Genomic DNA, 57671 nt, shown 5'->3' with positions numbered 1-57671 from the left:
CGGCGGTCCCCCGGGTCAGCGGAATGCGATGGCCCGTAGCGGGGAAATGCAAGTCCAGCCCTCGGTCTTCGCTCAGGAAGAGATTGCAGAAGGCCGCGCCGCCGTATTGCGCACCGTCATGGTGGTACCTCGCGCCACGACAGGCCATCAGGGCGACGTCACTGGAGGCAAGCACGTTGGGCAGCCCCAGTGCGCCCGTCCAGTCGGACATGGCCTGCACGCAGCGCTTGTAGTCCGGCCAGCGCGCCTGCGTTCGCGCCAACGGCATGGCCTCGACGTCCCCGGGCTCCAGGACGAGCCGCGACGATGTCTCTCTTTCCCAGTCTGCAAGCACGCGTGCGGAGGGAACCGGCACGTCGACCGTGGCTGATAGGACGATGTCGCTTACGCGGCGACTGCGGATGGTGTCGCCGCTCCAGAAATAGGAGGTCAGCATGTGTCGAATTCGATGCTGTGGAAGGGGGATGGGGCGATTGTAGCGAGCTACGGAGCGAATGGGGCTTGAATCGAATCCGGAACATTCCAACCGCGTCGCCGAATTGCTGATCGACTGGAAAGCCGAGGTTCGAAAAATTTTTGCGCGGCCGAAGTGAGCTTCCGGACCAGTGCCGACTTGCTGCGCCAACGAGCACCAGTGTCATAAAATGTGGCGATCGACAGCCGTTGGACCATGCACGAACAGCACATCCAACCGACAAACCGCATTTATTTTTAATGTCTGTTTACTGTTGCCGAACGCACTCTTGAAAAGCGATCCCATATGCAGCGGTTTCGGAAGTACATACTTACCCTGCTGTCCCTTAGCTTTATCGGCAGCCTTGCAGTAGGGCTTGCCTTGCAGCCGCTTGTCTCTGCTACCTTCGCAACGAGAGAGCCCGATCCGCGTATCAATCTGTTCTTGGTTGCCGTAATCGGCGTCATCGGCCTGATCGTCCTGGCAACATTTCTATGGCTCGCGTTCTGGCGTTCGCCATCATCTTCGTCGGCGAAGCAGCCATCAGCGACGCAAGGCACCGTCGGACTGCCTGCCCTGCCATCACAAATTGTCGCTTTGATCTTGACGTTCGGCACGCTCAACTGCCTGGCCTTCTGGCTATTGGCCACGGGTGTTGAAACGCTGGTGGTCAGGTTATCGGCTAAAACAGACATGTATTACGAAGCGACCGTTGAATCGACATATCGGAAGGGATGTACCAATGCGGTCCAGTGGCTCGACCCGGTCGTTAGCCGCAATGTGACGGTTTGCTTGACCTCCCCCCTCTTTCCAAAGCACGGCGGCCCGATCAGTCGATTATCCATTGTGCATTCCCTGCGCGGCCCGCTCGGCATGCGCGTTCTGACGGTTCATGCCGTCGATTCCGAGCCTGGCCGGATCGATCTTTCTTTGATGCATACGAATCTGGTGGGCACGCACTGAACCGGTTCGATTGCGGATCGCCTGTTTCGAGGCCAAGACTGCCATAGAGCGGAAACCGTGTAATGAATCGAAATACCTGATCCGTCAACGACTTCGCTCATCAACCGTTGAGCAGTGACCTGAAGGTGATTGCCCTTTGATAAAAAGGAGTTGGTCATGCTGCACAGTGTCAAAAAAGTTAGAAAAGTCGCCGTCGGTGGTGTGCTGATTCTGGCCTGTTCCGCTGCGCAGCCGAACCCCGTGTTCTCCGACACGGGATATGCGGCCGATGCGTACGGCGCTGCGGATAATTATCCATTGCCCGTGCCCGGCCACGCGCGAACGCAGCAGCAGTTCGTCGGATACTACAGTCACTATGACAAGGTTCGTCCGGCCGATCCAATTGCCAGGGCCGGCATTCCGTCGGTGCTGGAGACATCCGGGCGCGAACTGACACTGAACTACCCGTACGGCGGGCAGCAGCGCAATCTCAACGATTATCTCGATCGCAATCCGGTGACCGGCCTGTTGATTGCGCGCGACGACACTATTCTTTACGAGCACTATCGCTACGCCAGAAAGGATTCGGACCGGTTCATGTCGCAATCGATGGCGAAGACGATCGTCGGCATGCTGATCGGCATTGCGATATCCGAAGGCGCGATCCGCTCGATCGACGATCTCGCGGATGTCTATGTGCCGGAGCTGGCAGACAATCCGTATGGACAGACTTCGATTCGTGATCTGCTGCACATGTCTTCCGGCGTCCATTTCTTCGAAGACAGCAACTCCGGCGACGATCGGGACAAGTTGGGCCGCGATCTTTTCGATCCGCACGGGTTGGGCGCCATCGATGCCGTCAAGCACTTCGACAAGCGTGAACGCGCGGCAGGTACGCATTTCAGCTACGCGAGCATCGAAACGGAGGTGCTCGGACTCGTGTTGAGCCACGCGACACATATGTCTGTCGCGCAATACGCAAGCGAGCGCGTCTGGAAAAAGATGGGCATGGAATCGGATGCCTCGTGGGGTCGCGACGCGACGGGGCAGAACATTACCTATTGCTGCGTGAGCGCCACGTTGCGCGACTGGGCGAGGTTCGGAATGATGCTCGCCCATGACGGCCAGTGGAACGGCCAGCAGATCGTCCCGCGAGACTGGCTGCTGCAGGCGACGAGCGTTGCTTCCAGCGATAGCTTTCTGGCTCCGGGCAAGGCCAACCCGATTTTCGGTTACGGCTATCAGGTCTGGATATTGCCGGGCGAGCGTCGCATGTTTGCGCTGCAGGGTATGGACGGTCAGAGGATCATCATCGACCCGCGCTCGAAGCTCGTACTCGTGCAGACGGCTGTATGGACCAGCGACCACGATCCGGGTATGCGAGAAATTTATGCCTTGTGGTATGCGCTCGTCGCACAGCAGGGGTGACGGTAGCCCCGCCAAAAAGTGACGGCCGTTCTCGGGAAATTCGACCGGCCGCTTCGGGTCGGCTACGGCCGGTCGCGCCGGGCTGCTTCCGGCTGCGGATTCAACCCGTCGATGCAACATACTTGGAGCTGCGAGGCGGCAAGGAGTGTTGTCATGAAACAGAGACGGCGGATCTACTATACAGATAGCCAGAAGGCGTTAATGTGGGAGCGCTGGCGAAAGGGCGAGTCGCTGCAGAAGATCGCTCAGTTGTTTGATCGGAACCATTCTTCGGTGCAAGGGATTTTGGCCGAAACGGGCGGCATACAACCGAAGCCGCGGCACCGTTCGAGGTTGGCACTGACCCTCGCCGAGAGAGAAGAGATTTCGCGCGCTGTAGTTGCCGGCGAGTCGATGCGCACAATTGCGAATCGACTTGGACGTGCGCCGTCCACCATTAGTCGTGAATTCGGGCGCAACGGAGGCATGCAAGGCTATCGGGCGAGCAATGCTGATGAACTTGCTTGGGAGCGAGCTCATCGCCCCCAAGTCTGCAAGCTAGTCAAAAATAAGGAGCTCGCGCGGGTCGTGGCAGGCAAGCTCCGGCTGCAATGGTCGCCCGAACAAATTGCCGGTTGGCTTAAGCATGTATACGCGGTCAACAGAGACTACCAGGTGTCGCACGAAACCATATACCGCAGTCTCTACATACAAGCTCGCGGTGCGCTCAAGAAGGAGTTGCTCGAACATTTACGACGCTCGCGAGCCATGCGCCGTTCACGTCATCACACAATGAAGACCGATGATCACGGCAAAATCTGCGACACCGTCCCGATTAGCGAGCGCCCCGCGACAGCAGAGGATCGTGCGATACCGGGGCATTGGGAAGGAGATCTGCTATTCGGAAACGCGAACAGCCAAATTGCCACGCTTGTCGAGCGTCAAAGCCGCTTCGTGATGCTGGTGAAGGTTGCCAGTAAGGACACGAAAGCGGTCATCGATGCACTGATTCGGCACGCCGACAAGCTTCCTCTGGAGCTATACAAATCGCTGACCTGGGATCGAGGCAAAGAGATGGCCGATCACAAGCGCTTCACCGTGGCCACTGACGTGAAGGTCTATTTTTGTGATCCGCAAAGCCCTTGGCAACGTGGTTCGAACGAAAACACAAATGGCCTCCTGAGGCAGTATCTTCCCAAAGGAATTGATCTCTCGGACTATTCCCAGGCCACGCTCAACGCGATAGCAAGGCGGCTCAACGAGCGTCCGAGAAAGACGCTAGACTTTGATACACCGGCTGAGCGTTTTTATCAATTCGTTGCGTCGACGGGTTGAATCCGCAGCCAGGAGCGGACAGTCGACCTGACCACAGAGATCGCCGACAATTGCAGTGCCGGTTCGTTGGTGCTCGGACACGGACACAACGACTGGCCCCTGAAGCGAATCAGTCTGATTGAAATCTTGGGCACAGAAGCCAGAGAACACGACAAATGATCGAAACTGTCAAATTACCGCCCGACCGTCAACGTCCTTTCCTCACATCTCTTGACACCCAAACGCTCAACATCGCAGCACAAGCGATGCAGGGAGCGTTCGATGAATTACTGTCAGAAGACCCAACGCTCTCCGGAATCTTAGAGAAAATCTGTTCAGCCAATGCGAAAATGGTAGTGTTCGGTGGATGGGCGCGCGACAGACTGCTCGAGGTTTTACAGAAACGGAAGATCCCATCTCGCGACATTGACTTCGTAGTGGACAGCATCTGTCCCATTGCTAATTTCTTCCCAGAAGGCGCTCGCGAAAATCCATTTGGGGGCGTCGGGTTCACTGGCAACACGATTCCCCTCGAAGCTTGGAATCTTCAGAACACTTTCCTATTTAAACGACGCAAGCTGCAAGCTTCCTTCGCAGCGTTACCGTCGACGGCAGACTACGACGTTAACGCGCTCGTCTTCTTTCCATCGCAATGCCACGGGAAACCTTCTTTGCTCGACGCGGGGGCCGGAAGCGCTTTAAATTCCGGCCAGCTCGACTTCATGGCAGATGAGGTTGCTCAGCCAAAGATCCAAGCGGCGCGCGCTGTTATTCTTGCGACGAAGCTTGAACTCAAGCCTTCTGAGGTGGTGTGCGACTTCGTGCAGGACGTGTGTGAGGAAGGCACGACGGCCAAAGACGTCCAAAAAGCGGTCGACACCTACTGCCCCACTGAACTCAGGCCACAGGCGCAGCAACTGCTCTCGCAGATCCGGCAAGGGAATCGAGGTGGGAGGCCAAAGACCGAGTTCTTTTTCCATTGCTGGGGGGTATTCGAAGGCGGCGGCGTCAGGGCAGCGGCCCATGCAGGTGCGTATGCGGCAGCGAAGAGAGCCGGAGTAACGTTTGGGCGGGTGGCTGGGACGTCCGGTGGTTCCATCGTCGCGGCGCTCGTTGCTGCCGGCGCGACCCCCGCATATCTCAGGCATCACCTTCAGGAATTGGACTTCTTACCGCTACTTGATAAGCCCTCGAAAAAAAACAGCTTCTTCGAAAAGAAGCTGCCGGCTTGGGCGCGTCTGCTGCGTCCGCTGAGTTGGGGACGGTTACGAATGGCGGCGGATATTGCCACCTACGGCGGACTGCACGATTCCGAGCGTTTGGGTGATTGGATTGAGCAGCGGCTGGCCGAACTAGTGCGATCGGAGGATTCTACGAACAAAAGGCCTGTCCTCTTCTCAGAACTGCCGATTCCGCTATACGTCGTCGCCACCGATTTTTCTAACGGCCAGCCCAAGGTCTGGTCCCACGCCACGACGAGCGAAGAGAGTGTGACACTTGCTGTCCGGCACTCCTGCACCATCCCGTTCTTCTTCCAGCCAGCCCGGGCGGGATCATCCATCTTCCTTGACGGAGGTGCGGTATCCAACCTTCCAGCATATGTCTTGAACAAGCAAAGCGGAACTGCTAGCGAGCGGGATGTCCTCTCACGCATTCTCGCATTTCGGTTGGTGGAAGACGACACGGGAGGCAAGCCGGTGCGCGATCTCCTTGATTTCGGCCAACGGCTAAGTGCAGCCGTCATCGACAGCGCATCGGAAATCCAACTGCAGTTGCAGCCAAACGTTTATCCTGTCCCAATCAAGACGGGAACCATTCGGTCGACAGATTTTGACCTCATTAACGCTGACAGCAAGCGCCTTCTCTATAGCCGAGGCGTGAAAGGCTTGAGAGAGTTTATCGAGAAGGAAAGATTGACCGCGCTGCGTGGCGATGCGACCGCACAAGAATTCCAAGGCTTCGACGAAAAGATGTTGCTGCTCGTGCGTCAGATGCGCTCATGCAAGGGAACCTTCTTGGCGATGGGCCGCGATACTTACTGGCTCGATCACGTGTTCCCCAGCTTGCTCCTCCTCGCGCGTCGCAAAGTGGCTGTAACGGCTGTTGTGCCGCTCATCAGTCAACTACAGGACAATATTCGCCAACAGGAAACCCGCCGGCGACAGTTGCTAAGGTTACTTGGCGCCACCGTCACAGAAACGCCTGAGTGCCTGCCTTTCACGGGATTCGCGTTCGATCTAGAAACAGATAGAGCGAGCACGATTTTGACATACCTGCCGGAAGATGCACGAACGAACTCGCGGTACGAGGATGAGAAGGTACGTCTATATACTGCTGACAGTGACCCAGTTGTCCTCGACATGTTGGCGGGTCAGGCCAGCGCTCACACTAAGGCAGCTGTTTCATCGTCGCTGAATCTCGAGTATGAAGTGTGCGCCGAACGCAAGCTAATTGATCGCCTCCGTCGGGTTCCCGCATACGAACAGGCATCGATTCGAATGCAGAGCGTCCAAGTAACGCGTGACATCGTCGTCATGCAGAAGCGAATTAAGGAGTTCAAAGCGCTGCAGATCCGTTCCTTCATGTCGGATTTAGCGGACCGCGGGCGCAACTTTTTCGGCTTGATGCAAGTGCAACTCGCTGACGCTAATAGTTCCATCGTCACGCCACCAGTTCTGGAAAGGCACTCGGGTACCCTCGTCTTGATTGAGGGTAACACGCGTCTGCACCATTGCTTCACGAACGGAATCGACGAGGTAGAGGCCGTTGTGATCGAGGGCGTGACCGATTCGCTACCCAGCGACGGTCGTTTCTCGCTCGGTAACCTCCGGCTGGTTTCGTCCACCATCTCAATTCCCAACAACTACCAGAACTACAAGGCATCCGAGTATCGGCACATCGAGCGCGCTGTGCATGAAAGCTATGATTGATTCGTTTTGGATACGAATTTCCAACTATTTGCATATCACGAATTCATGGACGTAACTGGCGTCTGTACGGGGCATCAGGTAAGGCGGAGGTTTGGCTTTTACCGGCCGAGACATACCCGTACACGCTTTAGATCGTATCGATCTCGTTGGAGTGGCCAAGGTTCAAGAGTAGTAGGTGTTTTAGGCATCATGTAACTACTGAACCCGCTGCTTAAGTTCGAAGCAGCCGACTGGCTGCTTTGGAGCACATCGAGAGACTGCTTCGGATCGGCAATGGTCGATCGCATCGGGCGGCAATCGGCCAAGAAGCGTCTTTCGTCGGAGCCGTAAGCAGACATTCGAATGCCTGCTTTACCGAGTGAAAGGCATAACTTATGTCAATTGCCGAACGCGTTTGCCTTCTAGTGCCGTTATAGACTGCAACGGAGCATTTCCTAAGACATGGGCCAAAAATTCGGGAAGTGCGACAGGACCAACGCAGGTTTGGATCTGTGGCGCAACGATAAACAACACACCTTCTCGATAGCTGTCGAACTGTGCCGCCGACCAAAGCCCCGGCTCGTCCGATATGACGACGGAAAGGCTGTTTCCGTCGGGAAGTGTAAGGATGAGCGCAAAGACGTCCGCGATCGCCCACAACAAAACGGAATATGTACCCGGAACACTTATATGTGATTTAACCGTCCGCAGACTATCCGAAAACAGTGGTACGCCACGGATGAGATTACCTCTTGCTGAGCGGTCTTTTTCCCAGAGCGCAAGTTGTATCCCGATGCCGTATTGCGTGTCCAGATAAGCCTCCCCGAACAGCTTATATCCTATGCCTCTCGCGAGTTTCGCGAGGAATCGTTCGTCAAATCCGATCGCATGCACGAACCGAATATTCAATTCTTTTCCGCTCTTTGCCCGTTGCGCTAGGGTGGAATGTTCATCTACCAAGTTGTCCGGAAGAGGCGAGACGAAATCCGTGGGCTCACCGTCGCCTTGGATTTCGAAATTACCTGCGTATCTATTTGCCTTCTTAAATTGTCGCGCAAAAGATCGGATCGTGAGGCCGCATTTCTCGGAATCCGCCACTGTGAGAAACAAGTATGCGCGCCCCGGATCTGATCTACGATTGATCGGGTTTCCACCCGCATAGCTGTCGTAACGAGGATCATCTACCTCATGCACGTGATACAGATGCTCACCGAATGGCCCGAGCCAAATTTCGCATATCTCGTTCACCCCGAACTTAAAACTATGGTCGATACCCATGTATGCGAACGGCATCGATGATTCAGCATCCTTCAAATCAACAAAGTCTCGATAAGCGACAGTTTCGGCATTTTTTCCGAACCAACTCTTCATCACTGGGCCGTCGACGAACAGCCCCATTATCGAGTTGCACCGCCGGCATACATCCCGGGTCTTGAACAGATCCGGCAGACATTCCCGCCCATAGCATCCGGAAAGATATGCTCCAGCGAGAATTCGTCGCTGCGCTTGCACTCGTTACAGTAGATGCAGCGCTTATTGTCGGTTGTTTGCGTTTCGGTCATTGTCGACTATTGTGAATTAGTTCCTAACACCGTCCGGCTCTCATAATTTGCCGTTCCATACGATAACAGACGAGCGACCGAAAAGGGTCGCGAACTGCCCGCCGCGCGAGTAGCTAACGTCGGACAACGAAGAGGCCAATAAGGCCAGATGCGCCGACCGTGAACGCATTGAATTCGCAATGTCCGCATTGAACATTGCGCCAGAAAAAGAAAGCGCCGCGCTTGGGTTCCCGCCTTCAAGCCTGTTTTCCGCCACGGCGGTGTCAAAGTCGATTCAAGCGCACGACGGGCATAGCCCTCTTGCCCGATCGTGGCCGATCGCTCGCGCGTCGGCCTCACCAAGAAGCATGACATCGACCCAAGCCCCCGCGTCCAGTGCACCCATGCCGCAGCCCCCTCACCAAGGCCAAGCCACCCGCGTCCCCACCCCCGCCGCCCTCGCCCGCTCCACCAGCATCCGCGCCACGGTCAAATCCTGCAGCGCCAGCCCGGTCATGTCGAACACGGTGATGTCCTCGCGCGCCCGCACGAACGACGCCGGCGCGGCCAGCAGTTCGCCGAGTTCAACGCAATCCTGCTCCGCCGCCCACTGCGCCTCGCCGATCCGGCGCGCCTGCTCGCGGTCGTCCACCACGAGCCGCGCCCGCGCCAGCAAACCGTCCGGCAACTCGCGTTTGCCTTGCGTATCGGCGCCCACCGCATTGATATGCGTGCCCGGCTGCACGGCGCTCGCGTCGAACAGCACGCGGCCGCCCGGCGTGGCGGTGATGACGATGTCGGCATCGGCCACGGCCGCATCGGCATCAGTGGCGGCCGAAATCGTGCAACGCTCGCGAAACAGCGCCTCGAACGCTTCGTTCGCTTCGCCGCGCGAACCGACATAGCGCACCGTCGTGATCGACGGCAGCATCCGCAACGCGAAGTTCAACTGAATCCGCGCCTGCACGCCGGTCCCGAATACACAGACGCTCCCGCTGTCGCCCCGCGCCAACGCGCGCAGGCCGAGGCCGCCGGCCGCGCCGGTGCGCAGCGTGGTGATCGCGTTGCCGTCGATCACGCAGCGCGGCCGGCCGGTGGCGGGGTCGATCAGCATCACGGTGGCCTGATGCGGCTCGCCGCCCAATTCGCGGTTGGCCGGCCAGAAGCCGGCCGCCTTGAAGCCGAGCAGCGCCTCGCCGGCCACGTCGCCGGCCTTGATGCCGAACACGCCGCCAGTGGCCAGCGGCTCGCGAATCACCGGAAACACGCGGCCCGCGCCGCGCCGGTGCAGATCGAACGCGTCCGCGACAGCATGGAGCACGTCGTCGGGTTGCAGCAGGCTTTCCACCACGTGCGTGTCCAGCAACAGCAGTTCGGCATCGGTTCTCATCGGCGTGGCACTCCTTCGGGTTCGGTATGGCGGTGGATCGACCGAATGGCCAACCCATCACCGCATCGCATTGTACATTTTTTCCAGTTATCTACATTTCATCCAATAACCGGACGCGAAGCGACTTCGCGCGAACTTCGCATTGCGCGACATCACTTCGCATTGCCAGTTTTGGCCAGTTCGATGCAGGAAATAACGGGTTTCAGGCCGTTTTCGTGCGAAAAACGGCTCAGGCGTCGAGCGGCGTGAGCAGCGGCTGCCCGGCGAAATGGCGCGCGGCGTTGTCGAGGAACAGGTCGATGGTGCGGTCGCGCGCCTCGGGCGAGGTGCCGGCCACGTGCGGCGTCAGCACCACGGTGTCCAGGTCGATCAACTCGGCCGGCGGCGCGGGTTCGCTCTCGTAGACGTCGAGCCCCGCGCCGGCCAGGCGCCCTTCGCGCAGCGCAGCGGCCAGCGCGGCGGTATCCACGGTGCTGCCGCGCGACACATTGACGAGGAAGCCGCGCGGGCCGAGCGCATCGAGAATGGCGGCGTCGATCAGATGGCGCGTCTGTGCGCCGCCCGGCGTGGCCACCATCAGGTAATCGGCCCAGCTCGCCAGATCGGCCAGCGCATCGAAATAGCGCAGCGCGGCGGCGCCCTCGCGCGGGCGGCGGTTGTGATAACCGACTTCCAGGTCGAAACCGGCGGCACGCCGCGCGACCTTCTCGCCGATCCGCCCCAACCCGACGATGCCGAGCCGCTTGCCCGAAAAGTTCGGCTCCATCGGCAACGCGTCGCGCCACACGCCGGCCCGGCACGCCGCATCGAGCCGCACCACGCCGCGCACGGCGGCCAGCAGCAGCGCGAACGCATGGTCGGCCACGCAATCGTCGTTGGCGCCCACGCCGTGCGCCAGCGCGATGCCGCGCGCGCGGGCCGCCGCCACCGGCAGGTTCTCGTAGCCGACGCCGAGCGCATGCAGGAAACCGAGCTTCGGCAGGCGCGCCAGGTCCGCTTCGGACAAGCCGGTGGTGCCGTTGGTCAGCACCAGTTGCACATCGGCCCCATGCGCGGCGATCGCCTGCTCGCGGGTAGCGGCATCGGGCGCGTAGATCAGTTCGTAGGCATCGGCGAGGCGCGCGAGGGCATCGTCTTGCGCGGCGATCAGGACCAGCAGGCTGAGTTTCATGTCGGGTATCGGGGTGGGATCGGAAGATACCGGCCAGTGTAGCAAGCGGCAATCGGCCGCGGCTGACGTCAAACTGGCAAGCGCCGGGCCACACCGTCAGGTCAGATCAGCAGATCCTCGTAGAACGCACCGAACGGCCGGCTCGGATGCGCGATCTGGATTTCCAGCACCCACAGTCCGCTGGCCGGCACGCCTTCGTAATCGCCGAGATTGCCGGCCTTGTAGATCGCGTGCGGAAAATCGCTGACGCGATGCCCCTTGATGTCGACGTTGAGCCGCCAGCCGTGCGCCTCGGCACGCTCGGCCGCGTGGCGGTACAGCGCCGCGCCACCCGCGCCGGTGGCGCGCCAGTGCGCTTCCACTTCGTCGAATACCGTCTTCGCGGCCCGCGCGCAGGCCTGCTGCTCGGCGTCGCCGCCGACCACGAACGTCGCACCGGCGTCGCCCTCGTGACCCTGCCAAACCACGCCGAGATCGACGAAGAAGATGTCGTGCTCGCCGAGCACCGGGTCGCCCTCGGACTGCTGCTTGAAGGTTTTCAGCGTGTTCGCGCCGAACCGGATCAGCACGGGATGCCAGAGCCGATCCATGCCCATTTCGCCGAGCAGCGCCTTGCAGCGCGCGTTCGCCTCCGATTCGCGCATTCCCACGTGGATCTCGTCGGCCATCGTCTCCACCGCGCGCCACGTCATCGCGCGCGCATGCCGCATCGCGTCCATCGAAAAGCGCTCGCCCACCGCCTGCTTCGTGTCTTCCATCGATTGTTCACCCGTTCGTCGATTGCTGGCCGAGCCGGACTCCGGAAAACGGCTCCGGACCGTCAGCGTTATATTCTGTTGTATATTACGTGACATCTCGCAACCCGATCGACAGGATCGTGCCGCTGCGCGGCGGCCCTCGTGGCCGGGCGCGGCTTGCGGCACGACAAGCGCATGAGCATCTCTACACACTGGACGGACGAGGACATCCGGCACGGCGAACTGTCGTCGCGCATCGTGGCGGTTCGGCGGCGCGACGACGCGCAACGGGCGGCCCTGATCGTCGACGTGGTGGACGCGTTCGCGCGGCTGCGCGGCAGCCTGCTGCGCTTCGTCGCGCTGTTCGCCGAGGGCACGGCCGCGCCGGCCCACGCGGGCCACGACGCGCGGCGCTTCGACATGCTGCTGGCGGCGCTCGCCGTCAGCGCCAAGCGCGCGCGGTTTCGCCGTCTGACCGACTTGCAGCACCTGATCGAGCGCGTCGCGCGCGCCGAGACGTTCCGCGACGTGATCTTCGCGCCGCCCCCCGCGGCCGGCCCCGCCGCGCTGCGCGAGGCGGCGCTGTCGCTCGAACGGCTCGACGCCGAGCTGGTCGGCTTATGCGTCGAACATGTGCTTGAAAGCCGGACGCGCGACTCGCTTGCCGCCGCCCGCTCACCGAAAGAGGCCGACGATGGACACGCCGCCGCTTCGCCCCGCCGGCCGTCGCGCCGCCTCGCCATCGAGCGCGATGCTTGCGCCGAACCCGATGTCAGCGATGTCGGCATTGCCGGATCGCTCGCCTGAGATGGCCGCATCGCCGATGCCGCATGCCGCGACGGCCATCGATGCGCTCGCCTCGCACAGCACGCTCGCCGTCGATGCCACAGCCGCGCAGGCCGAACTCGCGCGGCTGCGGCGCGCGCTCGCCGAACGCGATGCAAACGCGGTCGTGCTGGCCGGCCGCGCTGCAGCCGCCGAACACCAGCGCGAGATCGAACAGGCGCGCGTGCAAATGCTGCGCGAGCAGCTCGACGACGCGCTGCACGCGTTGAACACGGCCAAGCGCGAGGCCGCCGTGCTCGAACAGGCGTTCGAGGCGGATGCGGGACAGGTGGATTTCGCGCGGCCGTCGTTGCGGGCAATGCGCGGGCGAAGGATCGTCTATGTCGGCGGGCGGTCCGGATCGAACGCGGCGATCGCTCGGCTCGTGGGCGCGGCCGGGGGCTCGGTCGCCGTGTACGACGGCGCGCAAGCAACGTCCGCCGTGTGGCAGCGGTTGGTGGGCGATGCCGACCTGGTGGTGCTGGCGGCCGATCGCGTCGATGCCGATGCGCAGGCCATGTTGAACGCGGCCTGCGAGGCGCAGGCGGTGCCGCTGTGCCGAATCCGCACGGCGCAACTGGCGCTGGTGGTGGATGCGATCGCCGCGCATGCGCGCGCGGCCGAGCGTGAAGCCGAACGCGCGACCGGGCAAGCGTTCGGCACGCGGCACGGCTGATCTGCGTTCACTGCATCACGCCGCGCCCGCCGTGATCCCTCCTCAGGGCTGCATCATCTCCGTCAACACGGCGAGCTGCTTCGCGCAGTGGCGCTGCGCTTCCTCCTCGATCTCGCGATAGAGCCGCACGATCTGCTCGCCGACCGGCGTCAGCGTGCAGCCGCCGCCGCTCGCGCCGCCCTGCTCGGAATGCGTGGCGGGTGAGCGCAGCGAGCGGTTCAGTTCGTCGATCAGCAACCACGCGCGCCGGTAGGACATGCCGAGATGCCGCGCCGCGGCCGAGATCGAACCGTGCTCGTGCACGGCTTCGAGCAACGTGACCTTGCCGGGGCCGAGCGCGACCGTCTGGCCGCGACGGATGCGCATGCGGAAATTCACCTGCGGTGCGGAAGACGAATCGGAAGCCGGCGGAGCGCCGGCGGAATCGGTCGAGGGCGGAAGGTCGGGATGGGTCATGCGCGCAAGGATACACGAAGGGATCGGCGGGTCAGTGCGGCGAAGCGCGGCCCTGCAACGCGGGAAAACACTGCCCGTAATCCTCGCAGCCGGGACAACCCGGCGCGGGCGCCGGGGCCTCGCCGCGCGACAGCGCGAGATCCTGCGCGAGGAATTTCTTCCAGCGCAGCGCGCCGGTGTTGCGCGCCGCCACGGCCGGAAAAAAACGCGTCAGCATCGCGGATACGGCCTCTCGGCCATCGAGGCCGAGGTCGCGCCACAGATGATCGGGGCGCAGGCAGGCATGCGACACGATGCTGGCCAGGCAGCGGGCGTCGTCGGCATCGACCTCGGGGCTGGCGTCGGCCAGCAAGCGAATGCGCAACGCATCGACGAACGCCGCACGGGAAACCGGCAACACCGGTTCGACCCACGCAGCGCCGACATCCGGCAAACCATGCCGCGTCAGCAAGCGAGCGAACACCTCGTGCGACAGACCGAGCCACGCCAGCTCGTCAGTTGCATCGCCGCTACGCGCGCAAATCAGCGCCGCGAACAGCGCGGCATCGCCAGCACGCACGCTGCCGGAGGCGAACGACACCACGCTCACACCGTCAGCACCCGCGCCACCAGCGACGCGAGCCGCTTCACATGGCGCGGCGCGGGCGAGATGTCCGCGCCCGAGAACAGGTACGGCGCCCCGCCCTCGGCACGCATCGGTTCGCCGCCGCATTCGTAGGCGACGATCGCCTGCTCGCCGATCGCGGTATTGAACAACTCGTGCCACGAGAACGTGACGGCATAGCCGTCGTGGCCGATCGCGAGGAACACGGTGCGCTTGAAATCGCCGCTGGCCGGATCGTGCAACCCGGCCAGCGTGAACAGCTCGGTGAGTCGCACGCCGCGATAGCGCTCGACGTCGCGGATATAGCGCCCGCTCGTGAAGCAGCGCAGCGCGAACGGCTCGCAGACGGTGGCCGGCAGCGCCGCCAGATCGGCAAGCGAGAGCGACATCGGCCGCAGCACGTCGCCCGTCACCTGCACGATGCCCGCGCCGGGGTGGCCGGGCAGCAGCGGCGCGGCGGCGGTTTCGGTGGAGGACATCGCGCCGCTCAGCCTTCGACGCCGATGATCACGCTCGACGCCTTGAAGATCGCGCTGGCCGGCTTGCCGACGGCCAGGCCGAGGCGCTCGACGCTGTCGTTCGTCACGATCGCGACGACCTGCGCGCCGCCCGGCCCGGTGATCGCCACCTCGGCGTTGACCGCGCCCTTGGTGACGGCGGCCACGCTGCCAGCCACGCAGTTGCGCGCCGACACGCGATCGGCATCCACGTCCACCATCACCAGCACCGACGACGCTTTCACCAGCGCGAACGCCTCCACGCCGGCCGCGAGGCCCAGCGACTGCGCGCTGCCGTGCGTGACGATCGCGACGATCTCCAGGCCGTCATCGGCGCGCAGCGTCACTTCGTCGTTGACGGCACCGGGCTTGACCTCGACGATCTGTCCGACGAAATGGTTACGGGCACTGGTGCGCATGCTTGTCTCCTGAAATCGAATGCCGCGGGCCGGCGTGGCCCGCGATGCGGGGACGCCCAGTGTAAACGCATGCTGCATCGCCGATTCCGACAAAATGTCGTGTAAGCACCGTAATATACCGACCTTTATAACGCTACGGAGTAAGCCATGTTTCGCAAGCTGCTGGTCTGCGGCGCCGTCGTCGCAAGCGCATTCGTCGCCACCGCGCACGCCGCCGATACCGACACCGTCAACGTGCTGTACGCGGGTTCGCTGGTCAACCTGATGGAGCGCAGCGTCGGCCCGGCGTTCGAGAAGGAAACCGGCCTGCACTTCCGTGGCTACGCCGCCGGCTCGAACAAGATCGCCAATGAAATCAAGGGCAAGCTGCGCCGCGGCGACGTGTTCATCAGCGCCAGCCCGAAAGTCAATGCCAGCCTGATGGGCGAGGCCAATGGCGATCACACGTCGTGGTACGTCAACTTTGCGCAGTCGCCGCTGATGATCGGCTACAACCCGAAGAGCCGTTTCGCGAAGGAATTCAAGACCAGGCGCTGGGATCAGGTGCTGCAGGAGCCGGGCATCCGCATCGGCCGCACCGATCCGAAGCTCGACCCGAAGGGCGCGTTCACGGTGGAGATGATGACCAAGGCCGCCGAGTTCTATCACCAGCCCGACCTCGTCGAGAAGACGCTCGGCACGCCGGAGAACCCGGAGCAGGTGCTGCCGGAGGAAACGCTGGTCGGCCGCCTGCAATCGGGGCAGCTCGACGCGGGCTTCTTCTACTCGACCGAAACCTCGGACCTGAAGATCCCCGCCATCGCGCCCGCGCCTGAGCTGCACATCCAGGCCAGCTACACGCTGACCATCCTCTCGGATGCGCAGAACAAGGACGGCGCGTCGCGCTTCGCCAACTTCCTGCTGAGCGCCAAGGGCCGCGAGCTGCTGAAGGAGCACGGCGTGGACGTGGTCAAGCCGACCGTCAAGGGCAACGCGCAGGCGCTGCCGCCGTCGCTGCAGGCCGTGATCGACGCCGCGCAATGACGCGACGCGTGGCCGGCCCGCTGCGCCTGCTGGCGCTGCTGCTCGCGGTCTACCTGCTCGCGCCGTTCGTCGCCAGCATCCCGCAGATCGGCGAGGCCGACTGGGCGAGCGTCGATTGGGGCGCCACCTGGTCGGCGGTGGCCGTGTCGGCCGGCAGCGCCACGCTGGCCGCGCTGATCACGCTGGTGTGCGGCGTGCCGCTCGGCTACTGGCTGGCGCGCTCGGGCTCCAAGGCCGCCGCGCCGCTCGGCTTCGTCGTGCAGTTGCCGCTGGCGCTGCCGCCGCTGACCAGCGGCGTGCTGCTGCTGTTCCTGTTCGGGCCGTACAGCCCGCTCGGCCAGTGGACCCACGGCGCGCTGACCGATTCGTTCGCGGGCATCGTGCTCGCCGAAACGTTCGTGGCCGCGCCGTTCCTGATCGTCGCCGCGCGCTCGGCGTTCGGCGCGATCGACCCGGTATTCGAGGACGTGGCCGCCACGCTCGGCCATCGCGCCGGCAGCCGCTTCTTGCGCGTCGCGCTGCCGGCCGCCTGGCCCGCGATCCGCGCCGGCCTCGCGCTGGCCTGGCTGCGCGCGTTCGGCGAATTCGGCGCGACCGTGATGGTGGCGTATCACCCGTATTCGCTGCCGGTTTATACCTACGTGATGTTCGGCAGCCTCGGGCTGCCGGCCATGATGCCGCTGCTGCTGCCCACGCTGGCCATCGCGATCGCCTGCGCGATGCTGTCGATCGTGCGCTTCGGCCGGCGCGAGGCCGCCGACATCGACACCGACACCGCCGAAACCGGCGATGCGCCGCCGCTCGCACGCACCGGCACGCCGCCCGACGGCGACGCGCCCGAACTGCGGCTCGCGATCCGGCTGCGCAAGCGGCTCGGCACGTTCCGGCTGGCGGTGGACTGGACGCCCGCGTCGCGGCGGCTCGCGATCGTCGGGCCGTCCGGCTCGGGCAAATCGCTGGCGCTGCGCCTGATCGCCGGGCTGGAGCACAACGATGAAGGCAGCGTGCGGCTCGGCGCGACCGAACTGGGCGCGCTGCCGCCCGAGCAGCGCCAGATCGGCTACATGCCGCAGGATTACGGGCTGTTCCCGCACATGACGGTGGCGCGTCAATTGAGCTTTCCGGCCGATGCGGACCCGGTGGCCGCGCGTTACTGGGCCGGCCATCTCGGGCTGGACGCGCTGATGCGCCGGCTGCCGCGGCAGTTGTCGCTCGGCCAGCGCCAGCGCGTCGCGCTCGCGCGGGCGCTGACGCGGCACAGCCATCTGCTGCTGTTCGACGAGCCGTTCTCGGCACTCGACACGCCGCGCCGCCGCGCGCTGCGGCGCTCGCTGCGCGCGTTGCAGCGCGAGATCGGCGCGGTGACGGTGATCGTCACGCACGATCCCGACGAGGCCGCGCAACTGGCCGACGACGTGCTCGTCATCGATCACGGCGAAACGCTGCAGGCGGGGCCGGTGGCGGAAGTGTTCGCGCGGCCGGCCAACCCGCGCGTGGCCGAGCTGCTCGGCCTGCGCAACGTGGGCGCGGGCGAGATCGTGGCGCCGGGGCGCATCGGGATCGGTGCGGGGGTGGTGATCGACACGGCCGACCGCACGCTCGCGGTGGGCGCGCGCGCGATGTGGCGCGTGGCGCCGCGGGCGATTCGGCTGGTCGGCGACGATCACCCGGACGCGTACGCGGCGCGCATCGAATCGTCGGAATTGCGCGATGGCGAACGCTACGCGCGCGTGCAGTTGGGTGGATGGATCTTCGAGGTCGCGGCGCATGCGGACATCGCGGATGCCGTCGCCGCATGCCGCGTGAGCGTCGATGCGGACAGCGTCAGCGTGTGGGGGATGGCGGATTGACGGTTTGAGCAGGGGCCGGGTACGCGATCGGCTTTCAGCCACCACTCGGAAAAGCGGGTGTCGAATCACCCGCCCGTCATGTCATTCGGCACGCGATTGCCCGCTCCCCGGCAACGGCATCGCCGCATGCTTCGCCGCCTCGGCCATGAACGCCGGCAACGGCGGCGGATTGACGGCCGACAGCGTCGGCCCCGACTTCCCTGCCGCCGCCCCGGTCACGAAAATCCGGCTCGGCAGCGTGAAATGCCGCAGTTGCAATACGTCCAGCGGGCCGGCGCCCGCCTCGCTGCGTAGTTGCACGCGCAACGGCATGCCCAGGCTCGTGCTCGGCACCCAGGTTAGCAGATAACGCGCGTTGTCCTGCTGCGTCACCTTCGCACGCTCCAGCAGCCGGACCAGCCCGAACCGGCCTTGTTCGTCGAGCGCCGTGCGCAAGCCGCCCTGCTCGGTCTGCCATTCGATGTGCGACAGGTTTTCCAGCGATTGCCCCGGCCACGCGAACGGCGTCCATGCCAGCTTCTGGTTGAAGTAATGCAGCTCGCGGCCCGACAGCACGAAGCGCATGTCTGTCACGCCCGGGGTCGGCACCGCCTGCAACTCGTATCGCACCTGTGCATCGCCGGACGGAAACAGCACGGTCGCCACCCGCGTGAGGCGGTTCAGGCTCGCAAGAAAGCCGGGATCGATCGTCAGCGCACCCTGGCCGGCACCCAGTGACGCGACCCACCGGTCGCCCTGACGCTCGACGACACCGGCCAGTTGCGTCGTCACGAACTGCGTGATCACGCCGTTATCGACGCTCATGAAGCGCGACATTTCGGGTAACGAAGCATCGTTGTCCGAATCGGCGAACGGATAGCGTCCGCCGAACGTGCGGTTCCAGTCCGCGACGATCGCCGTGCGCCACATCTCGTTCAGGCTCGTGGCCGCCGGCTGCACCACCACGCGCCACGATTGATCGAACGGCGCGCGCAACAGCTCGCCCAGCCCGAACCACTGCTCGCCCAGGCTCGCGGCGAGGCGGCCCGCGTAATCGCGGCTTTCGGCCAGCTCGGACGTCTTGCCTTGCAGCACCGACTGCGCGGCATGACGTGCCATCGCGTCGGGGTCCGCGCCGGAAACGATCTGCGAGACCTTCAAGCGCATTGCCGTGACGCGTTCGAGGTAGCGTGCGAGGCTCAGGTCGCCCGTGGCGGCGCGCTGCGCGGCGGCCTTGCCGCTGGCGGGCGCGCCCGTCACCAGATCGCTGCCCGTCAGGCGCAGGATCGGACCGAACGCCGTGGCCAGCGGTGAAAGCGCCGGCTGCACCTGCTTCGACGGATCCTGTTCGCTTGCGCCGACAAGCTGCTGCGCCTTGCCGATCAGGCTGTCGGCAAGCGAGCGCGCGTTCGCACCCGCGCCCGCCTGATAGACAACCGCGTTCATCAGTGCGGCGAGCGGCGAGCGCTGCGTGTCGCCGAGCAGCGTCAACTGGTCGGCCGTGGCCGACAGCGTCGCGGCCGGCTGCCAGCGCAGGCTGTCGAGAAACAGGGCCCAGGCGCGCGCGTAGTCGTCGAAATAGCGCTGGCGCAGTTGGGCCTTCAGCGTTGAGGGCGCGGCCTGTGCGGCCTTCGCATCCGATCCCCCAACGGGACTTCCTTCCGGGCGCAGCACCCAGTCGCCGGCCACGTTGTGCTGCTCGCTCGTATCGTCGATCGCCTTTGCGATCCGCTCGTCCCAGGCCGCGCGCGTGAACACGCCCGGCACCGTCGCCGTCGTGCCGAACAGGCCTCGGCTCGTCGTGTCGCCGAGCAGCGTGGCGAGTGAAACGGGCGGGTATTTGGCTTGCGCATCGTCGAGGATATGCTGATAGATCGCGTCCGTCGAATTCTGGATGCCGCGCACGCCGATGATCGTCTGGCGTGTCGCGGCAACGAGGCCAGCGTCGGGCGTCATCGGCGGCAACGTGCCCCGGCCCAGATGCGCCGCGAAAAACGCGATCGTGTGCTGGCGCAGGTCGTCCCACGCGCCCGGCGACAGCGGCGAATTGACCGGGCGCATCGGCGCCGCCGTTGCGGCGAGCTGCGGCGCGAGGAACGCGGCGACGGCGTGCTTGGGATTCGTGAGCATCAGATACGCCTTGAGCGTGTCATAAGCGGCCTGCACTCCGACGTTGCCGCCGTTGGCGATGTCGGCATCCGACAGCGACGCCAACCGACGCAGATTTGCTTCGAATTGCCGACTGATCGGCGCCACGAGGATGCGGCTGGCCGCGTTCGCGTAGCCGGGCCACAGCGCGTCGAGCAGCGCGCCGTCGCGGTTCAGGCCGAAGCGCGTCAGCCACGGCGCGCCGTCGCGGCGATGGACTTCGAGCGTGTCGATCTGCTTGTCGAGGCGATCGAGCAACGTCATCGCGCGCGTGGGGTTCGGCTCGCTTGCCAGGGCCGCGAGCGTGTCGCTCGTGTCGCGCACAGTCGCGCGGTTTGCAAAGCCCGACGCCACCGTGCCGGCGATCCAGCAGCCGATCAGGCCCGTCGAAATCCATGCGACCGCGGTCGACGGCGAGAAGCCGACGCGCCGGCCTTGGAGCTTGCGGCTGTGCTCGGCGACGGTTTGCCAGAGCGTGCGGTGTTGCGGGCTCATGGCCGGTTCGTCGTTGCCCGGTTCCGCCGACGTGAGTGAAGCGGGCGGTACAAGCTCGCGCGCCTTGCACAACGGCGCGAACAGCAGGCCGTGCACCGCCTGCCGCCAGACTCGGGGTTGCGCCGTTTGCAGCACGAGGCCCGACAGCGCGTCACGAAGACGCTCGATGTGCTGCGACAGCTCGGCCGGATAGCGGTCGCTCGTGTCGTTCACGAGACGCACGACGCCGGCGTCTGCGAGGCAATGGCTCAGGTCTTGTAGCGATGCATCGAGCGCATTTGCGTTGACGCGTGCGTTCGCCCAAGTCAAACCGATCGCTTCGTCGGGGCTCGACGATTCGCCGCCGAAATCGGTGGCATTGAGCAGGTAGACAGGCGCGGCCCAGCGTAAAGCGCACGAGTGGCGCGCGAGCTGGCGGGTGAACGCGTCGGTGTCGAAAGGCGCGGTGGCGGAGCCTCGATCGCGTGTGACAGCGACGATCGCATCAACGGGTCGACGGGTGCGGAGGCGGCGGATTTGGTTGAGCCAGGCGGTGTCGAGCGTATTCGAGGTCTGTTTCGCGTACAACAAGACCGTGTTGCCCGTCACAACATACCCCGCGTCGGAAAGGCCGGGGGCCAGCCGATTGACGATCGGCTCATCGCCTGCGACCAGGATCCAGCGATCCGCCTTGCGCCAGCGGCGACCATGGAGATCGCGCAGTATCTCTCGAAGCGTTCCCGCCCGGTACGCATTCAGATCGACCGGCACTTCCGTTTTCGCGGCGCCCACTCGTGACAATGGATCGCGGTCGTAACGATTCGCTGCGGGGTTGCGGCCGTACCGGGCCACGATTCGCCACGCACCGGCCAGCAGCGCCCGCGCCATCAGGATCACCACGCCAGCGAACGCAACGATGCCGACCTGATGACCCCGCGACGCGTTCGTACCGGCTCCCTTGAAATACACCCAGAGCGCGACTGCGGCGGTGAGTGCGGGAACGAGGATATGGAATCCCCAAAACTTGCGAGTGCTCATACGTTCGAGACCAATTTTTCTATGCGCGAGAAGCACGGATCACGGCGAGCCGCAGCGTACCCTCGTGCCACGCAATGAATTGCTGTACGCCGAGCTGTGCCGCATGCTCTATACCGAGTGCAATAGCTAGCCAGCCGGCACAGACCCCGGGGTTGCCGATGGCCAGATCAACATCGTGCAGGCCAGCGAACGCGCTCGTTTGCGAGACAGCCAGCTTGGTATCCGACGCTGCCTGAAGCAGCGCACTTTTATCGGTTGAAAATAGACCGGCCTGCCAAAGGTCGCCCACTTCGGCAGCTGTAGCCCTCCCCCAAAGCAACGCCGAGGAAATCGCGGCATCCAATCCGGATGCCCCGGCCTCCACGGGGCGATGCAGAAATGCCTGTGCGTCTAGCGCGCAACGTTCGGCGAGCGGCGCCCAGGCAAGCAGCACGCCGACGGCGGCCTCTGCGCTCGACTGCTGCGGTGCATCGTGCAGTTGCACCGAAACGAACAGCGTGGCTTTTTCAAGCGAAGGTCCGCCACGGATGTCCAGCCATTCATCCAGCGCCATGACGCCCGAGGCTGCCGGCAGCAGCCTGGCCATCACCGGCCGAAGATGCTTCGCAGTCCAGCAGGATTGCCACATGCCGAGCAGGTCTTGCTGATCCACGTCGGCAGGCAACTGCAAACAGACACTCAACGGCACCTTGCCAGGTACCGCCGACACGGAACCGGCAATCCGCTCGATCAACGCAGTGAAGCAGGCCCGGTAGCGTTCCGGATTTTCCGCATCGTCCGTGAACGCCAAGGCTGTGTGCCGGATCGCATCGGTGCCGGTAGCCGAGGTTTGCGCGCTCAATGCGAGTTCGCGATTGGCGATGCTGCCGGCAAGGTTCTCGCTGCCCGGCTCGGTCAGATACGCATGGCCCAGCACGGCGAGCGGCTCGCTCGCGAACAGCAGTGCCCGCTCCCGATCCTCGACAAGGACTTCACGCTGTGCCTGAAGGCGCTGGATTTCATCGTCGTGGTAGTGAAGGCGCAGGCCAAACAGCGTGCACCACGCCAGCGCCGGGAATGCGAGCAGACGCACCCAGAACCAGGCGGTCTGGGTCGGTTCGCCTTTGGGCCAGGTCAGCAAGGCGATCACCACGCCAGCGAGCATGACGACGACGAACACACCGAGCCAAACGATGGCACGCGGCGGCTTGGGTTGCGCATCTGACGGCTCTACGTCTGGAAGATCTACCGGCATGACCGTGTTTTCACAACAGGCTCGAAATCAGCCGGCATCCACACATGGCGCGATAGCCATGCCGGGCGACGGGCACGCCCTCATCGAGCATCGTCTCGTCGCCATCGATGATCAGATTCGGGCGGATATCGTGTTGCGGGCAAGTCACCTCGTCGCCCTTGCGCGCGACGTATCGATCCTCGTAACACATGGTGTGCGATGCGCTGATGACTTTGCCCCCGTGGTCGGTGGCGTCGCCAAGACGGATGAGATCAATCACGAATGAAACTCCTGATCATGTTGAATAAAACGGGAAATTGGCTTGAGCGCATGCACCGAATGATTAAAGGTGGTGCGCCTCGGGGAATACGGGTAGCTGACCGATCGTCACGCGTTCTTTCGTGATCGGCTCGCTATCGGGTGAGGTCAATCGTGTCGCTGCGCTTGTCGGGTGCGCTGTTGATTCACCCGCCGACGAGGTCTTCGAATCAGCAGTCGAAAGCGGCAAACCGGTTGCCGGATCGAGGTGCTTTGTCTTCGCAAGCTGGTCGAGCAGTTCTTCCGACGGCTTGGGCGGGGGCACTGCAGCGTCCTGCTCTTTCTGCCACTGGAACGTGCCGTCCCATGCTGGAAGCTTGGCGGGCGGCAGCGGAACGATCTTGTCGATGTCCGGGACTTTGGGGTTGCGGCTGTCGTTATGCCTTAAAAACAACTTGATCAATTTGTACCGGCGGGATCGCTCTGGATCTCCGGGTAACGCGAGGTAATACGGCCTGTTTGTCGCAGGAGGCGCCCCGAACCCCTCCTCAAGAGCCAAGGCCGACAGCGTGTCTCCCTCTGCCACGGCCATTTGAAAAGCTTTGACAGCCTCCGGAAAGTTTTTATCGATTTTAAGATCAATAGCCAGGGTGTTAGCTGAATCTGAATGCCCTTGTTCGGCTGCACATTGACGCATCTGCCGAGCTATGTCGGGAGCCTTATCCATAGGATCGAGCAAATTGGCGACATATGCCTGTGCCTCCGGATTTCCCATGTCCGCCGCCTTGCGAAAGTATCGTCGTGCTGCATCAGCGTCCTGCTTCACGCCGTAGCCGAGCTCAAGGTAGTGGCCCATGTCGTAATACCCACCCGGCACGCCTGCCTTGATCAGTTGATCCACCAGATCAATCGTTTCGACATCCGGGTACGGTGAATCCGCATAGCCTTGCGAAACCAGTCGTTGCAGATTTTGATTGGCTTTGTAGTGACCATGGGCCGCTGCGATCCGGTAATAACGTGCAGCACTATTGAAGTCTTTCGGTCCATCCTGCTTCTCAAGATACAGGCCGTATTTAAAAATCTCGTCCGTCTGCGGGTCGAGCGGCAGCAGGTGATCCGCTTGGTGCACACAGACGAAGGCGAGGTTCGCACGAACGCCGTTCATATCGGATTGCAAAGGCAATTGACGATCCTTGTTCGAGCAGGCAATCACAAGAATCGTCAGGCAGATTGTCAGGACGGTGCGCTTCATGGCTTCAGCACTCACTCGACCAGCGGGTGGACTTGCACAGAAAGCCCAAGGCGCTCACGCAAGCGGATCGTTTCATCACGCATCTTTTCCATGAGCGATCAGCTTCCAGATCACGTCTGTCGTATAGCGGCGCTTTCCCAGTACGCTGTCGAGCAGCGCCAGCGGACGAGGTTCGTAGATATCGAGCAACGGAAAGACATCGCCTCGATTGAAGTTCCGCGTCGTATCGGCCTGAAGCCCCGGACGAATCTGGGCACACCATACGCCGCCCTCAGGGCAGCGTGCCCCCGCTCTCGCCGTCGTTCCGATCGGCAGGCGTGCCCGCGTCGCTGTCGGTGCATCCACCGACGATGTCTTCGAATCAGCAGTCGATAACGGCAAACCCGTTGCCGGATCGAGGTGCTTTGCCTTCGCAAGCTGGTCGAGCAGTTCTTCCGACGGCTTGGGCGGCGGCACCGCAGCGTCCTGCTCTTTCTGCCACTGGAATGTGCCGTCCCATGCTGGAAGCTTGGCCGGCGGCAATGGAACGATCTTGTCGATGTCCGGGACTTTGGGATTGCGGCCGTCGTTATATCTTAAAAACAACTTGATCAATTTGTACCGGCGGGATCGCTCTGGATCACTGGACAATGCTAGGTAATACAGTCTGTTTGTCTCAGGAGGTGCCCCGAATCCCTCCTGAAGAGCCAAGGCGGCCAACGTATCTCCCCCAGCCACTCCCATTTGAAAAGCTTTTACAGCTTCCGGGAAGAGCTTGTCATTTTTTAGATCGATGCCCAAGGTGTCTGCAGTATCTGAATGCCCTTGTTCGGCGGCACATTGGCGCATCTGTCGAGCGACGTCGGGTGCCCTATCTATCGGTGCCAGCAGATTTCCAATGTAGGCCTGAGCCTCCGGGCTACCCATGTCCGCTGCCTTGCGAAAGTATCGTCGTGCCGCGTCAGCGTCCTGCTTCACGCCATAGCCCAGCTCAAGGTAATGCCCCATATCGTAATACCCACCTGGCACGCCTGCCTTGATCAGTTGATCCACCAGACCAATCGTTTCGACATCCGGGTACGGCGACTCCGCATAGCCTTGCGAAACCAGACGTTGCAGATTTTGATTGGCTTTGTAGTGACCATAGGCGGACGCGATCCGGTAATAGCGTGCGGCGCTATTGAAGTCTTTCGGGCCGTCCTGCTTCTCAAGATAAAGACCGAATTTAAAAATCTCTTCCGCCTGCAGGTCGAGCGGCGGCAGGTGATCTGCCTCATGCACACAGACGAAGGCGAGATTCGCACGAACGCCTTTCATATCGGATTGTGAATTCAATTGACTCTCCTTATTCGAGCAGGCAGAAAGTAATGAAATGAGAGAAAAAGCGATGAAAATTATTTTCATGAATTAGTCCACTCGAAGTCGGCTCGTTGACGTCCGCATGAAACCAACCAGCGATGCTCCCGGCGTCGCACCTTTAGCTTGATTGTCCGCGTTATCTTTGATGACAGTCCCCCATGCTTCAAACGCCTCACCCGGCGAATCCTGCGCCCCCATCCCATTCGTATGCATCTCCCACAACCTCCTCCGCAACGCCTGCGTCACACCAGAATGCTCATGACAGATATTCAACTCGCTATCCACTTCCATACTGCGCAAATTCACATTTGCCGAGCCATGCGTGAGGAACACGTCGTCCACGATCATGATCTTGCTGTGCACGTACACCGGCATCCACTGCTTGGCCGGTGAATCCGGCGCCACCAGCGTGCAGACATGAACTTTCAACCCCGGAATGTCTTGAGGCAGAATCGGATTTTTTTCATCGGCGTTGTCCTGAAGCTTCTGCTTCGCTTCCTGGAGTTTCTTTCTTGCCGCGTCCTGCCGTACCGGACCACTGGCGCCATGGTCGTAATGCGCCACCGCGACCTCGTTGACGGCACGCTGCACATCGATCCCGAGTTGCTCGCCACGCTCCAGCCGCGCCACGTTGGGCATGGTGTCCGCACGCCCGAGGCTGTCGAGCATGTCGTACGTCGTGCCCGTACCCATCCCCACCGCGTCGTCGGTCGAGTTCGTCACCACAAACAGATACAGCGGGCCATGCTTGCCGGGATCGCGCCCTGCAGATACGTGCGTCTGCGCAGCCGACTTGATCTTCGCGGCAAGCGGTTCCCACCGGAAATACTGGTTCTCGATGTAGATAAACTGCGTGGCGTTATTGGCCGCCTGCAAGTAGAGCGCCTCGATGTTGCGCACGCCCTCCTGCGACTGCGTCCGGACGATCTGCGCCATGAGCGGCGTGCCCAACTCCGGCCGAACTTTCAGCTGTGCGGCCAATGCCTTGCGTTTGCTCAACAGATCGACATGCGCATTGCGTTGCCAGGCGCGGCAGAAATTCACGTTCAGATGCTCGAGAATCGGCCCGGTCACCCGCGCAGACATATCCTGTCGCGGCGTTTCTCCATTGCGGCCAAATCGCGCATGCATGCGCGCGTAGCTGTGCGCATCGTTATCCCAATAGGCGTCGAGGGTGTTATGCCCCATCACAAAACCAACGGCCTGACTCGGCGTCTCGTAATCAACCAGCACCGTCTTTTGGTGATGCGATGGACCGAGTCCATATCCGCCGATCACCCCCAATTTGCCGACGTTGATATCCGAGCGGAATCTCGACTCGCGGTACATGATTTCCAGCCGATCAAACAGGGAAAAGTCGCGCGTGACCACCTGAATGTTCTCCCACGGCTTCGCGGTCAAGCCCGGCTTGGCGCTCGCGCCTTGCGCATCGGGTCGAGTTGAACGCCGCAAAGATTCGGAGAGTTCCTGTTGTGCCGGCGACGGCGTGATACGAGCCAGGTAATACCACTGCCGGTCATATTCGAGCTGGGTCGTGTTCTCGTTTTGCGTGAACGCGCTGCGCACCAGGTCATATCCCGGGTTCGGATTTTCCAGCTTCTGCGCCACCGCAAACGTATCGGCCCAGCACAGAATGCGGACCTTCACGCCTTCGCCAGCCTTCTGGATCAGCAGGTCACCAATGCAAAGCGAATCGCCGCCGCCCCGCCGGAAATACATCGATGGCTGAAAGCCCCAGCAGATATAGTCGATCGAATGCCTGGCAGCCAGAATCGCGTCATACAGCGCGCCGAATGCCTCCTCTCCGTTGACAAGCGGCTTGTAGGACGCCGGCACCGGATGAAACTCGGCAACGCTGCCCGACTTCTTGCCGGTTCCGCGCGGGCCCGCCGGGATCATGTCGAGAAACCACGGCAGACACAGCATCGCGGACGCAGTCTCGTTGCGTGCAATGGGCACCACGATTTTTGAAGGATTGGCCATGGTCAGTCTTCGGAAGAGATATCCGTGCGCAGGTTCAGCAGCGCGTTATATCGTTCTCGATGCGCCGCGCGATCGCCCGCAGGGGTGATGTCGGCGTCCGTGCTGTTTTCGTGATGCTGGAAGCCCTGATTCGCCAGCTCGCCATTGCCGGGATCGCCCCGGTACGCATCCGCCACCGGAATCGCGTACGTCACGCCGTTCGCCAGCTCAAGTTGGTATTCCCGCGTTGTCACGCTGTGATCGACCGGGATCTGGCCCATGTCGTCGATCACGCCGCGTCGAACCACAGCGCCATCGGCAAGCAGCGTGTACGGCATGCCGGAGAAGACCGCGTTTTTCGATGCAGGCGACGAAGCCAGGTTGAGCATCAAGGGCTGCGCCGGAAGGCTGGTGGGAAGCGTGGGACTGATTTGCGCCGACGCTGCGGAAGGCTTGTTCCACGAGGCGCATTTTTCCAGGATGTCGCCGGGCGTACCGTTCTCGATCCGGTTCGCGTTGATCTTGATATACGATCCGCCTGCGCCAATCCATACCTCTTTTGCCGCGGTCAGCACCAGCCGGCCCTCGGTGCTGGCGATGGTCACGTCCTTCAGCGCCGCCAGCAGCATTTCGTCGCTCTGCGCCTGAATCGCCACTTTCCCCTTCGCAGCGAACAGCTTGATCCCGAGCCTTTCCGCGAAAATCGATACGGCCTCGCCGGCGGCGACGGTGAACCGCCTGACGACCCCGATATCCGCATTGCCGCCCGCCGTAGCGATGAGATTCTTGTTGGCCGCGAGCTGCAGGTGATCGCCCGACACGATCCCGATGCCGGCCGGCGCGCTGATCAGGATGCCCGCCTTTTTCAGGTCGCTCAGGGTGTCGTCCAGCAAGATCTTCTGTTTCGCGTAGTCTGCTGCGATAGCCTCCGAGGCTTTTGCTGCGTCCGCGAGGGACTGCATCTGCTGCAGCGCCTGCTCGAGCAAACGCCGGGCCGCGAGCATCTCGATCTGCTTGCCGCCGGCGCCAGCCTGCTCGTCGGCGGAAAACAACATCCCCTTCGCTCCCCGTACCGCCACATGCCCATCCGAGCGCAGCTCCGCCCCCCGCCCCCGCTCCTTCCGCCCGCTATCGACCATATGCCCAAGATTCAGCTCACTGGTCTGAAATGGCGTCGTGAGGTGGATATGCTCGACGCCTTCCTTATCCTCCATCCGCAGTTCGTTCTGCCCGGCAGTCCGAACGAGATTGCGCGTGTGATTCAGGTTGTCGACCAGGTCTCGATGCTGGCTGTCGTGCATCGCGCCGATGATCACCGGCCGATCCGGATTCCCATCCGTAAACACCACCGCCACTTCCGCCCCGTCGATCAACGGAAAGTGGTGCCCGTAGTTGTCACCGCTATACGGCTTGGCGAACCGCACGGGCCGGCTCGTACCGCCGGGGCTCCACTCGTCGAGATCGAACGGCAGCTTGATCACATACTCGCCACGCTCGGTCAAATACGCATACTTGTAGTTCCCCGGCGACGTGATCCGGCCCGGCAAGATGCCATCGACGCTCGGCCGCTCGATCAGCGCCATCGGCGTCCGCCAGACCCGATCCGACGGAATCCCCTCGAAGCTCACCCAATACGACTCGCCACGGCCACCGCTCGACTCCACCGCCGTGACAAAAATCCCGTGCGTCGCATCGGACGGATTCGGCTCGACGCGCATCACCTCGCCCGCCTCCAGCCAGAACGGATTGCCGGTGCCCTTGAACACGATCTGCTTCGCCAGATACGCCTCGTGGCGCCAGCGGGCGATTTGCCTGCCTTCGTCCAGCGTCTCGTAGTGCTCGCCCCAGCGATAATCGACGGCATTCGTCGCCGTGTCGGTGCGCGCGGCGTTCGCTTCGACGAGCAGCGAAACACCGGCCTCGCGATGGTTGTAGTCGTGCAGCTTCACGCTTTCGGGCACGCGCCGGGTGCGTTTTTCGAGCGACTTGATGGTGTCCGCGCCGGAGCTTTCGAGGCCCGCGTCACGGAGATACGGCACGCTGCGTTGCTTGCGCGCATAGGCATCGAGATCGTCGCCGAACACGATCGCGGCGTAATCGGGCTTTTGTTCCCAGCGGAACCAGATGCCAGCCTCGGCGCAGATACGCTGGATGAAGGCGAAGCTTGTTTCGCGGTATTGCGTCACGTACGCGTGCCGCTTGTAGGTGTGGCGAAGCTTGAACACGAAATCGACGCCGGCCCGGTAACCGCAATGGCGCAGCGTGGCGGTGATGATTTCCTCGACCGACTGCTTCTGGAACAGCCGGCTCGTGACGCCGCGGTTCAGGTCGGCCAGCGCAGGTTCGAGCCGGACCCGGTAGTGCGTCTGGTCGGCGGACGTCGCAAACTCGTCGAATTCGGTGATGACACCGTGAATCTCTTGCGCGGGCGGCATCTTGCTGAACTTCTCGGCGTCCTCGCCGAACATCCGGCGCAGATGAACCATGTCGGGATCGACCGGGGCGATGATGAATCTCGCAGGCCGGCCGATCACCTGGTCCATCGGAACGCCGCCCGCCGGACTCGTGAATTCGATGTCGTAGCGATACAGCTCGCTCACGGCGTCTCGCCCGCTGAACTTGAGCACGGAGAACGGCGCCGGCTGCGGCGCGAGCTTCAACGTATAGGCTTGGGCAGGCAGGATCGACGACATGCGGGAACTCCTCCGGGCAGGGTCAAGCAGCGATACGAACGGCGCAGCCGAACCCTTGCAGCAGCAGCGGCTGACGTTCGAGGCGGAATTGATCTGATTGGCGCTGGGCCGCGAGAGGCATGAGGCGTTACGTGTTGCGTCACCGGCAGCAGCGCAAGAGGCTAGCCCATTGGAAATGGCAAAAACATCAGCAAAGAACTAAAAACGAATTAGCCGATTCTTATTTTTCGTTGTGATTATCGAACCGGCGGTACCGCTGAAACATTGGACATGACCGTTCACCTCCAACAACCCACACAAGCTGAACGTCAGTCATGCAAGGCGCGGAAATCAAGGAGGACATTCATGCGAGAGAGGGAGAAGCCACCGCCTCGGCCTGCTCGCGCGCCCGTTCGCGCTCCGCGTGCTGCGCCGCCGCCGCACGAATCCGCGCCGCCACCGCCGGGTCGAGCGGCGTATAGACGATCATCCCCAGATCGGGCCGCCCATCCACCGCGAACGCCGAATATTCGAGTTCGATCGGGCCGAGCAACGGGTGCTCCAGGCGCTTCACGCCGTCGCCTTCGCCGTGGCTCAGGACCTCGTTGTCGCGCCACAGCATCGCGAACTGCTCGCTGGCCGCGCACAGTTCCTCCACCAGCTCGCCCACCTCCGAAGCGATCCCCGCGCGCGCCACGTCGGCGCGAAACGCGCCCACCACGAACCGCGCCACGGCGTTCCAGTCGTGCTGCTTGGCGCGCACCTCGCGGTTGCTGAACAGGAATCGCAAAATGTTGCGCGAGCCCACCGGCAGCGCGCCGTAATCCGTCAGCACCACCGACGCCGCGCGGTTCCACGCCACCACGTCCCAGGTCGCCGTCTTGACGATCGCGGGGCTGGCCTCCAGCGAATCGAGCAGCCGCTGCAGGCGCGGGCTGACGCCCTCGACCACGCGATAGCGCACCTCGGGCGGCCGCCCGAGCCCGAGCATGAACAGGTGCTCGCGCTCGGCGTCGGTCAGCAGCAGCGCGCCGGCGATCCGCTCCAGCACCTCGGCCGACGGCGCGCCGCCGCGCCCCTGCTCCAGCCAGGTGTACCAGGTCGGGCTGATGTGGGCGCGCTGCGCCACCTCCTCGCGGCGCAGCCCCGGCGTGCGCCGCCGGCCCGCGAAGCCGAAGCTGGCCGGGTCCAGCCGGGTGCGCCGGCTGCGCAGGAAATCGCCCAGCGAGCGGGCCGTGTCGACAGTCATGGGGATCCTGTTAGTCGCTTTACCATGATGAACTCACTACTTTAACGGGATAAGCAGACGTCGGATAGTAAGCCCGTGACGACCCAAGGAGAGTTCACATGCGTATTTTTCTGACTGGCGCGACCGGCTTCATCGGCTCGGCCCTCGTTCCCGAACTGATCCAGGCAGGCCATCAGGTGCTCGGCATGACCCGCTCCGACGCCGGCGCCGACGCGCTGCGCCAGGCCGGCGCCGAAGCGCACCGCGCCACGCTGGAGGACACCGACAGCCTGCGCGCGGGCGCGGCCCAGGCCGATGCCGTGATCCACGCGGCCTTCGATCACGATTTCACGAACTTCGTCGCGAACTGCGAGAAGGACAAGCGCGCGATCGCCGCGCTCGGCGAGGCGCTGAAGGGCTCGGACCGCCCCTTGCTGATCACCTCGGGCACCGGCGTGGGCAGCGGCGCGCATGGCGAACCGGCCAGCGAGGACGTGTTCAACACCACCCATCCGAACCCGCGCATCGGCTCCGAGCTGGCCGGCAACACGCTGCTCGACGCCGGTGTCAACGTGTCGGTGATCCGTCTGCCGCAGGTTCACAACCCGTACCGTCAGGGCCTGATCTCGCCGCTCGTGCAGATCGCGCGCGACAAGGGCGTGGTGGCCTATGTCGGCGAGGGCCGCAACCGCTGGCCGGCCGGGCATCTGTCGGATGTCGTGACGCTGTATCGCCTCGCCATCGAGAAGGGCCAGGCTGGCGCGCGCTGGAACGCCGTGGGCGAGGAAGGCATCGCCAGCCGCGAAATCGCCGAGACGCTGGCGCGCGTGCTGGGCCTGCCTGCCCGCTCGATTTCGGCGGAAGAGGCGCAGGCGCACTTCGGCTGGATGGGGATGTTCGTGACCCTCGACATGCCCGCATCGAGCGCGCTGACGCAGGCGCGGCTCGGCTGGAAGCCGGTCGGGCCGACGCTGCTCGACGATCTGAATCAGGGCAAGTTCGTGGAAGGCGCGGCGCACTGATGGCTGATTGACCCGCTCGGCTGCTGTCCCCGATCGGCGGGACGGCAGCCGAAAATCCGCTTTGACCGGCCCCGTCAGGTAACGTATCGTTTTGCTACGTTACCTGACGGGGCCTGTTTCATGCATTCGCGATTCGACCGCTTCCGGGCCACGCCACTCGGCCGGCAACTGGAAGCCTTGATCGATACGCCATCGCGCTACATCGAGTTCGCGGCGCTGTCGCGGGTGGGCGTGGCGGCGATCGCCGCAATCCGCGACGAGATCGCCGGGAAATTTCCCGATATCGCCGACGACACCACCGCGCGCCAGTTCTGCGGCGCGATGGTGGCCGAGGTGATGCGCCGCCACGGCCACGAACTGGTGCAGGCGCGCGGCCGGATCGGCGGCGCGCCGTTCACGTATGGCGCGGTGTTCGGCCCGTATCCGGTAGTGCTGCCATTCGGCGGCGTGCTCGATGCGCTGACGCACATGCCCGCGCGGCTCGCAATCGCCGCCGCGCGCCTGCCCGCCGCGCAATGGGCCACGCGTCCGGCCGGCACCGGCTTCGCGTTCGTCGAACATGCCTGCCATCTGCGCGATCTCGATGCGGTGTTCGCGCAGCGCATCGAGGCCGTGCGCCGCGAAACGCTGCCCGTCATCGCCTCGGTGGACGGCACGGCGCTGGCTGAAGCACGCGACTACCTGCATCAGGACGGCCAGGACGCGCTGACCGCGTTCGCCGCCTCGCGCGGCCGCTTGTGCGATTCGCTCGCCACGCTCGATACCGCCGCGCTGGCCCGCTGCGGGCTGCGCGACAGCGTGCGCCGCATGACGCTGGAGGAACTCGTGCGCGAGCTGCTCGACCACGACCGCACGCACGGCCTCGAACTCGACGAACTCGAACACGAACTGGCCGGATCGGTGCACGCCACTATCAAGGAGAACGAAGCATGACCTCACTGCCGCCCGCGATCTTCATCCACGGTTTCATCGGCACGCTCGCGATCGACGGCTACGCGCCGCCGCACGCCGCGCCGTCGCTGCTCGGTTACGGCGAACACCGCGACGTGCCGGCCGCGCGCATCACGCTGCCCGAACAGGTCGCGCATCTGCGTGCGTTCGTCGAGGCGCAGGCGGGCATGGAACGCGTCGATCTGGTCGGCCATTCGGTGGGCGGTGCGATCGCGATGCTGTTCGCGCACGCGCACCCCGAACGCGTGCGGCGCATCGTCAACATCGAGGGCAACTTCACGCTGGACGACGCATTCTGGTCGGCTTCGGTCGGCCGCATGACGGCGCACGAGGCCGAGGCGATGCTGGCGGCGTTTCGCGCCGATCCGGCGCGATGGCTGGGCGGCGCGGTGGCGGACGTCACGCCGTCGATGGCGCGCACCGCGGCGCGCTGGCTCGACCATCAGCCGGCCTCGACGCTGCGCGCGATGGGCCGCTCGGTGGTGGACACGACCGGCAGCGCGGCCTATCTCGATGCGGTCAGGGCGGTGTTCGAGCGGCATCGCGTCTGCCTGGTGGCCGGCGAGCGCTCGCGCGACGGCTGGCATGTGCCCGACTGGGCGCTGGCGCGCTGCGCCGGCTTCGAGGTCGTGCCGAACAGCGGCCATTTGCCGGCGATCGAGCAGCCGGCCGCGCTGGCGGATGTGTTGCATCGGTTTTTGGGGGCGGACGATTCGCATTGAGCGTCACGTCGGCAACCTCAAGGCCAACCTCACCCCACCCGCACCGGCTCGCCCCCCACCCCGCGCAACGGCGGCAACGGCTCCACGCGCCCGACCAGAAACAGATACGACAGCGCGCCCACCACGCACAACACCCCGGCCGCCACCAGCGGCACCACGAACGATCCGCGCGTGATCGACAGCATCAGCCCCGTGAACGTGGTGATGAAGATCCCGGCCAGATTGCCCGCGAAGTTCTGGATGCCGCCGATCGACGCGACGTGCGCCGGCGTGGGCGCCACCTCGCCCACCAGCGTCCAGACGTTCGCGCCGGCAAACGACAGGCCCGCATACGACAGCGCGAACAGCGCGAGGCACCAGCCGGTGCTGTCGACCAGCGCCGACAGCGCGATCGACGACGACGCCAGCATCCCGCCCACCAGGCAGGTCTTGCGCGCGGCCGTGGCGCTCCAGCCGCGCCGGAACAGCGCGTCGGACACATAGCCGCCGAGCCAGCCGCCCGGAATCGCCACCAGCGCCGGCAGCATGCCGAGCGTGCCCAGCGACGCGAGCGAGAAGCCGCGCGACTGCAGCAGATAGCTCGGGAACCACGTGATGAAGAAGTAGATCGCGAAGTTCAGGCAGAACAGGCCGATCATCATTCCCCAGATGGTGCGATAGCGGAACAGGTCGAGCCACGACACGCGCGCGGCGGCCTCGGCCTGCGCCGCGGTGCGGCCGCCGGCCGGCACGCCGGCCCGTTCCGCCAGCAGCGCGGCCACGGCGTCGGGCGCGATGCCGCGATAGCGCTCCGGGTCGCGATAGATGAACCACCAGGCCGCCGCCCAGACGATGCCGAGCGAGCCCGTCACGATGAACGAACCGCGCCAGCCCACCTGCGAGATCAGCCACGCGACCAGCGGCAGCGACAGCGCCGAGCCGACCCGCGAGCCGCTGTCGAAGATGCTGCTGGCCAGCCCGCGTTCGCGCCGCGGGAACCAGTTGAACGCCACCTTGGCGAACGACGGGATCGCCGCCGCCTCGCCCGCGCCGAGCATCAGGCGCATCCCCACCAGTTGCCCCAGGCCGCGCGCCGCGCCGGTGGCGACCGTAAACACCGACCACCAGCCCACCGCGAGCGCCAGCGCGATGCGCACGCCCACCTTGTCGATGAACCAGCCGGCCGGCAATTGCAGGAACGCGTAGGTCCAGAAGAACGCGCTCAGCACGAAGCCCATGCCGACGGCGTCGAGGCCGAGATCGGCGCGAATGCTGGGGGCGGCGATCGCCAGATTGGCGCGATCGACGAAATTGATGACGTTGGCGAGGAAGCACATCAGGATCATCGCCCATCGGATGTTCGGCATCGAAGGTCTCCGCTTCGTTGGTGTTGGGCGCGGCCGGCCTCGGAGGGCGGCGCGCGCCGGTCGCACGTTGGCGTGCTTGTCGGTGGTGGTGTGATGCGGTCTTGCAGTCTTGCGGTCTTGCAGCGGCGGCGGGCGCGACGGCCCGCCCGGGGTCAGGCGTGGTCGAATTTCTGCAGCGCTTCCCACAGCCCGTTCAGATACACGGCGCCGAGCGCGCGATCGTAGAGGCCGTAGCCGGGCTTGCCGGTTTCGCCCCAGATCATCCGGCCGTGGTCGGGCCGCACGTAGCCGGTGTAGCCGGTGTCGTGATACGCCTTGACGATCGCGGCGATATCGAGCGAGCCGCAGCTCGACAGGTGCGCCGATTCCTCGAAATCGCCGTCGGGCGTGATCTTGACGTTGCGGATATGCGCGAAATGGATCCGGCCCATGCCGCCGAATTCGCGCACCAGCGCCTCGACGTCGTTTTGCGGCCCCGCGCCGAGCGAGCCCGAGCACAGCGTCAGGCCGTTGGCCGGATGGTCGACCGCCGCCAGGATGCGCGCGAGATCGTCGCGGTTCTTGACGATGCGCGGCAGGCCGAAGATCGGGCGCGGCGGATCGTCCGGATGGATCGCCATGCGAATGCCGCATTCGGCCGCCACCGGCACCACCGCCTTCAGGAAATATTCGAGGTTCGACCAGAGCCGCGCCTCGTCGATCTCGCGGTATTCGGCGAGCAGCGCCCGCAGTTCCTCGGGGCGATAGCTCGAATCCCAGCCCGGCAGGGAAATGCCCTGGTTCGGATCGATGCGCTCCACTTCGGCGGTGCTGAACGCGAGGCAGGTCGAGCCGTCTTCCAGCGTCTTGGCCAGCTCGGTGCGGGTCCAGTCGAACACCGGCATGAAGTTGTAGCAAACCACTTGAACGCCGGCCGCCGCGAGGTGGCGCAGCGTCTGCTGGTAGTTCGCGATCAAGCGGTCGCGGGTGGGCTTGCCGAGCTTGATGTCCTCGTGCACCGGCACCGATTCCACCACCTCGAAACGCAGCCCCGCCGCCTCGATCTTCGACTTCAGCGCGGCGATCTTCTCCACCGGCCACACCTCGCCCACCGGCTCGTCGTAGACGGCCGAGACGATCTGCGTCACGCCCGGAATCTGACGGATGTACTGCAAGGACACCGGGTCCGAATCCCCGTACCAACGAAACGACATCTGCATGACTGGCCCTCCCGAGCATGACGGCGGCGGTCCGGCCGGAACGTTCCGGCCCCGCCTGGTTGTCCAGATTCTCACTGGTCAACCAATCAGGCGAAATAGTGGTTTACCAGTTGAAAGCAGGGTATCGAACGCCGCTGCGGCTTGCCGGGCGGGAGGTTTCGTCGATTCATGGGACCGCCGGGCCGGCGCGCGGCCAAACTGGTGTACCATTTTCGCCGTCCGCGTTTCGCGAGCACCGAGAGCACATTGCATGGCCGAAGTCTTTTCCACGCCGGCGGGCGGCGCCACCGACGCCGATCGCTCCTATGTCGGGCTGGCCCGGCAGATCTACGACCTCGTCGCCTCGGGCGACGTGGCGCCCGGCGCGCGCCTGCCGTCCGAGCGCACGCTGGCCGAACGCTTCGCCGTGAGCCGCACGCAGGTGCGCGAGGCGATCATCGCGCTCGAAGTGCGCGGCGTGGTGGAGGTGCGGGTCGGTTCGGGCATCTACGTGGCCGAGGCACGCGAGGGGCGGCCCGTTGCGTCCGTTTCGTTCGAATTGCCGCGCGGGCCGGGGCCGATCGAAACCTTGCGCGCGCGGGCGCTGATCGAGGCCGAGATCGCCGCGCTGGCCGCCACCGAGCGCAAGGACGCCGATCTCGACCGCCTGTTCGCGGCGCTGCGCGCGATGCGCGAGAACATGGACGACAAGGCCGCCAACGAGGCCGCCGACCGCGATTTCCACCTGGGCATCGCGCAGGCCACCGGCAACGCGGTGCTGCGGCACATGGTGGCCGCGATGTGGGACGGCTCGCGCGCCGATCCGCTCTGGAAGAAGATCGAGGAGCATTTTCACGACACCGCGCTGCGCGAGGCCTCGCAGGGCGATCACCAGCGCATCTTCTCGGCGATCATGGCCCGCGACGCGCAAGGCGCGCGCGAGGCGATGCAGGCGCACCTGACGCGCGTGATCGGCGAATTCACGCAGGCCTGGCGGTAAGGCGAGCGCGCGGACGAGCGGGTCGTTTGTTCGGCCGCGCCTGTCGATCCTGTAAAAAACGCACGACCCTCGCCCCGCTCGCCACGCGGGCGAAACCCGCCGCCAACCCCCACCCCGCCTTGCTCTCCCGTCTAACATCCGATTCGGGCACGCGTCCTGCGATCCCGATGGTTCGGCGCAGGCTCACGCCCGCGCCTCCGATGCGAACCCGCCAGAAGGAGGACAGCGACATGACGATTACCAAGACGATCAAGGGCATTGTCGGCATGGACCCGACCGATCATGCGGACCCGGACATGAGAGCCGTGCTCGACACGCTGCAATCGATGAACCCGAAGCCGATCGAATCGTGCACGCCGAGCGAGGCGCGCCGCCAGCCGACCCCGGCCGATGCCGTGAAGAAGCTGATCGCGCAGGCCGGCGCGGCCGCGGCCCGGCCGCCCGGTCTGGTGGATGTCGCCTCGCACGACATCGAGATCGACGGCGCGATCGGGCCGCTGCCGGCGCGCGTCTACAAGCCGGCGATCGACGGGCCGCTGCCGGTGATCCTGTACTTCCACGGCGGCGGCTGGGTGCTGGCCGATCTCGACACCTACGACGCCGCGCCGCGCGCGCTGGCCGCCAAGAGCCATGCGATCGTGATCTCGGCGCATTACCGGCTGGCCCCCGAGCACAAGTTCCCGGCAGCGCACGAAGACGCGATCGCGGCATGGCGCTGGACCGTCGCCAACGCGGCCGCGCTCGGCGGCGACCCGTCGCGCATCGCGGTGATGGGCGAAAGCGCGGGCGCGAACCTCGCGATCAACGTGTCGATCCACGCGCGCGATCACGGGCTGCAACGCCCGGTTCACCAGACGCTGGTGTATCCGGTGGCAAGCAGCAACGTGATGTCGCTGTCGTACGAGGAGAATCGCAACGCGCGGCCGCTGAACAAGCCGATGATGCTGTGGTTCGTCGAGCAGGTGACGCACGACAAGAGCGAACTGAAGGACCCGCGCATCGACGTGCTCGGCTCGGCGGACTTGAAGGACCTGCCGCAGACGGCCGTGGTGATCGCCGGCATCGATCCGCTGCGCTCGGACGCCGAGAACCTCGCGAACCGGCTCGCGCGCAGCGGCGTGGACGTGGTCAGCGAGCACTTTCCGGGCGCGACGCACGAGTTCTTCGGGATGGCCGACGTGGTGCAGGCCGCGCGCGACGCGCAGAAGTTCGTCGCGCTGGTGCAGCGCAAGGCGTTCGGGGAAGAGGTGGTGTAGCGGTTCGGGCGGGGCCGCGCGGGCCGCGGCCCCGCCGGGCGCCAGTGCGGCGACGCGTGGCAGTTACTGCGCGGCGGCCTCGCCGCCGTCGTTGCCCTGGCCTTCTTCGTGGCCTTCGTAACCGTCGTCCTCGGCCGGATGCGCGTCGAGCCACGCCACGATCTGCTGCGAGGCCTGCAGCGGCGTGACCGTCTCGCCGGTGGCAAGCACATCGAACTTTTCGGGGTCCATGCCGTTCTCGTTGCCGAGATGCGCGATCGAGATGGTCCAGCGCCAGTCGACCTGCTCGGCGATCGGCGACGACACCGCCTCGATACTGCAGCGGCAACCGTCGATTTCGGCGACGAACCCCGTATGGGTCGGATCAAAACTCGCGAACACGGCAGCTCCTTCGATGACAGGCTCCGCAGGCGCGGAGAAGCGGCGAGTATCGCACGAGGTGCGCCGGACGGAACCCGGTGCAAACGCGGGTAAGCAACGGCTCACCATGGCGCGCCGCCCGCGCGCGCTTCGGCGAACAACCCGCTTGCCGGCTTACAATCACGGCCGCCCGGACAACCAACCGCCGTTCCGACATGACGCAGTGGAAGTACGCCAACCTCGACGCCATCCGCGGCCTCGCCGCGATCCTGATCGTGTTCCGCCACGCGCCGCTGCTGTTCGAGTCGCCGCGCTTCCAGCAGAGCTACCTGGCGGTGGACCTGTTCTTCGCGATCAGCGGCTTCGTGGTGGCCAACGCCTATGAAGCGCGGCTGCGCTCGGGCGCGCTCGGCTTCGGCGCGTTCCTGAAGGTGCGCCTGATCCGCCTCTATCCGCTCTACCTGATCGGCATCGTGCTCGGCCTCGCCAGCCATTTCGTGGCGCTCGGGCATGCGCACGCGCACGGCCAGCCGCATGCGTCGCTGCTCGCCACCACCGCGCTGGTGGTGCTGTCGTTGCTGATGCTGCCGGCGCGCGCCGAGCCGCTCTACCTCGTCAACAACCCGGCCTGGTCGCTGCTCTACGAGATCGTCGCGAACCTCGGTTTCGCGGCCATCGTGCGGCGGCGCGTGGTGCCGATCCTGATCGCGGTGATGGTGCCGTCGGCCGCCGTGATCGCGCTCTATGCGATCCGCCATCACGGCATCGACGAAGGCTGGGATCTCGCCAAGTGGTATCTCGCGCTGGCGCGGGTCGGCTTCTCGTTCTCGGCCGGCGTGCTGCTGTTCCGGCTGCGGCGCGCGGCGCGCCCGCGCAGCGCGCTGCTGTCGCTGCTCGCGGTCGTCGCCACGCTCGCGATGCTGTGCGTGAAGATGCCGCCGCGCTGGGCGGGCCTCGCCGTGATCGTCGAGGTGATGGTGCTGATCCCGCTGATCGTCCAACTCGCCACGGCCTGCGAACCGCCGGCGTGGCTCGCCGCGCCGTTCGAGCAACTGGGGCGTGTTTCCTACGGGATCTACATCGTCCACGCGCCGCTGCTGCTGCTCGCCTACCGGCTGATGGAGGCGCACAAGCACGTGTACGGCAAGGGCGCGCTCGCCGCGTTCGTCGTGGCGCTGCTGCTGCTCGTGGCCGTGCTCGATCGCTACGTGGACGCGCCGATGCGCGCCTGGCTCACGCGTCGCACGCGGCGCGATCTCGCCGTGCCGGTGCACTCGCGCGTCTAGCCGATCGGCCGCCGCACGCGGGCCCGCGGCCGGCTGGTTCGGCCGCACACTCCGGCGCGGCGCGCAGCGCAACTGTGCATGGCGAAGCGCGCCTGCCTTGCCCTACACTGCCGTCTCCATGCCAACGCGAGCGAGCCGCCATGCTGAACATTCTCGGAAAACAGCCGTCGATCAACGTCCGCAAGGTGCTGTGGGCCTGCGCGGAACTGAACCTCGCCTACGAGCGCGAGGATTGGGGGTCGGGCTTTCGCGCGACCGACGTGCCCGAATACCTTTCACTGAATCCGAACGCGCTGGTGCCGGTACTGCGCGACGGCGAGTTCGTGCTCTGGGAATCGAACGCGATCCTGCGCTACCTGGCGAACCGCGAAGGCAGCACGGCGCTGTATCCGCAGGACGCGCGGCAACGCGCGCTGGTCGATCAATGGCTGGACTGGCAGGCCACCACGCTGAACCCGGCCTGGGTGTATGCGTTCCAGGGCCTGGTGCGCCAATCGCCGGCGCATCAGGACCCGAAGGGCATCGCGCAGTCGATCGCGAACTGGACGCGCCAGATGCGCATCCTCGACGAACGCCTCGCGCAAACCGGCGCGTTCGTGGCGGGCACCGAGCATTCGCTGGCCGATATCGTGATCGGCCTGTCGGTGCATCGCTGGCTCGGCACGCCGTTCGAGCACCCGCCGCTGCCGGCCGTCGAAGCGTATTACCACGAGCGGCTGTCGGCGCGGCCGGGGTTCGCCGAGGTATGCAACGCGGCGATACCTTGAGCCCGCCCGCGCCCCGCGCGGCATGCGCGGGCTCGCAAGGGGCATCGCCCCGGCTCGCCTAGGGTAAACTCCCGGGGTTGTCGCCGAAACGACTTGTTTCGGGATGCTGACCTATTCCCCCCGCACCCATGTAGCTTTCGAGAGCCTTTCTTTCCGTTGCCCAACGGCTTGCCCCGCGATACCGCGCGCGGGCGCATTGCGTCGTTTCGACCGATGCGCACGCCGCGCTCGACCTCGCCGGGCAAGGCTCTCGATGACGCAGCCTGCCTCCGTCACGCCCACGAAAAACCAGGCGGGCCTTCGCCCGCGCAGCGATTCCCATGCATATCCAGACGCTCCGGGAGCAGTGGCTCTCGAACCTTCCCGCCAACGTGCTGGCCGGCATCACCTCGTCCTTCGCGCTCGTTCCCGAGTGCATCGCGTTCGCGCTCGTCGCGCAACTGAACCCGCTGATGGGCCTGTACGGCGCGTTCATCATCTGCGCGCTGACCGCGATTCTCGGCGGCCGGCCCGGCATGATCTCCGGCGCGGCCGGCTCGATGGCGGTGGTCATCGTCGCGCTGGTGGTGCAGCACGGCGTGCAGTACCTGCTGGTGACGGTCGTGCTCGGCGGCGTGTTCATGATGCTGTTCGGCCTGCTGCGGCTCGGCAAGCTGATCCGGATGGTGCCGCATCCGGTCATGATCGGCTTCGTCAACGGGCTGGCCATCATCATCGCGTCCGCGCAGTTCGAGCATTTCAAGACCGTCACGCCGCAGGGCACGGCCTGGCTGCACGGCACGCCGCTGCTCGTCATGTGCGCGCTGGTGGCCCTGACGATGCTGATCGTCTATCTGCTGCCGCGCGTGACCAAGGCGGTCCCGCCGGCGCTGGTCGCGATCATCGGGATCGGCATCGTCAGCCAGGGCCTGCATCTGCCCACGCGCACGCTCGGCGACATGGCGCATATCGCGGGCGTGTTCCCGAGCTTTCACCTGCCGTCCGTGCCCTGGAATCTCGACACGCTGCGCATCGTGTTCCCGTATGCGCTGCTGATGTCGATCGTGGGCCTGCTGGAAACGCTGCTGACCTTCAACCTCACCGATGAGATCACCGAAACGCTCGGCCGGCCGAACCGCGAATGCCTGGCGCTCGGCATCGCAAACGTGGTGTCGGGGCTGTTCGGCGGGATGGGCGGCTGCGCGATGATCGGCCAGACCATGATCAACCTGAGTTCGGGCGGCCGCAGCCGGATTTCGGGCGCGACGAGCGGCATCATGATCCTGCTCTTCATCCTGTTCCTGTCGCCGCTGATCGAACGCATTCCGCTGGCCGCGCTGGTGGGCGTGATGTTCGTGGTCGCCCAGCAGACCTTCTCCTGGGGATCGCTGCGCCTGCTCGGCAAGGTGCCGCGCAACGACGCGCTCGTGATCGTGCTGGTCACCGTCATTACCGTGTTCACCGACCTGGCCATCGCCGTGATGTCGGGCATCGTGATCGCCGCGCTGAACTTCGCCTGGCAGCACGCCCGCGAAATCCGCGCGGAGATCGCGCGCGACGGAGGCACCGCGACCTATGTCGTGCACGGCACGCTGTTCTTCGCATCCACCGGCAATTTTCAGGACCTGTTCAAGCCGCTGAACGACCCCGAGGCCGTGATCGTGGATTGCCGGCACCTGCATGTGGCCGACCATTCGGCGATCGCCGCGTTCGAATCGCTCGAGGAGCGCTATCGCAAGGCCGGCAGGCAGCTGCGATTCACCAACCTGTCGCCGCGCGGGCAGCATCTGCTCGCGCGCGCCGGGGTGCGGTTCTCGTTCGGTTGATGTGCGGCCGATTTCGTCGATTCTCGTGCTGACCGGCGTCGATGCCGCACTCCGCGATTCGCTGAACCCGCATCAAGCGGTATGAGCCGGCCCGAACGGCATCGCTTGCCGAACCCGTGGCGCCGATTGGCGAAGCGTGCTGGCGGGCCACGTCCGCTGTTCAGCTTTCCCGGCGCGCCGCCGTAAACCAGTGGCCATTCGCCGACATCCCCGCCCGACCGAGTACGCCATGCCCGCCGACACGCGCCTGCCCTGCCGCCCCTGAAATCCCGCCAATCCGCATGTAGGTTTTACAAGCCCGCCTCGCGCGCTACCCGCTCTCCCGGCCCCGCCGCCGATCCGTCCCCATCGCGCGCCGCACGCTCCGCCGCGCCTTGCCATCCCCCGCGCAGCCCCGCCACCAAGGGCTCCGCGCCGTTCCGCCCGGCGTCATCGCCCCTCATCCTCATGGCATTTCCCGCCATTTGGCACGAATGCTGCTGTATAGAGACGCAAACCCGGCCGAGCATGCCCGGTTCGGACCGGCGGCCCCCCGATCGCCGCCATGCGATCGGCAGCGGATTGCCGACAACTTCGACACGCCAACAAAGAGGAATTGCGATGACCCACAACACGCATATGACCGATGTGAAGACCCTGCGCGATCGCGCCCGCAAGCACGTCGACGATGGCGCCGTCACCGCCGGCTATCACGCCGACCGCGACACGGTGTTGAAGCTGCTCAACGAGTCGCTGGCGACGGAAATCGTCTGCATGCTGCGCTATCGCCGCCATCACTTCATGGCGAAGGGCATTCACTCGTCGGGCATCGCCGAGGAATTCCTCGTGCACTCGAACGAGGAGCAGAGCCACGCCGACATGCTGGCGGCCCGCATCGTGCAGCTCGGCGGCAGCCCGGATCTGGCGCCGGACGGCCTGACCAAGCGCAGCCATGCCGAATACGTGGAAGGCACGACGCTGGTCGACATGATCAAGGAAGACCTGGTGGCGGAGCGCATCGCTATCGACAGTTATCGCGAGGCGATCCAATACCTCGGCGATCGCGATCCGACCACGCGCCGCCTGTTCGAAGAAATTCTCGCGGTCGAGGAAGAGCACGCCGATGAAATGTCGGACCTGCTCGCCGGGCTGCCCGAGGAACTGAAGAAGAAGAACGTGAACTGAGTGAGCGTCGCGTTCGCACCGTGTTCAACCCCGTGACGGCGGGCATCCATCCGTCTGCAAGCATTCAACGCTGGAGGTGAAGCATGAACAAGGATCACATCAAGGGTACGGCCGAACAAGTGAAGGGCAAGGTCAACGAAGTGGTTGGCAAGGCCACCGGCAACACCAAGCAAGAAGTCAAGGGCGACTTGCAGCAAGCCGCCGGCGAGGCACGCAAGGGCCTCGGCGATGCGAAGGACGCGGTGCGCGGCAAGCCGGATCATCACTGACCGGCGCGTGACCGTTTCGCCTCGTCGCGAAACGGTCACGATGCGCGGTCAATCTGTCGCGCATGCCCGGCCTCGGCCGGGCAGCGTCCAGACCGCGACATGCGAGGTATCGATGCAGCACGATTCCAACGATTCCCGTCACACCCCCGCTCCGAACGACGACACCGCGGACACCGCGCCGACGACCGTCGAATCGGATCTGTCATTACTCGAACTGCTGGTGGCGCGTCTCGTGCCCGGCGAGCCCGCGCCGTTCGCGCTGTGGCGCGCACGGCTCGAAGCCACGCTGGCCAGTGACGGCCTGCAACCGGCCGAACGCGCGCAGCTCGACGACATCGTCGCGCGCCTGCGCGAACTCGAAGCGCACAGCACTCGGCTGGCCTTGCACTGAGAGCCGCTGATTCCGGAGTTCACACCATCGCCCAAGGGCGGACGGCGGCGCACGGTCGATGATCGAGCGACGCTGAACGGCATCTTGTACGTATTGCAAACGGGTATTCCGTGGGAAGACCGAGGCAAGCTCGGATCGAAGCGACACATCGTCGTAGTGCACGTGGCATCCCTCCGGCTGTCACGATCACGGGAGCCAACCGGCACGATTCGATGGCATTCGAATCCACGCTCGATGCCATTCCTGCGGTACCAGGCCTGAACGGTCGGCCGCGCAAGCGACCGAGCAAACTGCACGCCGACAAAGGATATGACTTCGCTCGCTGCCGTCGTTATCTAAGACAGCGCGGCATCAAGGCCGTATCGCCCGCGGCGGTATCGAAAGCAGCGAGCGACTCGGGCGGCATGGTTGGGTGGTCGAGCGTACGCATGCCTGGTTCGCCGGATTCGGCAAGCTCCGGATTCGCTTCGAGCGCCGCCTCGATATTCATGCCGCTTTGCTCGTTCTGGCTGCCGCCGTCATCTGCTCGAGATTCGTGGATGACTCGTGTTAGCGGCTCTAACCCAACTCGTGAGTGACATTGAGCCCCTCAAACAAATGCTCAGCGGTTCCATTTTCGGCAGAGAATCTAAACGGCTTGCATCGGTCGACCACAACTTCCGGTATGCCTGGTTGAGTGGATAGGATATCCATGGTTTCGCGTATATACGCCTCCAATGGCATCGCGCGCTCATCGGTCAACTGCTGAGTGCCCATTAGACTTGTCTGAACGTACGGAGGAATCAATTCGATCAGTTCGATCGACGTTCCGATAAGCTGATGACGCAGCGACATTGAATAAGAATGAAGGGCGGCTTTGCTTGCGCAGTAAGTCGGATGGGTGACCATCGGAACAAATGCAAGGTCGGAAGAAACATTGATGATCGTAGCGCGAGGCCTGCCTCTCAAATGTGACAGCAGTGCAGCAGTCAGGCGTGCCGGCCCTAGAAAATTTGTGGATAATATTTCCTCGGCGTCTTCGATATAATTCTCGTTGGCCACAACATCTTCTGGCCTCATAATCCCGGCATTATTGATGAGAACATTTAGTTCGGGGTAGGTTTGCATCACGTACCGCGATACCGATTTCACCTGTTCGGCTTGCGTCACGTCCATGCAAACAGATCGCATTCCGGGATTTTCTCTAGTCACATCGTCTAGAGCATTTTGCCGTCGGCCGGAGATCACAACCTGGTTTCCTAAGCGATGAAAAGATTCCGCCAGTGCGCGGCCGATGCCAGATGCACCCCCAGTAACAAAAATCGTATTTCCAGTGAGAATCATGGGTTTTGTGCTTTTTGTCGCGGTTCGTGTCGGTACTCTTAATTCAGCAAATCGTGCGACTCTGAAGCGTCGAACGCTACGGTACGCTATTAAAATTCATGTTTCGTGTAGCGCTCGTGAGTCAACAGATAGCATGGTTCCATGAGGCCGGTGAGCGGATAAATTTCGTCATGGGTATGCTCAAATCCCAGATGCTTCAGGAAGTGAGACGAAGCGGTGTTGTCCGGATGATGACCAGCGTAAAGTGCATCGGCTTTCATGTGACCGAATGCGTATGCAATAACAGTCTTGCCTGCTTCTCGTCCGAAACTCATGGACCAAAACGCGCGACGTAATTGACACCCCAATTCCAGGATGTTTTGCTCCGGATCGTGCGGGCGAAGTCCGCAACAGCCAACGAATTCTCCGTTTTCTTTCAGAAAAATCGGCCAATATTGCATGTTGCGCTCAGCCAGAGTTGAGATCTCCAGCCGAAGTCGATCCTCCACTTGCTGCCGTGACCAATCGCCGCCCTCGAATCGAGTTACGATCGGATCTCCGAACACATGATTAATCAAATCGAAGTCGTCAGATTGCCATTTTCCAAATAAAAGCCTTTCGGATTCCATAAAAAAACTTCGCATTGCGTGAAACCTCCCATTAAATTTAAGGGGCAATCGAATTTTTCACAAATGTAATGAATTGGGAGAAAATTTTCGGTCACTATACCAGTAAAAAATTAGCTGCAACGCCTTAGAAGCTGTTGCGAAATTAGGTTTTGGGTCTGTTTAACTTTTCCGACTTGGTGTTAACTTTCTGTCTTGTTTTGCCCAACAGGAAGCGATGCCGAAAGAACTGATAGACGACGAATTGTGGTCACTCATCGAACCGCTGCTGCCGGTGCGAGCACCACGCAATCGCCAGTATGCAGGCCGCAAACCGACACCCGACCGCGCGGTGCTGGCAGGCATTGTGTTCGTGTTGCGCTCGGGCATTGCGTGGAATCTACTCCCGCAAGAAATGGGATGTGGTTCAGGCACGGCTTGCTGGCGACGGCTCGTGGCGTGGCAACAGGCCGGCGTCTGGCAACGCATCCACGAAACGTTGCTGGCCGAGTTGCGTCGCCGTGGCGAAATCGACCTCTCGCGTGCGCTCGTCGATAGCTCATCGATCCGCGCCGTACTGGCGGGAAAAAAACCGGCCCGAATCCCACGGACCGGCGCAAGCTCGGCAGCAAACACCACCTCATCGTCGACGCGCAAGGCATCCCGCTCGCGGTCATCCTGAGTGCAGCAAACCGTCACGACATTACCCAGCTTGATGCGCTGGTCGATGCCATTCCACACATCAGGGGCAAGCGGGGACGTCCGCTGCGCAAGCCGCAAATCATACAAGGCGACCGGGGCTACAGTTCTGAGCCCCATCGGCAGCGCTTGCGTGAGCGCGGCATCACGCCGATGCTCGCAAAAATCGGCGCGCCACATGGCAGTGGACTGGGAAAAACACGTTGGCCAGTGGAGCGTTCGATTGCCTGGTTGCACTCGTTTCGACGGCTCAAAATTCGTTATGAACGCTACGCTCATGTACACGAGGCCTTTATGTCTTTGGCTTGTGCCTTGATTTGCTGGACACGTCTCAAATCTCTGGATAACTAATTTCGCAACAGCTTCTTAAAGCCGCCGCACGGCGCGCCGCGCGATTCAGCGACACCCCAAACGACCAACGCCACGCGCGATATCGCATCGCGCGTGGCGTTCGCCGTTCCCTTCTCGTCTTCCTGCCGCGCGGCCGCAGCCGTTCAGTGCGCGGCCACCTCCGCCCCGACCCGCCCGGCCTGCAACGCGGTGCGCGTCACGCGCTCGCGTGCGTCGAGCGCCGCGCACCATGCGACGTAATCGGTGCGCGTCCAGTCCAGCTCGACGCCCACGCGCCGCGTGCCCGGCCGGATCTTCGGCTTGTGCAGCGACAGCGTGACCGATTCGAGCGACGGCCATTCCTCGAACGACAGCGCCGCCAATTCCACCACCAGCGTTTCGAGCAGCCGCGTGTGCGGCTTGTGCGCGAGCCACGACGCGACGCGCGCGCAGTAGCCGTCGTAATCGACGAAGCCCTCCGCGCCCTGCTCCACCGGCTCGCAGCGGTAGCCGAGCCGCGCGTCGACCACGACCGGCTGCGGCGCCTCGTGCTCGTGCGCATGAATGCCGATGCGCGCGGGCACCTTCAGTTCGTCGATGAACACGCTCCAGCCGCGCCCGCGCGGGCGGGCCGTTTCGAGCGTCGCGAACGGATCGTCGGTGCGTTTCATGACACGATCGGCGCGGCGGCGTCGAGCATGATGCGGCAGAAGTAATCGGCGAAGCTGCGGCGGATCACCAGGTCGTAGCTCTGCTCGCCGGTCGGCACCAGCGTGATCGACGACTTGAAGTAATGGCTCTGCGCGCATTGGCCCGCGCCGAAGCGGCTCGGATGCAGATCGAGCGGGCAGCCGCGTGCGATCACGTCGCGCACGCGCTCGCCGCTGACTTCCAGCACCGTGAAGCCGCTGCCGACATCCACCGCCGCCGCGTAGCGGCCGGCCAGCGCCGGCACCAGCTTCGCTTCGAGCTGGCCGGCCACCACCGGGCCGTGCGAGCGCACCAGCCACTCGTCCGGGCCGAGCCACAGCACGTCGTAGTCGGCGCCGCGCGCCACCGTGTTCGGCGTGGCGGGCGGCTTGCAGCCGACCACGCGCTCGAACGCCTCGACGAACGCCGGATCGGACAGCTCGCCGCGCACGTTGACGAGGTCGAGGAACGGCCGCTCGCGCAGTTGAAACTTCTGCGAGGCCTTCGCCTGGTGCGGCTTCAGCACGTCCTGCGCACCGACCAGCGGCGATTCGAGCCGCATGCCGGCCGGTTGCACGGCCACCGAAGTTTGATTTCGCGTTTCATTCCACATTCTGACGTACCCCTTCGGTGTCGTAGAAAACCGGGCTGGTGATCTTCGCGTTGATCTTCCTGCCGTTCGCGAGCGAGATCGCGACGGACTGGCCCATCTTGCCCAAACCGCCCTTCACCACCGCCATCGCGATCGAGCGCTTGAGGATCGGGCTGAAGTAGCTCGACGTGACGTGGCCGATCATCGGCGTCAGTCCGTTCGCATTCGCCACGGCCGCCGTCTCGACGATCTGGCCGCCTTCTTCCAGCACGGTGGCCGGGTCGTCGGTCAGCAGGCCGACCAGTTGCTTGCGGTTGCTGCCGGCCGTGTCCGAGCGCGACAGCGAACGGCGGCCGAGGAAATCCTTCGACTTCGCCACCAGCCCGCTCATGCCGAGGTCGTGCGGCGTGACCGAACCGTCGGTGTCCTGGCCGACGATGATGTAGCCCTTCTCGGCGCGCAGCACGTGCATGGTTTCGGTGCCGTACGGCGTGATGTCGAATTCCGCGCCGGCCGCCATGATGGCTTCCCACACCGCGCGGCCCGCATTGGCCGGCACGTTCACTTCGTAGGCCAGTTCGCCCGAGAAGCTGATGCGCATCACGCGCGCCTTCGCGCCCGCCACGGTGCCGTCGCGGTAGCTCATGAACGGGAACGCCGCGTTCGCGAAATCGATGTCCTGGCACACCTTCTGCACCACCTTGCGGCTGTTCGGGCCGACCACGGCGAACGTCGCCCAATGATCGGTGACCGACGACAGACGCACCTTCATGTCCGGCCATTCGGTCTGCAGCCAGCGCTCCATCCAGGTCAGCACGCGCGCCGCGCCGCCGGTGGTGGTGGTCATCATGTAGTGCTGCTCGCCGAGGCGCACCGTCACGCCGTCGTCGAACACCATGCCGTTCTCGTCGAGCATCAGCCCGTAGCGGCACTTGCCGACTTCGAGCTTGTTCCACGGGTTCGTGTACATCCAGTTCAGCAACTGGATCGAATCCGGGCCTTGAATGTCGATCTTGCCGAGCGTGGACGCATCGAGAATGCCGACGCTGTTGCGCACCGCCAGGCATTCGCGCGCGACCGCCGCGTGCAGGTCCTCGCCGTTCTTCGGGAAGTACCAGGGGCGCTTCCAGTTGCCGACGTCCTCGAACAGCGCGCCGTTCGCGACGTGCCATTCGTGCACGCAGGTCTTGCGCACCGGGTCGAGGAAATCGCCCAGTTCGCGGCCGGCGAACGTGCCGAACGTGACCGGTGTGTAGTTCGGACGGAAGGTGGTGGTGCCGGTTTCGGGGATCGTCTTGCCGAGCGCCAGCGCGAGGATCGCCATGCCGTTGATGTTGCCGAGCTTGCCCTGGTCGGTGCCGAAGCCCATGCCGGTGTAGCGCTTGGCGTGCTCGACCGATTCGAAGCCTTCGCGGGCGGCCAGCAGGATGTCGGCCGCGCCCACGTCGTTCTGGAAATCGACGAAACGCTTCGCGCCGCGCGTGACCTGCTCGCCCGCGCCGACCAGCCAGAGCGCCTGCAGCGGCGCTTCGGCGGCGTCGGTGGCCTGCGGGGCGACCGGACGCTGCACCGCGTTGAAACCGGCCGCCTTGGCCGCGTCCACGCCGGCGTCCACCGCGAGCCGCAGCCCGCGCGCCAGCGAGAACTCACCGGCGGCCGCGCCGATGCTGGTTTCCGGCTGCACGGCCTTGCCCGGCACGAAGCAGGCCTTCTCGTCGTGCCAGTGCGCCTTGCCGCCCGATTGTGCGAACAGGTGCAGCACCGGGCTGTAGCCGCCCGACATCGCGAGCAGGTCGCACGGCAGCGTGGCCGTCTTGCTGCCCATCTTGCCGCTCGCGTAGGTGTGCACGTCGACCGAGCTCACGCGCAGCTTGCCCGCTGCCTGCGCCACCACCGCGCCGTGCATCACGGTCACGCCGTGACGCTTGGCGGCGGCCGGCAGCGCGCCGTTCGAGGCGGCGCGCGAATCGACCACCGTGACCTTCGCGCCGTGCGCCTTCAGGTCGAGCGCGGCCTGGTAGGCGCGGTCGTTGTTGGTGAACACCACGACCTCGCGGCCCGGCAGCACGCCGAAACGGTTGACGTAGGTGGACACTGCGCCGGCCAGCATCACGCCCGGCAGGTCGTTGTTGCCGAACACGATCGGGCGCTCCTGCGCACCGGTCGCCAGGATCACGCGCTTGGCGCGAATCTTCCACAGCAGCTCGCGCGTGCCCTTGCGCATCGACACCGGCAGATGCTCGGTCAGGCGTTGCGAGACGGTCACCAGGTTGTGGTCCTGGTAGCCGAACGCCGTGCTGCGCGACAGGATCTTCACTTCAGGCAGCTTGGCCAGTTCGGCCTCGATCTTCTCGACCCATTGCAGCGCCGGCTTGCCGTCGATTTCGGCGCGGCACGACAGCAAGCTGCCGCCCAGCTCGCGCTGGTCGTCCACCAGGATCACGCGCGCGCCGGTCACGGCCGCCGCATGCGCGGCCGCCAGACCGGTCGGCCCGCCGCCCACCACCAGCACGTCGCAATGCGCGAACTGCTTGTCGTAGCGGTCGGCGTCGAGCGCCGCGGGCGCCTTGCCCAGGCCGGCCGCCTCGCGAATCTTCTCCTCGTACTTCGGCCAGAACTTGCGCGGCCACATGAAGGTCTTGTAGTAGAAGCCCGCCGGCATGAAGCGCGCGAACTTCTGGTTGATCGCGAAGCGATCGTTTTCGAGCGACGGCTCGGCGTTCACGCTGGTGGCGACCAGGCCTTGATACAACTCGATCTCGGTGGCGCGCGCGTTCGGCACGGTGTACGCGCCGGTTTCCAGTTGCACGACCGCATTCGGTTCCGCGACGTCGGCCGTCACGATCCCGCGCGGGCGGTGGTACTTGAAGCTGCGGGCGACGAAATGCACGCCGTTGGCCAGCAGCGCCGAGGCCAGCGTGTCGCCCTGGAAGCCCTGGTAGGTGCGGCCATTGAACGTGAAGGTCAGCGGAATCGCGCGGTTGATCCGGCCACCCGCATTCAGGCGGTCTTTCTGGCTCATTTCGTGTTGCCCTCTTGTGCGTCGTGTGCGGGCACGCCGAACGTGTCGTAGCCCTGGATTTCGTAGCTCACCGTGTCGCGCGTCGCCATGAACCAGCGGCGGCAGCCCTGCGTGTGCAGCCATTGCTCGCGGTGCACGCCGCGCGGATTCTTGCGCATGAACAGGTAGTCGCCCCATTCGCGGTCCGACAGCGCGTCGGTGTCGAGCGGGCGGGCGATGTCGGCTTCCCCGCCGCACGAGAATTCGGACTCGGCGCGCGGTCCGCACCACGGGCAGTTGATCAGCAGCATGTTGGTTTCTCCTCGTGGTCCGGGTTCAGTGCGCGACGGCGGCGGCGCCGTGTTCGTCGATCAGGTGGCCGTTGTAGAAACGGTCGAGCGCGAACGCCGCGTTCAGCGCGTGCGGCTCGTCACGCGCGATGGTGTGCGCGAACACCCAGCCCGAGCCCGGCGTGGCCTTGAAGCCGCCCGTGCCCCAGCCGCAGTTGAAATACAGCCCCTTCACGTCGGTCTTGCTGATGATCGGGCAGGCGTCCGGCGAGACATCCACGATGCCGCCCCACTGGCGATTCATGCGCACCCGCGAGAACACCGGGAACATCTCCACGATCGCTTCCAGCGTGCCTTCGATCACCTGGAAGCTGCCGCGCTGGCCGAAGCCCGTGTATTGATCGATACCGGCGCCGATCACCAGGTCGCCCTTGTCGGACTGGCTGATGTACGCGTGCACCGCGTTCGACATCACCACCGTGTTGACGCACGGCTTGATCGGCTCGGACACCAGCGCCTGCAGCGGGTGGCTTTCGATCGGCAGGCGGATGCCGGCCATGTCGGCGAGCGAGCTGGTGTTGCCGGCGGCGACCACCGCCACCTTCTTGGCCTTGATGAAACCCTTGACCGTATCCACGCCGGTGACCTGGCCGCCGTCGCGGCGAATGCCCGTGACCTGGCAGTTCTGGATGATGTCCACGCCGGCGCGGTCGGCGCCGCGCGCGAAGCCCCAGGCCACCGCGTCGTGGCGGGCCGAGCCGCCGCGGCGCTGGATCGACGCGCCCAGCACCGGGTAGCGGCTGTTCAGGTTGATGTTGGGTTCCAGTTCCTTGATCTGCGCAGGCGTCAGGTATTCGGCGTCCACCCCGTTCAGGCGGTTCGCGTTGACGCGGCGCTGCGTGTCACGCACGTCCTGCAGCGTGTGCGCAAGGTTCATCACGCCGCGCTGGCTGAACATGACGTTGTAGTTCAGATCCTGCGACAGCCCTTCCCACAGCTTCATGGCCTTCTCGTACAGGCCGGCCGATTCGTCCCACAGGTAGTTCGAGCGCACGATGGTCGTGTTGCGGGCGGTGTTGCCGCCGCCGATCCAGCCTTTCTCGAGGATCGCGACATTGGTGATGCCGTGCTCCTTGGCGAGGTAGTACGCCGTCGCGAGGCCGTGCCCGCCACCGCCGACGATCACCACGTCGTATTCCTTCTTCGGTTCGGGGGAACGCCATTGGCGCTCCCAGTTCTCGTGATACGACAGGCCGTTGCGGAACAGGCTGAATAGGGAGTAGCGGCTCATTTCAATGCACCTTGGTTAGCACTCGATGACGTTCACGGCCAGGCCGCCGCGTGACGTTTCCTTGTATTTCGTTTTCATGTCGGCGCCGGTTTCGCGCATGGTCTTGATCACCGAATCGAGCGACACGTAATGCTGGCCGTCGCCCTTCAGCGCCATGCGCGACGCGTTCAGCGCCTTGATCGCGCCCATCGCGTTGCGCTCGATGCAGGGGATCTGCACCAGGCCGCCCACCGGGTCGCAGGTCATGCCGAGGTTGTGTTCCATGCCGATCTCGGCGGCGTTCTCGACCTGATCGGGCGTGCCGCCCATCACGGCGGCGAGCGCCGCGGCGGCCATCGAGCAGGCCACGCCCACCTCGCCCTGGCAGCCGACCTCGGCGCCGGAAATCGAGGCGGTTTCCTTGTAGATGATGCCGATGGCCGCGGCCGTCAGCAGGAAATCCAGGATCCCCTGCTCGTTCGAGCCGGGCACGAACTTCACGTAGTAATGGAGCACCGCAGGGATCACGCCGGCCGCGCCGTTGGTGGGCGCGGTGACCACCCGCCCGCCGGCGGCGTTCTCCTCGTTGACGGCCATCGCGTAGAGGTTGACCCAGTCGAGCATCGACAGCGGATCGCGCAGCGATTCCTCGGAGCGGTCGCGCAGGCGGCTGTACAGGCCGGCCGCGCGGCGCTTGACGCGCATCGGGCCGGGCAGCTCGCCCTCCACCTTGCAGCCGCGCTCGACGCAGGCCGCCATGGTCTTCCAGACCGCCAGCAGGCCGGCGCGCACTTCCTCGGCCGGACGCAGCGCGCATTCGTTGCGATACGTCAGCTCGGCGATCGACAGGCCGCTTTCGCGGGAGACGCGCATCAGGTCGTCGCCGGTGCGGAACGGGTACGGCACCTCGGTCGCGGCGCGCACGCCGTTCACGCGATCGCCGTCGCGGTTCACCACGAAGCCGCCGCCGACCGAGTAATACTCCTTCTCCACCAGCAACTGGCCCTGTTCGTCGAACGCCTGGAAGCGCATGCCGTTCGGGTGGACGATGCCGGTGCCGGTCATCAGGCGGCGGAAGAAGCCGATGTCTTCCTTTTCTTCGAAGCGGACCGACTGGCGGCCCAGCAGCGAGAGCGTCTTCTCGGCGCGGATCGCCTTCAGGCGCGGCTCGATCAGGTCCGGATCGATCACGTCCGGCAGGTGGCCCTCCAGGCCGAGCAGTACCGCCTTGTCGGTGCCGTGGCCCTTGCCGGTCGCGCCGAGCGAGCCGTACAGCTCGACCCGCACGCGCCGCACGAAGGCCAGCAGGTTCGCATCCTCGACATGCGAGGCGAACCGGCAGGCGGCGATCATCGGGCCGACCGTATGCGAGCTCGACGGGCCGATGCCGATCTTGAACAGATCGAAAACGCTGACGTTCATCTGACTGCTTCTCCGGGGGAAACGGAACGGTTGGACATTGGCGTCAGTACATCAAAGCGTAAAATCCGCCGATAGAACAAAACCGGCATCGAAGTGGGATGCCGCCGCCACCCCGGTGACGGCGGGGCCGAAAACTGCGTTTTGGCGATGATTCGCGACGGAAAAACGCAAGTCCGGCCCCAATGGATCGGCGACGCTCGACGCACGGAGCGCCGCCGCCGGCCGGCGCTTTCCGGCTTCACGCCCTACCCTGACCACGCTTCAATGACGCCCGATCTGCCCGCCTCGCTCCTGTCCGACGACCCGGCCCCCCACCGGTTGCGCTTCGGTATCGTGCTGCTGCCGAACTTCACGCTCACCGCCTTCTCGGGCTTCGTCGACATGCTGCGGCTGTCCGCCGACGACGGCGACTACAGCAAGCCGGTGCGCTGCGCCTGGAGCGTGATCGGCGACACGCTCGCGCCGGTGCGCGCGAGCTGCGGCATCCAGATCACGCCGTGGGAAACCTTCGACGAGGCGCGCGAGCCGTTCGACTACGTGGTGGTGGTGGGCGGGCTGCTGCATTCGAGCCCGCAGGCGAGCCCGGACACGCTGAAGTTCGTGCGGCGCGCGGCCGAGGGCGGCGCCAACGTGGTGGGGATCTGCACCGGCGTGTTCACGCTGATGCGCGCGGGCGTGCTCGATGCGCACCGGATCTGCGTGAGCTGGTTCCACTACTGGGATTTCATCGAGCGCTTTCCGAACGCCGACCCGGCGCTGCTGATCGCCGACCGGCTGTTCGTCATGGATCGGCGCCGCATCACGTGCTCGGGCGGGCGCGCCGCGATCGACGTGGCCGCCGCGATCCTGCTGCGCCATTTCGATCACGCCACCGTGCAGAAGGCGCTGCGCATCCTGCTGGTGGGCGAGATGCAGAAGGGCAACGCGCCGCAGCCGCATCCGCCGGGGCTGGAGCCGGCCACGCACCCGAAGGTCAAGCGCGCGATCCTGCTGATGGAGCAGCACGTGGGGCGTGCGCTGCCGCTGGAGGAACTGGCCGGCAAGCTCGACCTGTCGGCGCGGCAACTGGAGCGGCTGTTCAAGGCCGAAACCGGCAAGAGCCCGCAGGCGTTCGCCAAGCAGGTGCGGCTGCGCACCGCCGCCTGGCTGCTGACGAGTTCGGATCGCACGGTGGCCGACATCGCCACCAGTTGCGGGTTTGCCGATGCGTCGCATCTCGGGCGCGAGTTTCGGAAGCAGTTTGGTGCGACGCCGGCGGCTTATCGGGAGAAAGGCGGGGCGGCGGCGGAGGGGGCTGAAGCTGCTGAAGGGGTCGAGGCGATCGAGGGGGCTGAAGCGGTCGAGGCGGCTGAGGCAGTCGATGCGGCTGAGGCGGTCGATGCGGCTGAGGCAGTCGATGCGGCTGAGGCGACCGATGCTGCCGATCGCGAAACCGTGGCAGGCCCGGCGGGCAAGGCCGAAGCGGCCGGCAAGGACCGGGGACGGCTGCCCGGATAAGGACGATTCGGCGGCGCGCTAGGATGCGCCGCCGCTCGCGCGCTAGTCGCGGCGCGCCCGAACGCTCGAGCGCGCACGACGGCTCACGCTACATCGCCCACGATCAGACGTAGACGCTGACGGCCGTGCCGCTCGACTGGCCGGTCTGCTGCACGTATTGCGCAATCGCGGACTGCAAGGCAGCGCTGTCGGTCGCCACCTGCGTGGTAGCGGCCTGGCGTTCCGCATCGGTGTGCGCGCGTGCCAGTTGCTGCTCGGCCTGCTGCAGTTGCTGTTCGAGACGCTTGATCGTCTGTTCGAGCTGACTCGCGGCGCTGCTGCTGCTCGAAGAGCCGCCGCCACCGCCACCACCGCCGCCCGAACCTTGCGTGCTGCTCGTGGAACCGGACGTGCCGGACGAGGCAGTCGACGAATCCGACGACGTGCTCGAAGTGGACGATGCGCCCACGGCCGTCGAGGTGCTCGCCGATGCGGTACTGCTCGCGCCATAACCGAGCGGCGTGCCGCCGGTAATGTCAGTGGTTGAGCTAGCCGAAGTGGCGGATGTCGCCGACGAGGTCGAGGTCGCCGCCGTGGCCGGTTGCGTCGCGCTGGCCGACGCCGCTGCGGCCGCCGCCGACTGGCTCGATGGATTCGACTGGCTGGTTTGACCGGAAGCCGCCGCGGCTGCCGCATCGGC

At 64.6% G+C, this 57671-nt stretch carries 51 protein-coding genes and 1 pseudogene (2 of these 52 running past the window's edge); 22 read left to right on the top strand and 30 right to left on the bottom strand.

The genetic code is table 11. The features are described 5' to 3' along the window. On the bottom strand, positions 1-436 hold the 5' portion of the coding sequence (locus tag AB4850_RS03475) for a hypothetical protein (protein ID WP_414441215.1). The gene continues 269 nt to the left of window position 1, outside the view; the window shows 436 of its 705 coding nt (coding positions 1-436); the start codon lies at positions 434-436; its stop codon lies off the left edge, out of view. Positions 437-760: 324 nt separating this feature from the next. Here AB4850_RS03475 and AB4850_RS03470 point away from each other — a divergent pair, with 324 nt between their 5' ends. From AB4850_RS03470 to AB4850_RS03455, 4 genes are all read left to right on the top strand, one after another. After that, positions 761-1417, top strand: a complete 657-nt coding sequence (locus tag AB4850_RS03470) for a hypothetical protein (RefSeq protein ID WP_414441214.1) — start codon at positions 761-763, stop codon at positions 1415-1417. A 156-nt stretch (positions 1418-1573) separates the two neighbouring features. Beyond that, entirely contained in the window at positions 1574-2824 is a 1251-nt protein-coding gene (locus tag AB4850_RS03465; RefSeq protein WP_414441213.1) for a serine hydrolase domain-containing protein, read from the top strand. A 153-nt stretch (positions 2825-2977) separates the two neighbouring features. Then, positions 2978-4138 carry an IS30 family transposase gene (locus AB4850_RS03460; RefSeq protein ID WP_414441212.1) on the top strand — a complete coding sequence of 387 codons (1161 nt, stop codon included), beginning with the start codon at positions 2978-2980 and terminating at the stop codon, positions 4136-4138. Positions 4139-4293: 155 nt separating this feature from the next. Next, the gene (locus AB4850_RS03455; RefSeq protein ID WP_414441211.1) at positions 4294-7047 is read left to right on the top strand and encodes a patatin-like phospholipase family protein; all 2754 of its coding nucleotides are present in this window, start codon (positions 4294-4296) and stop codon (positions 7045-7047) included. Positions 7048-7419: 372 nt separating this feature from the next. Here AB4850_RS03455 and AB4850_RS03450 read toward each other — a convergent pair whose 3' ends face one another. The 5 genes from AB4850_RS03450 to AB4850_RS03430 form a co-directional block, all read right to left on the bottom strand. Beyond that, complete coding sequence (locus tag AB4850_RS03450) at positions 7420-8424, bottom strand: hypothetical protein (RefSeq protein ID WP_414441210.1); 1005 nt, start codon at positions 8422-8424, stop codon at positions 7420-7422. Further along, complete coding sequence (locus tag AB4850_RS03445; RefSeq protein WP_414441209.1) at positions 8424-8588, bottom strand: HNH endonuclease; 165 nt, start codon at positions 8586-8588, stop codon at positions 8424-8426. The genes AB4850_RS03450 and AB4850_RS03445 overlap by 1 nt, the downstream gene beginning before the upstream one ends. 397 nt (positions 8589-8985) lie before the next feature. Then, on the bottom strand, positions 8986-9957 hold the full coding sequence (locus tag AB4850_RS03440; protein WP_414441208.1) for an ornithine cyclodeaminase family protein: 972 nt from the start codon (positions 9955-9957) through the stop codon (positions 8986-8988). Between the two features lie 229 nt (positions 9958-10186). Continuing rightward, positions 10187-11128 carry a 2-hydroxyacid dehydrogenase gene (locus tag AB4850_RS03435; protein WP_414441207.1) on the bottom strand — a complete coding sequence of 314 codons (942 nt, stop codon included), beginning with the start codon at positions 11126-11128 and terminating at the stop codon, positions 10187-10189. A 101-nt stretch (positions 11129-11229) separates the two neighbouring features. Next, positions 11230-11886, bottom strand: coding sequence for a M24 family metallopeptidase (locus AB4850_RS03430; protein ID WP_414441206.1), 657 nt, complete (start codon positions 11884-11886; stop codon positions 11230-11232). Positions 11887-12060: 174 nt separating this feature from the next. Here AB4850_RS03430 and AB4850_RS03425 point away from each other — a divergent pair, with 174 nt between their 5' ends. Both AB4850_RS03425 and AB4850_RS03420 read left to right on the top strand, forming a co-directional pair. Further along, the gene (locus AB4850_RS03425) at positions 12061-12672 is read left to right on the top strand and encodes a hypothetical protein (protein WP_414441205.1); all 612 of its coding nucleotides are present in this window, start codon (positions 12061-12063) and stop codon (positions 12670-12672) included. Between the two features lies 1 nt (position 12673). Then, the gene (locus AB4850_RS03420; protein WP_414441204.1) at positions 12674-13366 is read left to right on the top strand and encodes a hypothetical protein; all 693 of its coding nucleotides are present in this window, start codon (positions 12674-12676) and stop codon (positions 13364-13366) included. Between the two features lie 42 nt (positions 13367-13408). Here AB4850_RS03420 and AB4850_RS03415 read toward each other — a convergent pair whose 3' ends face one another. The 4 genes from AB4850_RS03415 to AB4850_RS03400 are packed head-to-tail and all read right to left on the bottom strand — an operon-like array spanning position 13409 to position 15342. Continuing rightward, positions 13409-13834, bottom strand: coding sequence for a winged helix-turn-helix domain-containing protein (locus AB4850_RS03415; protein WP_414441946.1), 426 nt, complete (start codon positions 13832-13834; stop codon positions 13409-13411). 19 nt (positions 13835-13853) lie between these two features. Further along, positions 13854-14402, bottom strand: a complete 549-nt coding sequence (locus AB4850_RS03410; RefSeq protein ID WP_414441203.1) for a nitrogen fixation protein NifQ — start codon at positions 14400-14402, stop codon at positions 13854-13856. Positions 14403-14407: 5 nt separating this feature from the next. Next, positions 14408-14905 carry a molybdopterin-dependent oxidoreductase gene (locus AB4850_RS03405; RefSeq protein ID WP_414441202.1) on the bottom strand — a complete coding sequence of 166 codons (498 nt, stop codon included), beginning with the start codon at positions 14903-14905 and terminating at the stop codon, positions 14408-14410. 8 nt (positions 14906-14913) lie between these two features. Further along, positions 14914-15342, bottom strand: a complete 429-nt coding sequence (locus AB4850_RS03400; protein ID WP_414441201.1) for a TOBE domain-containing protein — start codon at positions 15340-15342, stop codon at positions 14914-14916. 147 nt (positions 15343-15489) lie between these two features. On the opposite strand from AB4850_RS03400, the gene AB4850_RS03395 reads away from it, so the two are divergent. Together AB4850_RS03395 and AB4850_RS03390 are read left to right on the top strand one after the other, a co-directional pair. After that, entirely contained in the window at positions 15490-16365 is an 876-nt protein-coding gene (locus tag AB4850_RS03395) for an extracellular solute-binding protein (protein WP_414441200.1), read from the top strand. Continuing rightward, a complete protein-coding gene (locus AB4850_RS03390; RefSeq protein WP_414441199.1) occupies positions 16362-18215 on the top strand; it encodes an ATP-binding cassette domain-containing protein in 1854 nt (617 codons plus the stop codon). Before AB4850_RS03395 ends, AB4850_RS03390 begins: the two co-directional genes overlap by 4 nt. 81 nt (positions 18216-18296) lie before the next feature. On the opposite strand, the gene AB4850_RS03385 is transcribed toward AB4850_RS03390, so the two are convergent. The 8 genes from AB4850_RS03385 to AB4850_RS03350 all read right to left on the bottom strand — a co-directional run bounded on the left by AB4850_RS03385 (position 18297) and on the right by AB4850_RS03350 (position 31798). Further along, positions 18297-21854: an ImcF-related family protein gene (locus AB4850_RS03385; RefSeq protein WP_414441198.1), complete on the bottom strand. Its 3558-nt coding sequence runs from the start codon at positions 21852-21854 to the stop codon at positions 18297-18299. Positions 21855-21873: 19 nt separating this feature from the next. Continuing rightward, positions 21874-23088, bottom strand: a complete 1215-nt coding sequence (locus AB4850_RS03380) for a hypothetical protein (RefSeq protein WP_414441197.1) — start codon at positions 23086-23088, stop codon at positions 21874-21876. A gap of 10 nt (positions 23089-23098) precedes the next feature. Next, on the bottom strand, positions 23099-23347 hold the full coding sequence (locus tag AB4850_RS03375) for a PAAR domain-containing protein (RefSeq protein WP_414441196.1): 249 nt from the start codon (positions 23345-23347) through the stop codon (positions 23099-23101). Between the two features lie 63 nt (positions 23348-23410). After that, complete coding sequence (locus tag AB4850_RS03370) at positions 23411-24577, bottom strand: sel1 repeat family protein (protein WP_414441195.1); 1167 nt, start codon at positions 24575-24577, stop codon at positions 23411-23413. A 75-nt stretch (positions 24578-24652) separates the two neighbouring features. Next, positions 24653-25960, bottom strand: coding sequence for a sel1 repeat family protein (locus AB4850_RS03365; protein WP_414441194.1), 1308 nt, complete (start codon positions 25958-25960; stop codon positions 24653-24655). Positions 25961-25963: 3 nt separating this feature from the next. Beyond that, on the bottom strand, positions 25964-27898 hold the full coding sequence (locus AB4850_RS03360; protein WP_414441193.1) for a phospholipase D-like domain-containing protein: 1935 nt from the start codon (positions 27896-27898) through the stop codon (positions 25964-25966). Between the two features lie 2 nt (positions 27899-27900). Next, the gene (locus tag AB4850_RS03355) at positions 27901-30570 is read right to left on the bottom strand and encodes a type VI secretion system Vgr family protein (protein ID WP_414441192.1); all 2670 of its coding nucleotides are present in this window, start codon (positions 30568-30570) and stop codon (positions 27901-27903) included. A gap of 343 nt (positions 30571-30913) precedes the next feature. After that, on the bottom strand, positions 30914-31798 hold the full coding sequence (locus AB4850_RS03350) for a helix-turn-helix transcriptional regulator (RefSeq protein ID WP_414441191.1): 885 nt from the start codon (positions 31796-31798) through the stop codon (positions 30914-30916). A gap of 98 nt (positions 31799-31896) precedes the next feature. Here AB4850_RS03350 and AB4850_RS03345 point away from each other — a divergent pair, with 98 nt between their 5' ends. From AB4850_RS03345 to AB4850_RS03335, 3 genes are all read left to right on the top strand, one after another. Next, positions 31897-32799 (top strand): SDR family oxidoreductase, encoded by a 903-nt coding sequence (locus AB4850_RS03345; protein WP_414441190.1) that lies wholly within the window; start codon positions 31897-31899, stop codon positions 32797-32799. 120 nt (positions 32800-32919) lie between these two features. Further along, positions 32920-33732, top strand: a complete 813-nt coding sequence (locus tag AB4850_RS03340; protein WP_414441189.1) for a DinB family protein — start codon at positions 32920-32922, stop codon at positions 33730-33732. Continuing rightward, on the top strand, positions 33729-34472 hold the full coding sequence (locus AB4850_RS03335) for an alpha/beta fold hydrolase (protein WP_414441188.1): 744 nt from the start codon (positions 33729-33731) through the stop codon (positions 34470-34472). The genes AB4850_RS03340 and AB4850_RS03335 overlap by 4 nt, the downstream gene beginning before the upstream one ends. 29 nt (positions 34473-34501) lie before the next feature. On the opposite strand, the gene AB4850_RS03330 is transcribed toward AB4850_RS03335, so the two are convergent. Together AB4850_RS03330 and uxuA are read right to left on the bottom strand one after the other, a co-directional pair. After that, on the bottom strand, positions 34502-35818 hold the full coding sequence (locus AB4850_RS03330; protein ID WP_414441187.1) for an MFS transporter: 1317 nt from the start codon (positions 35816-35818) through the stop codon (positions 34502-34504). 152 nt (positions 35819-35970) lie between these two features. Further along, complete coding sequence (gene uxuA, locus AB4850_RS03325) at positions 35971-37017, bottom strand: mannonate dehydratase (protein WP_414441186.1); 1047 nt, start codon at positions 37015-37017, stop codon at positions 35971-35973. 250 nt (positions 37018-37267) lie between these two features. Here uxuA and AB4850_RS03320 point away from each other — a divergent pair, with 250 nt between their 5' ends. Beyond that, positions 37268-37996 (top strand): FadR/GntR family transcriptional regulator, encoded by a 729-nt coding sequence (locus tag AB4850_RS03320; RefSeq protein WP_414441185.1) that lies wholly within the window; start codon positions 37268-37270, stop codon positions 37994-37996. A gap of 230 nt (positions 37997-38226) precedes the next feature. Continuing rightward, entirely contained in the window at positions 38227-39252 is a 1026-nt protein-coding gene (locus AB4850_RS03315; protein WP_414441184.1) for an alpha/beta hydrolase, read from the top strand. A 63-nt stretch (positions 39253-39315) separates the two neighbouring features. Here the strand turns inward: AB4850_RS03315 and AB4850_RS03310 are convergent, their stop codons facing one another. Beyond that, the gene (locus tag AB4850_RS03310) at positions 39316-39633 is read right to left on the bottom strand and encodes a hypothetical protein (RefSeq protein ID WP_414441183.1); all 318 of its coding nucleotides are present in this window, start codon (positions 39631-39633) and stop codon (positions 39316-39318) included. A 194-nt stretch (positions 39634-39827) separates the two neighbouring features. On the opposite strand from AB4850_RS03310, the gene AB4850_RS03305 reads away from it, so the two are divergent. The 7 genes and pseudogenes from AB4850_RS03305 to AB4850_RS03275 all read left to right on the top strand — a co-directional run bounded on the left by AB4850_RS03305 (position 39828) and on the right by AB4850_RS03275 (position 45847). Further along, on the top strand, positions 39828-40898 hold the full coding sequence (locus AB4850_RS03305; protein ID WP_414441182.1) for an acyltransferase family protein: 1071 nt from the start codon (positions 39828-39830) through the stop codon (positions 40896-40898). 140 nt (positions 40899-41038) lie between these two features. Beyond that, positions 41039-41665 carry a glutathione S-transferase family protein gene (locus tag AB4850_RS03300; RefSeq protein WP_414441181.1) on the top strand — a complete coding sequence of 209 codons (627 nt, stop codon included), beginning with the start codon at positions 41039-41041 and terminating at the stop codon, positions 41663-41665. 320 nt (positions 41666-41985) lie between these two features. After that, a complete protein-coding gene (locus tag AB4850_RS03295; RefSeq protein ID WP_414441180.1) occupies positions 41986-43470 on the top strand; it encodes a SulP family inorganic anion transporter in 1485 nt (494 codons plus the stop codon). Positions 43471-44070: 600 nt separating this feature from the next. Next, a complete protein-coding gene (locus tag AB4850_RS03290) occupies positions 44071-44634 on the top strand; it encodes a ferritin-like domain-containing protein (protein ID WP_414441179.1) in 564 nt (187 codons plus the stop codon). A gap of 83 nt (positions 44635-44717) precedes the next feature. After that, the gene (locus AB4850_RS03285) at positions 44718-44903 is read left to right on the top strand and encodes a CsbD family protein (RefSeq protein ID WP_414441178.1); all 186 of its coding nucleotides are present in this window, start codon (positions 44718-44720) and stop codon (positions 44901-44903) included. A 112-nt stretch (positions 44904-45015) separates the two neighbouring features. After that, entirely contained in the window at positions 45016-45294 is a 279-nt protein-coding gene (locus tag AB4850_RS03280; protein WP_414441177.1) for a hypothetical protein, read from the top strand. Between the two features lie 6 nt (positions 45295-45300). Continuing rightward, positions 45301-45847, top strand: a pseudogene (locus tag AB4850_RS03275) (IS5 family transposase). A gap of 5 nt (positions 45848-45852) precedes the next feature. Here AB4850_RS03275 and AB4850_RS03270 read toward each other — a convergent pair. Then, positions 45853-46617 (bottom strand): SDR family oxidoreductase, encoded by a 765-nt coding sequence (locus tag AB4850_RS03270; RefSeq protein WP_414441176.1) that lies wholly within the window; start codon positions 46615-46617, stop codon positions 45853-45855. 89 nt (positions 46618-46706) lie between these two features. Beyond that, a complete protein-coding gene (locus AB4850_RS03265; protein WP_414441175.1) occupies positions 46707-47225 on the bottom strand; it encodes a GNAT family N-acetyltransferase in 519 nt (172 codons plus the stop codon). A gap of 214 nt (positions 47226-47439) precedes the next feature. On the opposite strand from AB4850_RS03265, the gene AB4850_RS03260 reads away from it, so the two are divergent. Then, positions 47440-48251, top strand: a protein-coding gene (locus tag AB4850_RS03260) for an IS5 family transposase (protein ID WP_414440148.1) whose coding sequence is annotated in 2 segments (ribosomal slippage) — positions 47440-47779 and positions 47779-48251 — 813 coding nt in all. Because the reading frame shifts where the segments join, the coding sequence is not laid out codon by codon here. Positions 48252-48394: 143 nt separating this feature from the next. Here AB4850_RS03260 and AB4850_RS03255 read toward each other — a convergent pair. The 6 genes from AB4850_RS03255 to AB4850_RS03230 are packed head-to-tail and all read right to left on the bottom strand — an operon-like array spanning position 48395 to position 55495. Next, on the bottom strand, positions 48395-48901 hold the full coding sequence (locus tag AB4850_RS03255; protein ID WP_414441174.1) for a dihydroneopterin aldolase: 507 nt from the start codon (positions 48899-48901) through the stop codon (positions 48395-48397). Next, entirely contained in the window at positions 48898-49533 is a 636-nt protein-coding gene (locus AB4850_RS03250; protein ID WP_414441173.1) for a sarcosine oxidase subunit gamma, read from the bottom strand. Before AB4850_RS03250 ends, AB4850_RS03255 begins: the two co-directional genes overlap by 4 nt. Then, positions 49523-52534 (bottom strand): sarcosine oxidase subunit alpha family protein, encoded by a 3012-nt coding sequence (locus AB4850_RS03245; RefSeq protein WP_414441172.1) that lies wholly within the window; start codon positions 52532-52534, stop codon positions 49523-49525. The genes AB4850_RS03250 and AB4850_RS03245 overlap by 11 nt, the downstream gene beginning before the upstream one ends. Further along, positions 52531-52824 (bottom strand): sarcosine oxidase subunit delta, encoded by a 294-nt coding sequence (locus AB4850_RS03240; RefSeq protein ID WP_414441171.1) that lies wholly within the window; start codon positions 52822-52824, stop codon positions 52531-52533. The genes AB4850_RS03245 and AB4850_RS03240 overlap by 4 nt, the downstream gene beginning before the upstream one ends. Before the next feature lie 25 nt (positions 52825-52849). Next, a complete protein-coding gene (locus AB4850_RS03235) occupies positions 52850-54094 on the bottom strand; it encodes a sarcosine oxidase subunit beta family protein (RefSeq protein WP_414441170.1) in 1245 nt (414 codons plus the stop codon). Between the two features lie 15 nt (positions 54095-54109). Then, positions 54110-55495 (bottom strand): L-serine ammonia-lyase, encoded by a 1386-nt coding sequence (locus AB4850_RS03230; protein WP_414441169.1) that lies wholly within the window; start codon positions 55493-55495, stop codon positions 54110-54112. Positions 55496-55759: 264 nt separating this feature from the next. On the opposite strand from AB4850_RS03230, the gene AB4850_RS03225 reads away from it, so the two are divergent. Further along, complete coding sequence (locus AB4850_RS03225) at positions 55760-56992, top strand: GlxA family transcriptional regulator (protein ID WP_414441168.1); 1233 nt, start codon at positions 55760-55762, stop codon at positions 56990-56992. A gap of 103 nt (positions 56993-57095) precedes the next feature. Here AB4850_RS03225 and AB4850_RS03220 read toward each other — a convergent pair whose 3' ends face one another. Beyond that, a protein-coding gene (locus AB4850_RS03220) for a hypothetical protein (RefSeq protein WP_414441167.1) crosses the window boundary here: on the bottom strand, positions 57096-57671 show its 3' portion. Its footprint extends 87 nt past the window's final position; the window shows 576 of its 663 coding nt (coding positions 88-663); its start codon lies off the right edge, out of view — the gene reads right to left on this strand; the stop codon is at positions 57096-57098.

The sequence above is a fragment of the Burkholderia sp. 22PA0106 genome (genome assembly GCF_047497155.1).
Taxonomy (GTDB): domain Bacteria; phylum Pseudomonadota; class Gammaproteobacteria; order Burkholderiales; family Burkholderiaceae; genus Burkholderia.
Note: the sequence above shows the minus strand (reverse complement) of the source record. Positions and strands in the feature narration are given on the sequence as shown.

Excerpts from the sequence above, each read along its gene's own strand:
- AB4850_RS03470 (WP_414441214.1), top strand. The coding sequence starts at position 761 with ATGCAGCGGTTTCGGAAGTACATACTTACCCTGCTGTCCCTTAGCTTT.
- AB4850_RS03465 (WP_414441213.1), top strand. The coding sequence starts at position 1,574 with ATGCTGCACAGTGTCAAAAAAGTTAGAAAAGTCGCCGTCGGTGGTGTG.
- AB4850_RS03460 (WP_414441212.1), top strand. The coding sequence starts at position 2,978 with ATGAAACAGAGACGGCGGATCTACTATACAGATAGCCAGAAGGCGTTA.
- AB4850_RS03455 (WP_414441211.1), top strand. The coding sequence starts at position 4,294 with ATGATCGAAACTGTCAAATTACCGCCCGACCGTCAACGTCCTTTCCTC.
- AB4850_RS03450 (WP_414441210.1), bottom strand. The coding sequence starts at position 8,424 with ATGGGGCTGTTCGTCGACGGCCCAGTGATGAAGAGTTGGTTCGGAAAA.
- AB4850_RS03445 (WP_414441209.1), bottom strand. The coding sequence starts at position 8,588 with ATGACCGAAACGCAAACAACCGACAATAAGCGCTGCATCTACTGTAAC.
- AB4850_RS03440 (WP_414441208.1), bottom strand. The coding sequence starts at position 9,957 with ATGAGAACCGATGCCGAACTGCTGTTGCTGGACACGCACGTGGTGGAA.
- AB4850_RS03435 (WP_414441207.1), bottom strand. The coding sequence starts at position 11,128 with ATGAAACTCAGCCTGCTGGTCCTGATCGCCGCGCAAGACGATGCCCTC.
- AB4850_RS03430 (WP_414441206.1), bottom strand. The coding sequence starts at position 11,886 with ATGGAAGACACGAAGCAGGCGGTGGGCGAGCGCTTTTCGATGGACGCG.
- AB4850_RS03425 (WP_414441205.1), top strand. The coding sequence starts at position 12,061 with ATGAGCATCTCTACACACTGGACGGACGAGGACATCCGGCACGGCGAA.
- AB4850_RS03420 (WP_414441204.1), top strand. The coding sequence starts at position 12,674 with ATGGCCGCATCGCCGATGCCGCATGCCGCGACGGCCATCGATGCGCTC.
- AB4850_RS03405 (WP_414441202.1), bottom strand. The coding sequence starts at position 14,905 with ATGTCCTCCACCGAAACCGCCGCCGCGCCGCTGCTGCCCGGCCACCCC.
- AB4850_RS03400 (WP_414441201.1), bottom strand. The coding sequence starts at position 15,342 with ATGCGCACCAGTGCCCGTAACCATTTCGTCGGACAGATCGTCGAGGTC.
- AB4850_RS03395 (WP_414441200.1), top strand. The coding sequence starts at position 15,490 with ATGTTTCGCAAGCTGCTGGTCTGCGGCGCCGTCGTCGCAAGCGCATTC.
- AB4850_RS03390 (WP_414441199.1), top strand. The coding sequence starts at position 16,362 with ATGACGCGACGCGTGGCCGGCCCGCTGCGCCTGCTGGCGCTGCTGCTC.
- AB4850_RS03385 (WP_414441198.1), bottom strand. The coding sequence starts at position 21,854 with ATGAGCACTCGCAAGTTTTGGGGATTCCATATCCTCGTTCCCGCACTC.
- AB4850_RS03380 (WP_414441197.1), bottom strand. The coding sequence starts at position 23,088 with ATGCCGGTAGATCTTCCAGACGTAGAGCCGTCAGATGCGCAACCCAAG.
- AB4850_RS03370 (WP_414441195.1), bottom strand. The coding sequence starts at position 24,577 with ATGAAGCGCACCGTCCTGACAATCTGCCTGACGATTCTTGTGATTGCC.
- AB4850_RS03365 (WP_414441194.1), bottom strand. The coding sequence starts at position 25,960 with ATGAAAATAATTTTCATCGCTTTTTCTCTCATTTCATTACTTTCTGCC.
- AB4850_RS03360 (WP_414441193.1), bottom strand. The coding sequence starts at position 27,898 with ATGGCCAATCCTTCAAAAATCGTGGTGCCCATTGCACGCAACGAGACT.
- AB4850_RS03355 (WP_414441192.1), bottom strand. The coding sequence starts at position 30,570 with ATGTCGTCGATCCTGCCTGCCCAAGCCTATACGTTGAAGCTCGCGCCG.
- AB4850_RS03350 (WP_414441191.1), bottom strand. The coding sequence starts at position 31,798 with ATGACTGTCGACACGGCCCGCTCGCTGGGCGATTTCCTGCGCAGCCGG.
- AB4850_RS03345 (WP_414441190.1), top strand. The coding sequence starts at position 31,897 with ATGCGTATTTTTCTGACTGGCGCGACCGGCTTCATCGGCTCGGCCCTC.
- AB4850_RS03340 (WP_414441189.1), top strand. The coding sequence starts at position 32,920 with ATGCATTCGCGATTCGACCGCTTCCGGGCCACGCCACTCGGCCGGCAA.
- AB4850_RS03335 (WP_414441188.1), top strand. The coding sequence starts at position 33,729 with ATGACCTCACTGCCGCCCGCGATCTTCATCCACGGTTTCATCGGCACG.
- AB4850_RS03330 (WP_414441187.1), bottom strand. The coding sequence starts at position 35,818 with ATGCCGAACATCCGATGGGCGATGATCCTGATGTGCTTCCTCGCCAAC.
- uxuA (WP_414441186.1), bottom strand. The coding sequence starts at position 37,017 with ATGCAGATGTCGTTTCGTTGGTACGGGGATTCGGACCCGGTGTCCTTG.
- AB4850_RS03320 (WP_414441185.1), top strand. The coding sequence starts at position 37,268 with ATGGCCGAAGTCTTTTCCACGCCGGCGGGCGGCGCCACCGACGCCGAT.
- AB4850_RS03315 (WP_414441184.1), top strand. The coding sequence starts at position 38,227 with ATGACGATTACCAAGACGATCAAGGGCATTGTCGGCATGGACCCGACC.
- AB4850_RS03305 (WP_414441182.1), top strand. The coding sequence starts at position 39,828 with ATGACGCAGTGGAAGTACGCCAACCTCGACGCCATCCGCGGCCTCGCC.
- AB4850_RS03300 (WP_414441181.1), top strand. The coding sequence starts at position 41,039 with ATGCTGAACATTCTCGGAAAACAGCCGTCGATCAACGTCCGCAAGGTG.
- AB4850_RS03295 (WP_414441180.1), top strand. The coding sequence starts at position 41,986 with ATGCATATCCAGACGCTCCGGGAGCAGTGGCTCTCGAACCTTCCCGCC.
- AB4850_RS03290 (WP_414441179.1), top strand. The coding sequence starts at position 44,071 with ATGACCCACAACACGCATATGACCGATGTGAAGACCCTGCGCGATCGC.
- AB4850_RS03285 (WP_414441178.1), top strand. The coding sequence starts at position 44,718 with ATGAACAAGGATCACATCAAGGGTACGGCCGAACAAGTGAAGGGCAAG.
- AB4850_RS03280 (WP_414441177.1), top strand. The coding sequence starts at position 45,016 with ATGCAGCACGATTCCAACGATTCCCGTCACACCCCCGCTCCGAACGAC.
- AB4850_RS03270 (WP_414441176.1), bottom strand. The coding sequence starts at position 46,617 with ATGATTCTCACTGGAAATACGATTTTTGTTACTGGGGGTGCATCTGGC.
- AB4850_RS03265 (WP_414441175.1), bottom strand. The coding sequence starts at position 47,225 with ATGGAATCCGAAAGGCTTTTATTTGGAAAATGGCAATCTGACGACTTC.
- AB4850_RS03255 (WP_414441174.1), bottom strand. The coding sequence starts at position 48,901 with ATGAAACGCACCGACGATCCGTTCGCGACGCTCGAAACGGCCCGCCCG.
- AB4850_RS03250 (WP_414441173.1), bottom strand. The coding sequence starts at position 49,533 with ATGTGGAATGAAACGCGAAATCAAACTTCGGTGGCCGTGCAACCGGCC.
- AB4850_RS03245 (WP_414441172.1), bottom strand. The coding sequence starts at position 52,534 with ATGAGCCAGAAAGACCGCCTGAATGCGGGTGGCCGGATCAACCGCGCG.
- AB4850_RS03240 (WP_414441171.1), bottom strand. The coding sequence starts at position 52,824 with ATGCTGCTGATCAACTGCCCGTGGTGCGGACCGCGCGCCGAGTCCGAA.
- AB4850_RS03235 (WP_414441170.1), bottom strand. The coding sequence starts at position 54,094 with ATGAGCCGCTACTCCCTATTCAGCCTGTTCCGCAACGGCCTGTCGTAT.
- AB4850_RS03230 (WP_414441169.1), bottom strand. The coding sequence starts at position 55,495 with ATGAACGTCAGCGTTTTCGATCTGTTCAAGATCGGCATCGGCCCGTCG.
- AB4850_RS03225 (WP_414441168.1), top strand. The coding sequence starts at position 55,760 with ATGACGCCCGATCTGCCCGCCTCGCTCCTGTCCGACGACCCGGCCCCC.